This is a genomic window from Mesorhizobium sp. M2E.F.Ca.ET.219.01.1.1 (genome assembly GCF_004016445.2).
In the GTDB taxonomy this organism is placed as follows: Bacteria; Pseudomonadota; Alphaproteobacteria; order Rhizobiales; family Rhizobiaceae; genus Mesorhizobium.
This window is the reverse complement of record NZ_SADT02000010.1, coordinates 19,398-70,001: the sequence shown is the minus strand read 5'-3', so window position 1 is coordinate 70,001 and position 50,604 is coordinate 19,398. Positions and strand designations below refer to the sequence as shown.

Here is a 50,604-nt window from a genome sequence, read left to right as displayed (position 1 = left end):
TGGCGATGTCGCAGATCTCCTCGAAATGCTCGTAGAGGAAGCTCTCCCGGTGATGGTGCAGGCACCATTTGGCCATGATCGAGCCGCCGCGCGAGACGATGCCCGTGACCCGGTCGACGGTCAGCGGTATGTAGTGCAGCCGCACGCCGGCGTGGATGGTGAAATAGTCGACGCCTTGCTCGGCCTGCTCGATCAGCGTGTCGCGATAGACCTCCCAGTTGAGGTCCTCGGCGATGCCGCCGACCTTTTCGAGCGCCTGATAGAGCGGCACCGTGCCGATCGGCACCGGTGCATTGCGCACGATCCAGTCGCGGATGTTGTGGATGTTGCGGCCGGTCGACAGGTCCATCACCGTATCGGCGCCCCAGCGGATCGCCCACACCATCTTTTCGACCTCTTCGGCCATCGACGATGTGACAGCCGAGTTACCGATGTTGGCGTTGATCTTCACCAGGAAATTTCGCCCGATGATCATCGGTTCGCTCTCGGGATGATTGATGTTGGCGGGAATGATTGCGCGTCCGCGCGCCACCTCGTCGCGCACGAATTCGGGTGTGACGAAATCTGGGATCGCCGCGCCGAAGGCTTCGCCGTCGCGTTGCAGCTTGCCGCGCATCACCTCGCGGCCGAGATTCTCGCGGATGGCTACGAACTCCATTTCTGGCGTGATGATGCCGGCGCGCGCATAGGCAAGTTGGGTCACCGCCTTGCCCTGCTTGGCCTTGAGCGGCCGATTGCGTATCGGAAATTCCGGTGTCAGGCGCTCGCCGGTGGCGAATCCATTGTCTTCCGGCCGGACGTGGCGGCCGTCATAGGCTTCGACATCGCAACGCGCCGTGACCCATTCGTGGCGAAGCCGGGCAAGGCCTTTTTCGATGCTGGTTTGGACTGATGGATCGGTGTAGGGGCCGGACGGATCGTAGACGGTGACGGGCGGTTCGCCGGCCGTCGGATGGACGGAAATCTCGCGCATCGGCACCCTGATCTGCGGGTAGAGGACGCCGGGCTTGTGGATTTTCCGCGAGGCGGGCAGTGGTCCCGTCGACACGGCGGGGGTGAGGGCATTCATCGTGAGGCTCCTTTGCTCATGCATTGGAGACCCAGTTCTGTGCCGGAAGGATGAAAAGACGCTTCTGTAGACCTGCTGCAGCAGGACCTCGGGCGTAAACTCCCGCAAAGCGCTTGCACCGTCCCTACGCCAGTATGAACTGGATCAGGTTCAACGGGTCACTGCGCCGCGAAAGCCAGCAGTATCTCAGCCCCTTACCGGGACTCCCCTGGTGAATGCCTCAAGTTGAATGGGCCGGTGCTGCTTTGTCAAGCGCCTTCGGGCGCCTTCGGGCGCCTTCGGCCGGTGGCGACGTCCGGCGGCCGGCCGAGCGGAGAGCTCGCGCATGCATCGGGGACAAGTCACGCCCCGTAGACCAGGGCTGGAATGGCCAAAGTCTCATTCGCTTCGTGAAGGATGGAAAAACTGTATCGGCCATGTGCGTCGAGATCGACCGAGTAGCTCAGGCGGTCACGGATGTGGTTATCCTGGTCGAAGGCGACGATTTGCGGCTTCAGCGAGGTGATTTGCACCACGTCCAGGTAGATGGAGTTGCAGATATGATCTGGTCGTCGGGCTGGCAGGTGCAAGCGGCCGCTCTATTCAGGATGCGGCATCGGCGGCGTTCCCGATACCAATGATATCTTGCGGGCAACTTATGCAATCACCGGCTTCGTAAAACCCGACGGCGGCGGCCGTGTCCTGGCGCTGAGGATGTGCCGCTGTTCCAGCAGAGAAATCGCGTGGGCGCGGAGTTTTCGCTCTGCGAGGAAGAGTTGACGCAATCGTTTAGCTTGCTTGCAGTTCGTAGAGACCCGCCTTTGAAAGCAACTAAGCTATTGCATTGATATGTTGGTGCGCGATCGATCGCTACATAGCCGGCCGCCATTATCCGAGTATTGATCCGCCGGTGTTCGTGTTGCCGTATATGGCAATCCCTGCGAGATCGTCGCGGCCGGATCGGCCGCACCCTCTAGTCATAAAAGGGGAAGCGACCGAGAATTCCGCTGCCGAAAACTTCTCTGGCTTGGCTATGCATGCGGTAGATGAGATCGCCGCCTACCGCGACCTGGTCGAGGAAGGCATCGACGCCCAGTTCGGACAGCCTGGTTATCGCAATGCGTTAGCGGCTCAGACTTGCGGTCTCGAGAGCGGCCTTTGGGGGTCACCTCTTTTTTGTTTCAGAGGTTGGAAGACGGCTGCTCGTTACCCAATAGAAATGGCGACTACGGAACGCGATCGATCGCGGCCATCAGGAAACACCTGTCTTCGGCTCAACCTCGACATGGCGTCCGATCGACCGCAGATATACAGCTATCTCGTCCATGAGATGATCGCGTTCGCCGTAGATCTCAGCAATCCTGCGCAGCTGTGGCTCGACGGACCTCCGTTGCGCCGGCGTCAAATCAGCATCGCCAAAGACATATCCCAAGTTGCCAATCGCGCAAATGTTGCAGCCGGCCTCCACAACTGCTTGCACGAATGCCGGAATGTCTTTTTCTTGCATAGTCTTCATGTCGAACCTCTCGTGAATGGCGTGCTTGCGCGCCCATGCTGCCTTTTCAGCGTGTCCTCTGGGCGGCGCAAGCCTTGAGCGTAATTGTGCCGGGCAACCTCGACTATCCCGTCTGCCACGCTCTTTAGAGTCGGTGGGGTCTGGTGATTGCAGGCTGGGCCACTCAAAAGCCTGCAAGAAGAAAGTCATGGCGACCATTGCTCAAGATCGCGAGGGTGCGTGCAAGACCTTCCGTTGGCAGTCATGCACGCTCACCCAGCAACTGGGTATTGAGCAACTGGGTCTCACGTCGCGGGTCTCGTGTGCTTCACAGCCGAAAATAAGGTACCACCGTGGCTATTCTCAAGTGCAGGCTACCTCTTCAGGACACGGCGGAGTGCCTTCCGACGCACCCCTGGTGCAACGTGCGACCTAACGAGACACATCTCGTTCGCGTTCCCTCGACCTTTCTTCGTATTGCTGCTTGCCCTGCGATTTCAGGCCCTCTGCTAGCTTCTCGGCCGCTCTTTGGCCTGCAATGTCACTATTCAAGATCATATCCGACATCCCTGGATGGTCATAACCGTAATGCGCATGCAGTTTCCCTCACGAGCAGCGCCTATCCGTCGATTAGTTCGTCTTCCGGAACCCGAAGCCCTTTTTATCCGGCGTACCTATCCACCATTCAACCGGTATACCTTTCCCAACTTTGGCGGACCATTTACCTCAGGCATGATCATCTCGCGTGACATTTTTTTTTGGCGCCATCATCGCACGTGGCATTTTCTAAAAACCAAGACGTGTCAATTTGTAAAATCAAGGATGCGGCCGCGCCCGTTGCGAGGATTTGCAGGTAGCTCTTCAGCCCCAACACGATGTGTGAGGCGGCGGTGGAAAAGGCAACCGACGGCGTCGACGCGTCCTTTGATGATCGCAAGCGATATGCTTCGTCGCGAGCCCAGATTGCGGTCTCGGGCACAAGGCGAGATCACAGTTCTGCGATCTGTGGTAACGCGAGCCCGCAAAGCGCCGCTGCGGCCACCGCTTTTGGAATCTGGACGAGATTCGTCGTCGTCTGAGATCAGTTGATCGAGCAGTTCGCGCGCGCGGGACGCGCTTGCGGTGCAGTCTCTCCCGCGAGCTCGCCCGTGACCTTCTCATCGACGACATCCGAGAGCTGCGCGGACGGCCCTATGACCTCGTCGCTGTCGCCGGCGGCTGGAAGCACCTGACACGGCCGGCCTATGCCGATGCCATCCGCGCCTGCGGAAGCAGCGGGCGTGCCGTGGACCTGACGTGGTCGGACGTGCTGATGCTGATGTGCATCGGCACTTCCAGCCGATTACCCGCGCCGAATTGTCGTCGGTTTTCGGGAAGTAATCAGTCGCGACCTGATCGGCCATCTGCGGCACCGGCCTGATCGCGTCGAACCCGCGCAGTCCGACGCCCGGCGCTCCCTACACCTATGTGACGACAAAAGCGTCCTGCTCGAGTTCGGCCTCGACACGCTTCGCGATCTCCCGGACTGCGAGGCGCTCGAGGATGCCGGGCTGCTGAGCAGAGATGAGCTGCTTGCTGGTGAAATTATGCCAGAGTTGGCTAGTGGCCATGAGGATGCGGGTTTGGATACGGAGGAATAGCTTGGCGCTGCAGACGCTGTGGCCACCGGGCTTGCGAGTGCTTCCAGCTTTCCATAGCGAATCTAGCGCGCCCAAGGGCGTCCGAAATTTGTAGGCAAATTTCGGACATGGACACGGTCAGCGACGTCAAGCAGGCAGCGGTATGCGGCCTCTGCACCGCTGTCGCCCAAAAATTCGTGGCCATGGGCAAGCCCCACTTGAGACCCCCAGAGAGAACGCTCGTGAGCGATGGAAACGGTTTTGGTCCAAAGCTTGATACAGATGGCCTGCAGATGGGTGTAGGGTTTCAAAGCGCTCGAAGACGCGCCTTCGCAGAGTTAAAAGTCCGCGACGAACTCGTGTGTCGTTTGTCGCCAACTGCAAATTCGATAGTTAGCGCAATTATACTGCGCCGAGTCTGCCATCTCGAGCCCCAAGGGTTTGTGAGGCCTCTCGGCTCACCACCGCCTTTGCTAACCGCCGTGATTCCAAAGACGCGTGCCTTTACGGAGGGGGTCAAACGGCCTATATTATTCTTTATAAGGAGAAGAATAATGGGCACACTTGCTCGCATCTACACCCCCGCAGAGGCAGCCGCCGTCAGCGGGATAGGAATCAAGGCCGTGCACAATGCGATCGACAAACGCATTGTCGATACTGTGCCAAGCACTGCTCGGCGCATCGGTGGGGTCGTCCGACGGGCATTGACCGGCGAGGATTTGCTGCGGCTCAAGCTTTGGTATGGCGTGGGTGCGACATTGCCCGCTGATCGTCGCTACCGCCTGTTCGAGGAAATCAAAGCTGCCCCAAGGGCCAAGACCGTAAGGGCCGACGACCTGCTGATCGTCGACGTCGCCGAGGCACGTAAACAGCTCAAAGCGCGCATCGTGGATCTTGATGAAGCGGAGGCCGCCATCGGCCGCGTTAAAGGGGTGATGGGCGGAGAGCCTGTCTTCAAAGGAACCCGCATCCCTGTTCGTATGATCACGACGATGCTAGCGCAGGGCGCAGATGAAGCGGAGGTTCTGGAGGGATATCCGAAGCTAACGCCGCGCGTGATTGAGCTCGCCAGAATGTGGGTCGCCGCGCACCCGGTTCGTGGGCGGCCTAAGAAGCTGGTCGAGCAGGGCGTGAAAATAAAGTCGTCGAAGCGCGTGGTTTTGAAGGGCGACCCAGGTCCGTCGGCCAGGTCGAGACGCGTGTGACCTCGTGAGGTTTCTGATCGATGAGTGCCTGCACACGTCTCTGGTTGCGGTAGCCCAAGAACGCGGACATGAAGCAAACCACGTCAACTGGCTTGGGCTAAGCGGCGAAACCGACTGGGACCTCATGCCGCTCATTATCGATGAGGATTTCACCTTCGTCACCAACAATGCTAAGGACTTCAGGAAGCTCTATGCCAAAGAACCGGTTCACGCCGGCCTGATTATCGTCGTCCCTCAGGTCGGGCCTGAAAAACAGAGAGAGCTCTTCGATGCTCTCCTCGAGGATCTTGGCCCAGAGGAATTCCTGATTAATGAAGTTATCGAAATCGAGATCGAAAACGGCATTGCAATCGTAACACGATACGATCTGCCGTCGCCCTAGCTGAGGCTGCGCGATCTCCGCTTATGACCGACCCGGTTGCCAGTCGCTCATCTGCAAAATGTTACCGCCGAGTTTTGCAAACGCGCGTTGGCGGCAGGAGAAAACGAGAATCTGCTGATCGTGTGATTGACGATGCAAAGCGTCGAACATGCGCTCGATGCGGTCGTCATCGGAATAAACCAAAGCGTCATCCAGGATAACCGGTGTGGGTCGGCCGTCGCGGGCAAGCAAACGGGCGAAGGCCAGACGTGTCAGAACCGAAAGCTGTTCTCGCATGCCGCCACTCAACCTATCGACATCCTCATCCTGACCATTGCGGCGAACGGTCTGTGGCAACAGTGTGTTCTCGTCGAACACTATGGAGATGTCATCGAATAGCAATCCAAGCAGCGGTCGCAGCTCGGACATGACCGGCTTCAGATAAAGATCGCGTGCCGTCGAGCGCGCAGCGACCAGCGTCGTGCGCAGCCGGTCGAGGACGGCTTTTTCGAATTCGAAGCGTCTCGCTCGCTCTCCAGCGATTTCCAATTTTTCTGTGGCCTCGCGCAAAGCTTCTTCCACCGCGTCGTCGGACCGAGTGCGAATATGGCCATTGAGATCGGCCAGGGTTACACGCAACTGACTTGCTTCCTGTGTGGCGGCATCCTGAACCGAACGGGCGCGGCGCAGAACGGCTTCAGCGCTGGTGAGATCGCGAGCGCCGTCGCGCAGGGGAGCAGCGCGCATTTCGGCCGCTTCGCGCAGCTTTTGTCGTGCGGTGGCCTCGGTGAGCAGCAAGCGCCCCTTTTCCTCGCGCGCTGCATCGGGTCCCAATATGACCTCGAGGCTGGTCAGTTCCGCCTGGATGGTGACATAAGCCGTCTCCGCAGCCATGACAGCCTCGTCGGCATGGCTGCGCAAAGGCAAGGCCTCGCGCACGCTGTTGCGTGTTGTCGCCACACGCTGCTCGGCTGCGGCATGATGTTGCCGGATCTGTTCTGGATCGACTTTGAGTTCGAGGTCCCCGGCCCCGAGGGCACTCAGACGAGCAAGCTCCTCGTGTAATTGCTGTATCCCCTTGGGCGCGAGATCGGCAAGTCGCTGACGCGCCAAGCCCAGTTCGGTAGCTTTGTCGCGCGCTTCCACTAGGCGCTGGCGTGCCGTCCTGAGGCTATCGACACCGAGGGACGCAAGCAGGCTGCGGTGCTTCGCTTCGGCGTCTTCGATGGTCCGGTCGGCCTGCTGCGGCCGATTCGATCGCAGGGTCAAGGCTCCGATGCCGGCAATATCCAGGCGTACGGTGCCAGCAAAGCTTTGGTCTTCTGCATGGGGCAAGGGCTTGGCATCGATGGTCACCAAATCGGCGGCGCCGTCCCGGTATTCCATGCATAGCGTCGGCAGGGTTGCCAGGTGAGCTGCACGAAGGCTGGCGATCTCGATTTCGAGCGCCTGGAGTTGCTCGACAGCTTGTTCCGGCACCGCCAGCATCGCCAGTGCTGCCTCTCCATCTTCGATCTGGGTTCTGGCGACTTCGGCTTGTTTCAACCGGTTGTCCGAGCCGGCCAGTTGTTCGGCAGCGTCACGCGCCAAAAGAGTCGCATCCAGCCGCGCGAGCAATTCGCGTGCTTCGCGCTCTTCCAGTTCGGCTGCTTGAACTTCGCCCATCGCTTGTTCGTTTTCGGCAATGGCAGAAGCGCGCCGATCGAGAACCTCACTGCGGCGAAGCTGCGCAATCGTCGACTGCTGGCGCAAATCCGTGGCTCGTTTGAGCGCGGTCCGAAAACTATCGAGGGCCTGCTGCGCCGCGTCGTGGTGAATTGCGGCAAGGGCAGCTTCCGCCTCGGCGGCTTTCAAGGCTTCGCTGTGCGATTTGGCGGCCTCGACTGCGGCTTCCGCGGCCGAGATGGCTTCCCGCCGAGTGGCGCCTTCTTCGGGGTTTTCAAGCTCAGACAGACGCGCCAACGCCATGCGCCGCTTGTCGAGCGAATCGCGCAGACCGGTGACTTCGGCGCTGAGACGCTGCTCGTCTTTCACCAGCTTGTCACGCTCGTCGAGCGCTGCCGCATAGAGACCGCCGCTCTTGGGACGCAGCGTTGACGTAACCAGGCTATAGAGTTCTTCTTCACATGCCGCGGCGATTTCGGCCATGCGTCGCCCGCCGGTCAGGGCTTCAACTTCCCCCTGAACCGAGGACAGTAGGCTTTCGCGCACGCGTTTTTCGCCGTCCTCCTCGCTTTTGCTGCGCCTTTCGATGCCGGTGACCCCTTGGCGAACCCAGAGCAATCCTGCCGGTCCTGCGCTTCCGCCATGGATTAGTTTGCCGATAAAGGCTTCGGCCTCATCGGCTTGAGCCAACAGTCGCCCGCCGTCGAGGTCAATAACGCTGGCCAGCCTGCCGCCATAAAACTGCTTGGCAAGTCGATAGCGTCCTTCTGAAGTGGTGATGTCGGCCTCCACCACCGGATTGCCCCCACTGTAAGGCCGCAACAGTCGCACGCCTTCGGGTGTGCCCGTGTGAGGCTGGAAAAAGAGTGCGTGCAGCGCTTCGAAGAAGGTTGATTTGCCGAACTCATTGACCGCGCAAAGCACGTTGACGCCGTCGCCGATGTTTTCGATGGCGACGCCTTGCCCGGCGAACCGTTTGACGTTGTGGAGCCGAAGGGCCGTAAGTTTCATGATCCCATCGCCTCGCAATAGCTGAACAACCGAACCAGTGCTTCTCGCGATATGTCGCGTTCGACAGCCGACCGGGTTTCGTCGCTGCTTTCATCCAACAGTGCCTGCGCTGCCTCGCGAAGGGCACCAGAGCGGTCGATCCGATCCAAATCGCCACTTTCGCAGTCGGTCGCGAGCCCGTCCCCGTCCAGTTCCAGATAGGCGAAGTCGGGCGCGGCTACCGCGATCGCCGCTTGAAGGATCGTTCGCCCACTTAACCGCACCCGGCCAGACGCGGCAATTCGCAGCAAAGTCTGACGCCGCAGATGAGCCGGTGGAAGCAACGCTTCAAATGCCGCGGCGCTGTCGTCGCCAGACAGCAGATGCAGGGGAGCGGTTTTCCAGGAAAAGCTAGCTGTTTCAACGGCCACGATCTCGGGCACGGCGCCAGGCCCGGCAATGGAAACGACAAGGGCCTGACCGGGTGTATCATGCTTGAAACGGTCAGGTTCGGGCGCACCGCTATAACGGCTGCGCTCATTGATGGTGACGGGTCCGTGCCAGTCGCCAAGTGCCAGATAATCGAGGCCGGCCTTAGTCGCGCGATCTGGTGCAATGACATCGGACGCTGCTGAATCTTCGGAAAAGTTCTGAATAGCGCCATGAGCAAGGCCGAGCCGGATGGCGCCTTGCGGCGTCGCGGCGCTGTTCATCCACTCGGTAAGGTCGCGACCGGGTCTGCGGGTGGTGCAAGGTGCAGGCAGCAGCGCCACGTCCGCGCCAATGGTCAGGGTTTCGGGCCGCGTCGCCAGCAGGACATTGTCCGGCACAACGCTGTCCGCTGCACTCCACAATTGATCAGCCAACAGGGAATCATGGTTGCCAGGCAGCAATATCCAGCGCAGAGGCGCGCTCTGGCTCATCTCGGCCATGGCCTGCCGCAACATCGCTGGAGTGGGCGTTTCGGTATCGAACGTATCGCCGGCCAGAAGTATGGTGGATGCACCATGGACGCGTGCCTGCTCTGCCAGCCGGCTGATCGCGCCATGGCGCGCTTCACGGAGCCGCCCGCGCAGATCCTCTGGCATGTTGCCGAACCGCTTGCCGATATGAAGATCGGAGCTGTGGATGAATCGAAACATGGAGTCTCCGAGACTATGTCGATGCCAGGTTGCGCTGGGCGCGATCGATGGCTTCATCCAGCCGGGAGCGTGAAATCGCCGCAAGTCGCTCGACACCGAGCAGACGTGCAAGGTCGAGAGCGGGGTCGGACTGTTCCAGAATGTCCTCGTTCGCAACGACGACAGCGGCCAGCTCGGCGATTGGAATGTCGGCAATGGACCGGCGGGCATCGGCATCGAACGGCATGCGATAATCAAGCAGGTCGACCACCGTCCCTCTCTTCCATAGGAAGCTGCCGCTGGATTCTTCAGTTCTATCGAACTCGCGCAGATGCAGGTCGATCCGCTCCCGAATCTTGTTGCCCGTTCTGAGCCAGCCATGCGCCCGTGCGATGCGCTGCGCAAGGACGTCATCTCGCAGAGGTCCTTCCTGCTCGATCACCGCGTCGACCATGGACCGCAGCGTGCCTCGGTAGACGAAGTCATAAAACTGATCCGGGCTGGTGGAAAATCCGGTTAGATCAGTCAGGCGATAACGGCCGCCCGTCGGTACGGTATCATGCGTCGAATGCGCGGCCGCAGGCAAAATTCCTGCAGATGCCGATGGGCGCTCTCCCGTCGCGAGGGGAGCGGCGACAAGTTCTGGCTCTGATTTTATCGACGGATGTTCCGGTTCGCCGGCCGATGCTAGGTCTTCGGCTGGCAATGGGTCCATGGGGTCGACCTTATGTCCCATGTCCCAATGGATCGCGGCTTCACTTTCCTGTTGTTCAGCCTGTTTGCGACGGCTTTCCTCGAGCAGCGCGGCCAGGCTGGCATGAAGCCTCTCGGTGCAACCTTCGAGATCAAACCACCAATCGGTTGACCATACCCGGACAATGTTCCACCCGAGGCCGCGCAGGACCTGCTCGCGGACCTTGTCTCGATCTCGCGCCGTGGCAGAACTGTGATAGGTCGCGCCGTCGCATTCGACCCCAGCCAGATAGGCGCCGGCGAGATCGGGATGCCGGATCCCTATATCCACTCGAAAGCCCGAAATGCCGACTTGAGGAACGATGGTCCATCCGCGCTTCTCAAGCTCGGCAGCGACGGCCTCCTCGAAAGGGGATTCCAGGGCTCCGACCGATCCGCGTTCCTGCGCTGGCAATGCCACAGCGCCGCGTTCGGCAAAATCGAGAAAGGCTTTGAGATGCTGTACGCCGATCGCTTTGGTTCGGTTGGGGTCGATCTGGTCGGCGGCAAAACCTGAAAATACGATCAGTTCCTGCCGCGCACGCGTCACCGCGACATTCAGCCGGCGTTCGCCGCCGTCCCGATTCAGCGCGCCGAAATCCATGCTGCGCTTGCCGGCATTATCTTGCGAAAAGGTGATCGAAAACAGGATTATGTCACGCTCGTCCCCTTGGACATTTTCCAGATTCTTGACGATGGCGGGCTCAATACGCTCGTCGGCAAAGAACCATTCAAGCTCCGGCTCTGTCTGGCGTGCCTTGTCGAAAAGGTCGAGGATGAGCGACTGCTGTTGCGCGTTGAAAGTGATGACTCCGAGCGTGGGTCGGTCCTTTTCCGGTAGGGCCAGCCAACGCCGCATCCTGCTGACCGCCTCGTCGGTTACCGCTTGGGCTTCGATTCGATTGGTGCGGCTTTTGCCACGGTCATAGATGCCGGTCGTGATTTTTCGCAGCTGAACTGCCCGATCTTCCACCGTTGGCGAAGGGAATGTGATGAGCCGGTTCTGATAGTAGTGATGGTTGGAAAAGGCGATCAGCGACTCATTGCGGCTACGATAATGCCAGCGCAGGTCACGTACCGGGATGCCGGCCGCTTTGGCTTCGTCGAGAATGCTCTCAAGATCCTTTTCGTGTTCGACGACTTCCTCGTCCTCCTCGTTGCGGCCAAAGAAATTGGTGGGCGGCAACTGCTTGGGATCGCCTACGATTATGGTTTGATGGGCTCGCGCGATGGCACCGACGGCGTCCCAGGTGGTGATCTGCGATGCTTCGTCGAAAATCACCACGTCGAACAGGGCTTGGTCGGGCGGTAGATATTGAGCGATTGAAAGAGGGGACATCAGCATGCACGGCGCGAGCTTGGCAAAGCTCGTCGGCATCGCGCCAATCATCTCGCGGATTGACCGGCTGGGCCGCTGCAATTCCATCTGATGGCGCAACAGGCCCAACTCGGAATTGCGCGGGACGCCTTGCACAGCCGGCAAACCATGAGCGATGGCACTGATGACGCGAAGGCTTGCTTGAGCGCGGACAAGATCGTCGATTTCCCGGAAATCTTCGATGGCGTGCTCGTGCTGGAAGCGACGGAAATTCCGCAGCACCGGATCGGCATCCAGCGTGGCCGGCAGCCACCAGCGTACATAGGCCAGGCGGAACGCGGATTGAGCTTCAGCTGGTCGCACTAGACCCGCCTCGATATCGTCGACCAACGCTCCCAGATTGTGACTGACAGCCCTGCGACGAATGCCGCACCACGAAGTCCAGTCCCGGAGAAGATGACGGGCGTCGAGCAAGTCTCCCATCGCAGTCGTCAATTCGGTCAGCGGGTTATCATGTTCTGCCCAAGAAGGCGTCTTTCCAGCAGGGATCGCAAATTGGGTCTTGGCAGCCTCGAATGCTGCAGAAGCCGCAAGGAAGCGGGCTGCCCCATAGCGCATCGTGCTATCTGCTGCACCGCTTCGCAGGCTCGGGGCGGTTGCTTGCAGGAGCGCTTTGAAATCCTCCGTGCCGAGGCCGGGCAGGCGTAGCGTCTGTCGAAGCCTTTCGGCCATCGAGAGTATCTGATCGATACGGTGGGTGTCGGTATCAAGTGCGGCAAATCCGATCGGCTTCCCAGATAGGATGTTGGCTTCGACAGTGGCCCGGCGGTCCTGCATCAGGCGCAACAGCAGCAAGTCGTGCTGAGGATCGGCTACCCCCTCTGTGACATAGCCTTGAAGCAGCTTCTGGACTTTGCGTTTGCCCAACTGACTGTTTGGCCAGAATGCAGAAGCGGCCTGCTGCCATTGCTGCTCTATGTCCTCCACCCGTATGCGCGCAACGGCAGCCTCGTCATAGCGGGCCGACAGGTCCTTGCGAGACTTGCGATAGTCTCCGATTGCCTCATTGAGAGTGGCGAGGGCTCCCCGCAACTGGGCGAAATCTCGATCAAAGACAATGCTGACGTCATAGCCGGCACTGTCCTGGAGTGCCGCTGCTAGTTTTCGCAGCGCTTCGAGCTCCGCTTTTGACGCGTCGCCTTTGGCGCGCAGGCCGATGCTCACCAGGAAGGCGTCGAGTGCGGTCGCTAGAACCTCGGACGCATTCTTGAGGGTCTTTGCCCCTTCGAGCAAATTGTCCTGCCAGCCTGACGTCCACTCGGTGACATCTATAAGACGCAAGACCGACCGCATCTCCACCGACTGAAATGCGAGACCTGTTTCGGCGGCAATATGCTCCAGCGCCAGCCGGTTTGCCTCGTCATGGGAATCGCGCGATGGCCAGGACAATCTCGGAGCGTGCTGCCGCTTGTTCTTGAGAGCGATGCCGAGCGCCAGATAAGGCGTCAGACCATTGACATGGTGCCGATGCAGCGCTTCGACATAGGCATTCAGTTCGTCGCGACGGACGCGAAGCCGCTCGTTGATCGCAATCCACTCCGCTGCGTCCACGCGCACGCCGCTTTCCCAGCTGATCCTGAGCTGGGTGAGAAAGTTGCGTCGGTCCGCCTTGCTGGAATGGAGTTCGAGACAATGCGCGCCCAGGCCATGTTCGCGCAGGCGGCGATACACCACATCGAGCGCCGCCGTCTTCTCGGCCACAAACAGCACGGTTTTGCCAACTGAAAGACAGTTGGCAATCATGTTGGCAATGGTCTGGCTCTTGCCAGTGCCGGGAGGACCGATGATGACAAAATCGCGACCCTCAGCGGCGGCAAGACTTGCGGCGGTCTGTGAGGAGTCGGCCGGCAGCAGCAAAACCATGTCGGACGGGGCATAGTGCCGGTCGAGTTCGCGCTCGTCGCGGAATGATGCGCCATTGCCCTCGAAAGCTATCTCCGGCGTGTCGATCAGATGGCGCACGACACGGTTTTCGCGCAGCGCATCGGTACGCTCGACCAGATCCTTCCACATGAGAAACTTGGCGAAGGAAAAGGTCGACAGCGCCGTCTCGTCCACCACCTCCATGCCGGGGACGTCGCGCACTGCCTGGCGCATAAGACCGAGCAGCCTCGGCACATCAACGCCGCTTTCGTCCTCGGGCAGCTCACCGGAAAACTGTGGCAGTTTGAGCTCGAAGTCGCGTTCGAGAAACTGCAACAAGGTTGCGTTGAATCGCGGTTCATCTTCATGGAAGCGCAAGGTAAAATGCGATGTTGCGCTGCGGCGCTCGATTTTGACCGGTACGAGCAGCAATGGCGCGCGATAGCTGCGCTCGTCCTCGGCCTTCTTCTTCCAGCGCAGGAAGCCGACCGCCAGGAAGAGCGTATTCGCGCCGCCCTCGGCAAAATCGTTGCGCACTTGCCGGTAAAGATCGATCAGCCGGGATTCCAATTGACGCCCATCGAGCGTCGACGGGAGCTCGTCGCGCAGAAGCGCTTCCGCGGCAAAGCCACGCTGGAGGTCACGTCCGTGCACCTCGCGATAGAGGACAGCATCCCGCTCGCCCAGTGGATTCTGTTCGGGGAGCGAAATCAGCCGGATCGAAGCGCCTGCCATCAGACGGTCCTCGAGGTAGCCGACGTCAGTACAAAGAAACGGAATTGTCTTCTTGGAGTCCGGAAAATTGAGCAGGCGGTTCCGCAGTGTCAAATCGAGGAGCTTTTTCTGCCAGCGGTCGATCCGTCCGGCCGCTGTCGTCGGCTTTACCTCGACGATCTCGACCGGCAGGGCTACCACGGCCGGTGCGGCTGGCAACGGCAACGCGATTTCGGTTGCCGCCTCTGCATCCACGCTGCGGCGCGTCGGTTCGTGCGAAGCAAGCGGTGTGATGCCGCCGCTGCGCGAGCGGCGTATATCGATGGCTGCGACAAAGGTGGCTACCTGCGTTTCGTCGAGCCGCTGTTCGATTGCGTGTTGGGCAGCCTCCAACGTCATCGCCGGCCGATGCGTCACGCCTGTCGTCTCAAACACGATGAGTTCGCGCGATGCCAGCGCCTTGCGGACCTCCATGGCATCGGGTTCAATGGCGTTGGCGAGCGTCCTTTGTGTCATCCAGACGCCGACGGCCGCGTGTCCCTGAAACATCAAAACGACGGGATGCAAGCCCGTCGCCTCCAGGGCGGACGCGAATAACAGACTGGTATCGAGACAGGTTGCCAGCTTTTCTGCCGTAATAATTGAGGGACGTCGAATTTTTTGGCCGCGGCTTTCGAAGCTCGCAGGTGGCTCTGCATAATGCAGCGATAGGCCAGCAATGGCCGAATAAATTGCGGCCGCCAGCATGAATGCGCGTTGCGGATTGCCGCTTTGATAGCCATCGAGGCTGGAAGGATGACCATGCGCTGCGAGCAGCTCCGCTGCGGAACGCAGCAGTCCTGCGATCGCCGGGTCGTTCGGCATGACGAATGCGGCGAGCAATTGCGCCATATCGACGACGCCACCCCATTCGTCGCGGGCAAGCAGGCGCACCGCAACGCGCTGCTCGGCCAGCACTGCGCCTCCTGAGGTTAGGCGCAACGTTATCTCCCCGCGCTCAGCCTCGTTGAGACCGGCCAGATAGCCGGCGTCGAGATCGATTTTTCGATCGCTTAAGGGAAGCCGGTCGCCAGCAACGATCCGATCAATTGTCCAGCTTTTGGCGCGCAAAAAAGGGGGGTTCGATGTCAGCTCGAGAGTGCATTTTTCGAAACCCTGCTGGGTCGGGTTGTTGAGCGCGATAGACCGGATCACCGGAATAGCATTTTGGAAGGACGCATATGTAAAGCTGGCGGCGATGTCCGCCACGACTTCTATTACGGGCGCGGCTGATATACCGGCAGCATCGCCAGTCTCCGAACTCGTTTCCATACCCCATCCCCTATTTTCATTTACGATAGAACTTTGCCGCCAGAATTTGAAAGTAAATTCTCGGTATGGTCGCCGCTTATGTCCAGCAGCATAGATTTCTAAAAGTGTTACCGCCCAGATAACGGTCGAAATGGAGACAGGCGATAATCGGTCGTCACGATTGGAGGGGATCCAAAAGTCGCGGAAATCGGAGCGCCGGCGCACGCTGCTGAAACCCAAGACGGGCAGGACGTCATCCGCAAATGTGTGGCGGTCCGGGCGCCATGGACCAAGCGTTGCGCGCCTATCGCGAGCGCTGTCGTGGCGCCTATCGCGGACTCGGACCCAGCCCGACAGTGACGGCGAACCTCGATCGGCCTATCGGTGAGGCGGTCGAATTCCGCCCATAGACTATCGAAAGGCACGCACTTCCAGCTCTATCTCCTCGTACGCGTTGCCGGCTACCTAAATTCGTGCGCGCGGTCCAATGCCTTTGATTGCTGATGTCGTTGTGGAGACGTTTGATCGCTGAAGCATTTGTTTGCTGACCTAGCGGCGCGGGGGGAGGTCATTTATTGGGTACATCTCCAGCACTCTATGTGCGATCGCGAGGAAAATTTGTCCAGACAAGCGAATTCATCGAATCTGGACTAATCAATAAGTATAATGATGGTAAGATTCGGGGGGCAGGAATGGCCGAGGTTGGACTTTTGGAATGGGCGGATAAGCAGCCCGACTGGATTAGGGATGCCTTAAGAAGACACGCCGCGCGGCCGGGCTTCAACCTCGAGCAGGAGGATAAGGCCGGTGTAACAGCTCGGGTCCGCCACGTCGGTGGATTTACCGCTGATCTGCCCGAATGCTCTCCGCTCTCGGCGGAGCATTTGAGGGCCAACAGTTCGAACGAGCCGCGCGCGGTGCTTTGCTCACTCGGCCCCGTCAAGCATTTGAACCGCCTCGCCGAAGAGCAGCAACTGCGTTTCGCCACCGATGGCATCACCATTATCTACGGCGACAATGGAAGCGGAAAGAGCGGCTATTGCCGGATCGCGAAGAAGCTTTGCCGTAGTCTGACGGCGGATGATCTTCTTGGCAACGTGTTCGAGATCGGCACCAAACCGCCAGCCGAAGTGCTTGTCCGGTTTCTCGAAGAGGGTGCTACGGAACCGACCCCCATAACCTGGAAGGACGGAACGCTGCCCCCCGCGTCAATTGCACGGATCTCCGTTTTCGACTCCGCGAACGCTCGCCTCTACGTCGATAAGCAAAACCGTATCGGTTTTCTGCCCGCAGCCATCGCGCTTCTCGAAAGCCATGGACGTCACCGCACCGAGCTCGAAGCCGACTTCCGGGAAGAAATCAAAGCGATCGAAAAGAACCTAAAGACACCATTGCCGAGTGGGTACACAGCTGCCGGCGCGGTCGTAAAGCTGCTGGCTCGTCTCGAAATCAAGTCAAAGGACGTGATGCCTTCCGCAGCCGAAATCAAAAACCTCGCTGCCCTCTCAGAGCAGGACATGGCTGATCTCGCTGGCCTCGAACAGGCTCTGGCAAGCGACCCTTCAACGATGGCGACAAAGCGTCGGCGTGCCAAGGCGGCCTTGGAAAAACTGCTGACTGCATCTGAACAGATCGACGCGGCTCTCTCAGCGGCGGCCCTCGAGATTTATCGCAATCTATATGCAACAGCCGATTCTACAGCGCAGGCTGCACAACTTGCCGCCTCAGGAGCGTTCGCGACTATGCCGTTGAGCGGCGTTGGGCTTTCTCCCTGGCGGTATATGTTCGACCATGCACGAGCCTATTTAGCGAGCGTCACTGGCATCGATCATCAGCACTTGCCAGATCAGGAAGGCGATCGTTGCATGCTCTGCCAGGAGCCGATGACGGCGGACGCCGCGGGGCGGATCCAATCCTTCAATGACTTCGTAACGGGCGCCGCAAATAAGGCGGCGCAAGTCGCATCTATTGCCCATGAAGAGGCCCTGCGCCAAATCAAAGGACTCACCATTGCGACCGGGGAGGCGGTTGAGGCGGCTCTCGGAGAGTTTGGCGATCTGTCCGCCGCACGCAAGGCGATGGTGGCCCTGATCTCGGCATATTATGTCGAGGCAGGTAAAAGGCGTGATGCAATTGTCGTTGCGGCTGCGCTGTCCGAGTACGCTGCGTTCCCGCAACTTGCGGCGCCAGTTGCATCGAAACTCCGAACGGAGGCGGAGGCGCTAGAGGCCGAAGCGCTGACGGACGACAAGGCAGCGGCCGACGACGGGAACCGCGCTACCGATCGAGCTCGTCGCGATACACTCAAGGATCGGAAAAAACTGGGCGACGATCTCACCATCGTTCTCGCGCGCTTGGCGAATCTCGAAGAGCGGCGCAAGCTTCTCTCATGCTGCGATGCTGTCGAAACAGGCTCGGTGTCACGGCAGATGACGTCGCTTCGACGAAGCCTCGTCATGCAGGATCTCGAAAAGCGCGTCGTCGCCGAGATTGAGACTCTGGCGTTAACGCACATCCCGTTCGCAGTTAATGATCGTAGTCAAGATGGGCAGAGCTATTTCGAGGTCGGGCTCAACGCGGCAAAAGCGATCTCAAACAGCAAGGTCTTAAGCGAAGGAGAGCAGCGCGCGCTTGCCCTGGCCTGTTTCTTAGCCGAGGTCGGAGGAGACACATCGCGTCAAGGCATGATCATCGACGACCCCGTGTCATCTCTCGACCATGTTCGGATCAGGCGGGTCGCGGCAAGGCTCGTAAAAGAAGCGGCCACAGGACGTCAGATTATTATTTTCACCCATAATCTTCTGTTCTTCAACGAGGTGGTTGACGCAGCTGCGCAGGCCAATCCGCCGATTCCCCTTGTTCGAAACTACATCAACAAGTCCGAATCTGCCGGTTTTGGCTTGATTAGCGAAACTGACGAGCCGTGGATCGCACAGTCTGTCACGAAGCGCATCGAGACTCTCAAGACGCGCCTGAAGAGCTTCGACGGCGCCACTGATTTCACCACCGATGCTTGGCGAAGGTCAGCGAAGGATTTCTACAGCGATCTTCGGGAAACCTGGGAGAGGCTCGTTGAAGAAATCCTGCTCGGTAAAGTCGTCGAGCGATTTAACAGCGATGTCAAGACACAGAGCCTGAAGGGTGTGGTGGTCGAGGACGAAGACCACAAGCGAATCTATTGGGCCATGAAGCGAGTTTCGGAGCGTTCTGGACATGACATGGCGTCCGCCAAGGCCATTCCAGTTCCAACACCAAACGATATGAAGAGCGATCTTGATGGAATTGACCAATATCGTATCGACACCACCAAACGAAAAAAGGATGCCGAAAAGCGCCGGATTGAATTCGAACAGCCTCCCAAGGCGACTGTACTCTAGCCTAATGACTATTGTCGTGTATTACTGGCCCTCACTGGCTTCATCCTGCTGCGCATGCCGGTGTCCGCCTGCCGCGGGCGAAGCCGACGTGACGAGGAAGTATCGCGAGGGCGCCAAGCCATCAATGGCTGTGCGCTCGCTCTTCATCTTGGATTTCAGCGCCGAGAAGCCTGACCGCTGGTAGTGCTTCGCCTGCACAATGTCGCCGCCGGCAAGGGCATGTCGACCATCCATCGCGTCGTCCGGTCCCTCGGGAAAGGCCTCGAAACGCTTGTCGATCTCGCGACCTACGAGGTCGCGGGCCAAATCCTCAAACTCGTTATGGGACAAACTCGAGAAATCATAAGCCATGCGCCCAGATTGAGTGCCCATTTGGTGGGCAGACAAGCAACCGGGGGCACAATTGCGTCGTGCCTCTCCATTACCAACAAAAAGATAAACGCGCTTTCCAGGCGATGCGGTCGGATGATCGTTTCGCGCTTGGCAAAAGCGAACGGATTAGTCTATGGCTCTCGGCGGGGGGGCGAGTTATGCGACGGGTGCGAATCCTTCAAGTAGGCGATATTCACTATCCGGATTGGCATCCTTCCTCTAGCAACATCGATGCCAAGGATAGCAAGTTCGCTCCGAAAATAACGCAGAAGCTACGCGCGTCTTCGCTGCGTGCCGTCTTGACGAAGCTTCGGCGGCTGACGACTTCGAAGCCCTTGGATTCGATCGCCTTCATGGGGGATTTCACGAGCCGTGGCGACAAGACTTTCATTGCTTCGGCATTCCAGCATTTCACGTTGCTCTGCCGCGCACAGGGGCGCAGTTCAAAGGCGCTTCCGTTGATATTCGTACCGGGAAATCACGATGTGAACCGTGATGACGCGCGCGAACTTGGACCGACTGAGAAATTCAGCGAAATGGCGAGTTTAGCCGCCCGCTTGGGTTGGCAGACCGTTCCCGTGGACCAACCCGTGCACTTCAGACTTCCGACAGGATCCGCAGGCGCAAACTTCATCCTCGTCAACACAGCGATAGGCAGTTGGGAGCTTCAGAACCTTCCCGCGTTCCTTCGTGATCGTCTCGAGGCACTCGGTCCTTCTACAGAACCTGTAGATCTCGGCTCGCCGGACACCTCGGGACATTCGCCCGCGACACCTCCCAGCGATCCAGACAAGGAGGCGTCCGACGACGAGTATTACGGTCAGATGGACACGCCATACATCTCGCGTGAGATGCTTGCAGGCCTACAGGAATTGCTCCAGCAGCCCGACATGCGTTACGGCATCATGATCGGCCATCACAATCTGCTGCCACAAAAGACTCCGCGCATTACGCCATACGCGGAGATGCTCAACAGCGGATTTGTCAGAACTCAGCTGCTGCAGGGCAACAAGCCTATCGTCTACCTGCATGGACACATACATGCCGATCCGGTCGAGATCGTCAACGATCCAAGGTTTCCGGACGGCAAATTGATCTGCATCTCAGCACCAGAGATACAGTCAGGTTTCAATGAGCTCGTCTTCTTCACGACCGATCAGGGAGAGCTCGTCGGCATCCGACTTATACCCTACCGCACCAATGTCGCCGACGGGACGGTCATGGAAGGCGAACATTGCTTCATCTCGACTATGTCCAACGGCAAGGCCTTTCTGAACAACGACACGTTTGACCTGATGCGCCGACTGCGCGACCATGCCACCAGGCGCGGGAATGGGTTACTCTTCTGGGACGAGATCACTGAGATTGCCGCCTCCGCCGAGCTCGGGCTAGATTTGGAAGACTCTCTTCTGATGCTCCAAGCGGCGCGCTTCGTCGAGATAGACGGCCTCACGAAGGCAAACTCGGCTTGGCGCATTAAGGTAAGGGACGAATAGAGATGGAGAATCCGTTCGGCCCCAACAGGATCGAGTACGAAAGTCGCCCGATACTGTGGTTCAGTCAGAAGTCGGCCTTGATTTCTGCCGCCGCCAAGCCGGTCTTCGTCGCAGGGACGAGAGGCAGCGGCAAGACCAGTATTCTTCGCTCGCTTTCCACAGTTCATATCCTCGAAGACAAAAGTCTCGCGGACCAAGTCGGCAAGCTCGGCTGGTATGGCGTCTTCTTCCAGCTCAATGAGACATTTTCGCCCCTAATCGACAACGCGGTTCTGAACCTCATTCCGGAGCGGATACGCTTCGACACGGCCGCCGTGATCCCGCGGCAATTCGTAATCTTCTCTCACTATCTGGAGCTGAAGATAGTCGAACGCCTGCTCGAGAGCATCAGCCAGCTCAGACGCGACAGCCACTTGAAATACCGGGCCTCTGAAGATAGGGACGTCGCCTTGGCACTGCATCGCGAAGTGCTGCACTTCATACCCCAACCTGCCCGTCTCGACTTCTTCAGCATAGATGAGCTGCGGGGTGGGATAACCCGGTACGTCGACGAATGCTTCAACGCGTTCTTCTTTGCCGCCGATGAGGGAGCGACCGGCTTCAGAGCGACAGACCCTGGCGCGATCATTAACAAGGTCGCGACCGCGATCACCCCACTTTTAAATGGCCCATCTTTCGCCGGTGACAGGGCGCCCTTCTTCAAGATCCTGATTGACGACTGTGAGGCACTGACACCGCTCCAACAGCAGTTCCTGAACACCTTGGTGAGGAAGACGCGCGGCAATGTGAAATGGGTCCTCGCCTACATCGGCGGCCTTTACGACACGATCCGGACGATCATACCCGGCCAGTCGCTCTCGAATGCTGACCGGGACGTCGAGAATCTTGATTCAGTCGATCCGAGGGAGTTCGCCACGCTGTGCGAGAACGTGTCGTCGCTTCGGCTCTACTATGCGCTTCCTGACCATCTGCGGAGTGATCTCAAGCGCAACGATGCGCTCAGCGCGTTTTCGCTCAAAAACCGGCTGGGGCGGCTTTCCGTCAATGACATCATCGAGCGGGTTATCATATCGGGTCATTCCGAGGGCAGAGAAGAGCTTGTGGCACTCGCTGATGCAGCACGTGAATTCCTCTCCGTGAATTTGAGGACGGCGGATCAGCAGCAATTCCTTCTTGATCGAAAAGCGCGCCCTTATGCCGAAGGGCTGGCGCTCGCGCTCATGAACCCGGAAATCAAGCGCCGGCCCATGAGCAAGGCGGATGCTTCAAATCTGAAGAGGTCGATCGCCCGGAAACAGGGATGGGCTTTTCTGAAAGCGTGCCAGATGCTGCGTCTGCATGACTACCCGTACGTAGGGCACCAGATCATCACATCATTGAGCGACGTCTGTATACGCGATTTCCTTGATATAATGGGAGAGATCTTCCGCCGCAGTGTTCCGAGTTCCAGTGATCCACGAAAACTGGTGGAATTCATCAACTCGGATTTACAGATTCATCTCGAACAGCAGAGACAGGCTGTGAACGCCGCCTCTCAACGGAAGCTTGATGGACTTCAGGCGCTTTCACATCCGTACGAAGAAGAGAGCGTGCGCATGGTGCGGGCGTTGGGTTACCTGACCGCTCGCCTCCAGACAGAGTTTGCCGAAGAAAATGCTCTAGGAACGACAGAGAGAGGCATTTTCAGGGTTGATCTAAAGGAAATGCGCTCGCTGGTGAACCGACTGGAGCAACCCAGCGGAAAACTGGACGAGGTCCTGCGTCGGGCGGAAAGGGATGGGTTTATCCGGGAGGTCTCCGCCGCCGGCAACTTTGAGGTGGACCGCGCCGACCCCGCATCGAAGGAGATGCTGATCAGATTGCATCGGCGATTTGCACCTTACTTCGGGTTCTCCTATCGCGGCCCGTACGAAATCAACACAATCCCTGCGGCGCAGATGGTCGACCTGCTTTTTACCAGGCATCGGCTCCCAGAAGACTGGGCCGACTCGGTGTTTAAGGAGCTCGTCGCGCGCCCCGCACTCAAGACCGAATTCCAGCACTCGCTTTTCGAGAGCGATCTCGAATGACCGCTTCAACTGTCGAGTATCGAGTCTTCGGCCATCTGGCCGTCACTGAGAAGGCGAGAGATGCAGGTACCTGCGAAACGATGGAGGCAGATATCGCGATCGTCGCGCTTGGATGGGAAACGCGTTTCGCCGCGTTCGAAAACCATCTTGACCTGAAGGTCGGCAAAATCGTGGTTCTGGACTTTGCTCTGAAGGAAGCGAACGTCCCAGCCGTCGAAGAAAACCGGCGAAAGCTCATCGCTATGGGTACCCGATGGGGCGTCGAAGTGACTGCGATCACCCTCGAGCCTTCCATCGAGTATCAGAAGAACATCAATCTCCTCGATCACCTGCTCACTCAGATGGCCGCTTCATGTGGCTCATACGAAGGAAGCCTGCGGAAGGTTTTCGTCGAGTGCTCGACGATGCCGCGAATCTACATCCAATGGCTGATTGCGGTGGCATTCAAGAAAATGTCGATTCAGTCTCTCGAATTCGGGTACGCCGAAGGTATCTACGGGAACGCGATCGGCAAAGAGGATTTTTCCAGCGGCTTGGACCGATACGTCACCGTCCCTCATCTTCAAGGCAGCGGAGGAATGGGCGAAGAGAAAGTCCTGCTCGTGGGGATCGGAGGAGATGCCGACGTATTCTACGGATTGATCGATATCGTCAGTCCGGAACGGATCTCGCTCCTCGTCCCAAGAAGCGAGAAGAATGCGCATATCGATGCTTTGCTCGATCAACAGGTGGCCAAGGTACGTGAAACCCACCGGCTCGAAGATGGCGAAGTTCGCGACATCCAGGCTTTCGGGCTGATGGCCCACCTCGATGCTTTCGAGACGTATCTCGACGGGTTCGGCTCGCGTGCGGTGGTGAACGTTTTTGTCAGCGGCCCGAAGGTTCAGGCCATCGCTGCTGCCGTGCTCGCCTGCTCCGACAGCCGCGTCCATCTCAAGGCACGAATTCCCACCTCCTATGCCCATCGTGAAGTCTCAGCGAATGGGCGGTATCATATCTATAGGCTGATTGACCTGACATCCCCTGCCTGCAGCCTTCCCGGGACGTTCTGACACGATCTTGCATTCGAGTAGCATCATGGTCCCAGTAGCCGTTCCGCCAAGCCTTCAGCGCATGTTCGTGTCGCCCGATCCGGTCGATGGGGGACTAATTCCCACTTAGAAGCTGCTCTACATCAGATCAGGGGAAATGCAGACTGGCAGAATTCCATAATTAGCGACTCAAAACATATACTCAGGCGAGACTGTTTAGCATAGAAATAGTGAGCGCTCTCCAATATGTTAGGCTCTGTCGCAGTAGCGCAACAAGCTCAGTCTTTGGATGGGTGGTATGAGGATGAGACGACTGAATGTGTACAGGCTCAGTCATTTTATCGAGGCTCTCGTTTTTGTCGTAAGCGCGTTCGGTGCGACGTGGCTTACCAGCTTTGTGAACGCGCCATGGTGGGCATATGTGATTATAGCGGCCATCACTATGGGCATGTTCGTAGCCGTGCGTCGGGTCCTTTCTGAGCCGCAACGTATGGGACTCTTGGCACACAACTCGGCAGCGACCTCTGCGTGAACCCAGGCGCCTTGAAAATGTCCCCGATGCGTCCGGATTTTTGGCGGTGATCTTCAATCAAATGCGATGAGCTGCAATTTCTGGCGACGGCCACGCTAAGGGCGGGCCTCCAGCACCATGTTGAACGGTGTCTCCGCGGCGCGACGCAATCGCTTGAAGCCGCCGCCGGTCACAACCTTGCGCAGCCTCGCCTCACCGGCCTGGGCTCCAAGCGCGAGCCCGACTTCCTGCGACACGGATGCGGGCGTGCACACGAAAGTGGAAGCGGCATAGTAAACGCGGCCGACGGGATTGAGGTTCGCCGCCAGATGATCATGCGCGAACGGCTCGACGATCATCCACGTGCCGTCCGGCTTGAGCGATCCGTGGACATGGGTGGCGGCGCCCGTCGGGTCGCCCATGTCGTGAAGGCAATCGAAGAATGTGACGAGGTCATACGTTCCGGGATAGCTCTTGGCGGCCGCCACGTCGAACCGCGTGTTAACGCCGACGCCGGCTACCTCGGCCGCCTTGCGGGCGCGCTCAATCGAGGGGGCATGATAGTCGAAGCCGACGAAGCGCGAATTGGGGAAGGCCTGTGCCATGAGCACGGTCGATGCACCATGACCGCATCCAACATCCGCGACGTCCACGCCGCGTTCGAGCTTCTCGACGACGCCCTCCAAGGCCGGCAGCCAGGAGTCGATCAGATTGGCATTGTAGCCTGGACGGAAGAACCGTTCCGTACCGCGAAACAGACACGCGCTATGATCGTGCCACCCGACGCCCTTGCCGGACTGGAATGCCTGCCTCACCTTTTCTTCATCGAGCCACAGCGCGGACAGGAACTCGAATGCGCCTGCCATGAAGGCCGGGCTGTCTTCATCAGCGAACACCAGCTCTTGCTCGGCGTTGAGATAGAATTTGTCGCTCGCTTCATCGTAGTCGACGTAACCCGCCGCCGCCTGCCCGGAAAGCCATTCCCTTACGAGGCGTTCCTGGGTGCCGGTGCGTGTCGAAAGTTCGGCGGCCGTCATCTTGCCGCCTTCGCGCAATGCCTTAAACAGGCCGAGTCTGTCCCCCAGCAGGACTCCCGCGCCCGTTGCGATCGCACCGAGATCGCCGACCATTTTCCCCAAGAATGCGTCCAACTTTTCCTGATTCGCTTCAGACATCTGAATCTCCCTTTGGGTTCAATCTCTCCAGGCGACGGAGCCGTGCTCGTCATGAGGCGCCTTGAGCATCAGATGCTCGAAGACATGCAGATATCCCCGGCGGCTCATCCGCGCTGCCGATCCTGCACCAGACCATATCGGTGACGAGCGGCGCGGTGGTCGGGAATGACAGCCACCTCCATGCCGTTGAAAAGCAGGAAATCCGTCACTTTGCCCTCGTCGGTAACCGGCGGAGCCGGAGTGGTCGTCACCAGGGCAAGCCCTGTTGCAGCAGGTATCCTTGGGCAGCCTGTCAGAACATCGATGACTCCGGTTGTGGTGCCGGGGCGGGCGATCAGGGGCCAAGTGATTGTTCCGCGGCGGCTGTATGTTGTGGTAAGGTGATCATGCGAACTCTTGTTGGTCGGTCACGTGTTTTGCGGATGACCCGCATGTACTGTGCCAAATGAGAAAACCATTCAAACGCAATCCAGTAGATCTGACTGTATCCGACATTGTCGGAATTTGGACATCGCCGAACGCGAAGCGCTCGGGGCTTGTGACGATACTTGAGCGTGCTGCTTCGGAGGAGGGATGCGCCTCGAACCGGCCGCGAGGCCTTTTTCTGGCAACGGATATTCCGGCCGGGTTAGGCCGCGAGGAAAGCGACGGTGAATAAGAGGTAGAGGACCAACCGTTTTGAGCGGGTAGTTGCCGTGTTGCGCCCCCAGGCAAAGGCCAGCACCACGGAGCAGTATTTCTGGTGGCGATACTACATCGCCTTTAAGTGCCGGTTACCCGTTTTTACCCAGTTGGCCTGGTGCATTCAGAGCGAGGTCGTTGGAAACCGCTTATTGTGGCTATGAGCAAACTCGGGATGGAGGAGTGGACCCAAAAATTGGCAAAATGCCCCAGGGAGGATTACATGGGTCGCTCATTCCCCGTACTCGTTACAGGTGCGCGTCGCTACGCAAACAGCTTGCTTTTGACTTGGCGTTTCTTGCCGTTTCGGCATCGCTCACTAATTCGGCCGCTGCCGACACCGTGAACTGGCGTCAATTCGAAGGGACCAGCATAACTTGGGCCTACGACATCCACCCCTATGCGGATGCTCTCGCTGCGCAACTTTCCGGAGTTCGAGAAGCTGACCCGGCATCAAGGTCACGCCGGAACTCTACCCAGACGATTCTTACTGGAACAAGATGACGATCCAACTGACGACGAAGTCGCCAGCATGGGATGTGTTCGGCACTGGCATTCAGCCCGCGTAGGACCTCGCTCCGAGTGGCGCCTGCTGGACAAATACCTGAGTGATCCGAAGCTTACCGATGCTGGATACGACTACATTCGGACATGATCAAGAAGTGCGCGGCTCCTTCCTTCGCCAATGATAACTGGAACCAGGTCGTGGACGGCATCTCGTCCGGCCGCACCGCGATGACGATCGACTCAAAAATGTTCGGCTTCTGGAACGATGTTGCGGGGAAGCCGGCATCCGGCAAGATCGCCTTCGCTCCGCCGCTGCACGCACCGAGCGCCACGAGCTTGGATTCTGACATCTGGATCTGGGCTCTCGCCATGAACGCGGCTTCCGAAAAGAAGGGCACGGCCTGGCTGTTCATCCCGTGGGCCACCTCCAAGCAGGTGGCGCTCAAGGGTGCCCTTGCTGGCCAGCTCGTCAATCCGCCGCGCACGTCGACCTGGCAGGACGATACCTAGACTAAGTACGCTTCGCAGCCCGAGTTCAACAACTTCGTTGACAGCTTCAAAAAGATACAGGATCAAGCCGCGCTGGCTTTCACACCGCGTGTCGGCTTCGGCGAAGCCATGAACGCATGGGCCGTGGCGATGCAGAAGATGGCAAACGGCGATGACGTCGAGACGACGTTGAGGGCGCTTGCCGAAGAAATCCGCACTGGCCTCTGATCAAAAGGAACAGGGCAGTACTATTGCACTGCCCTGTTCCCGCCAACGGCGGAGATCACGCCGTGTCACCCCAAGCACTTAAACCCAGCGCTGCTTCGCCCGGCCGCGCCGACGATTTTTCTTGGCCGCCAAGGCGGCAGCCTGCGGCCGGGGCCACAACCGAAACGACCACGGCGATCAGTCCGTAAGCTGCCCGGGGCAGCGGAAGGGCGGAAAGCGCCTTCAGGTGGCCGCACAAGTAGGGTCTCGAGACGGACTCAGCGCGGCAGCACGCTCGATCCCATCAGCGCCTCATCGATGGCGCGCGCCGCCTGGCGGCCCTCGCGGATCGCCCAGACGACCAGCGACTGGCCGCGCCGCACGTCGCCCGCCGCATAGAGCTTTTCGACGCTGGTCCTGTAGTCCCGGTCATTGGCCTCGACATTCTTCGAGCGGCGGCTGTCAATGGCGATCTTCATCTGGCCGGCCAGTTCCGACACCGGCCCGCGAGCGGCTGGCCCGGCAAAGCCGATGGCGATGAACGCGAGATCGGCACGAATGACGAATTCGCTGCCGGCGATCGGCTTGCGCTTTTCGTCGACCTCGCAGCATTTGACCCCGGTCAGCTGGCCGTCTTCGCCGATGAACTCGAGCGTCGCCACCTGAAACTCGCGCTCGGCGCCTTCGGCCTGCGAGGACGAGGTGCGCATCTTGGTCGCCCAGTAGGGCCAGACCGAAAGCTTGTCTTCCTTTTCCGGCGGCTGCGGACGGATGTCGAGCTGGGTGACGCGGACCGCGCCCTGGCGGAAGGCGGTGCCGACGCAGTCGGACGCGGTATCGCCGCCGCCGACGACGACCACATGCTGGCCGCCGGCGAGGATCGGATGCGACGGCCACGCCACCGACTGGATCGGTTCGCCGCCGACACGCCTGTTCTGCTGCACCAGATAGGGCATCGCGTCATGCACGCCGCCGAGATCGTCGCCGGGAATGCCGGCCGCGCGCGGCGTTTCGGAACCGCCGCAATAAAGCACCGCGTCATGTTCGGCGAGCAGCTCGGCAACCGGCTTGTCGACGCCGACATTGACGCCGCAATGGAAGGTGACGCCCTCGCCCTGCATCTGCTCGATGCGCCGGTCGATATAGTGCTTCTCGATCTTGAAGTCGGGAATGCCGTAACGCATCAGCCCGCCGGGCCGGCTCTCGCGCTCATAGACATGGACGTCGTGGCCGGCGCGGCCGAGCTGCTGGGCAGCCGACATGCCGGCCGGGCCGGAGCCGATGACGGCGACGCGCTTGCCGGTCTTCTTCTCCGGCGGATAGGGCCTGATATGGCCGGTCTCGTAAGCCTTGTCGGCGATCGCCTGCTCGACCGTCTTGATGGCGACGGGAATGTCCTCGAGGTTCAGCGTGCAGGCTTCCTCGCAAGGTGCGGGGCAGATGCGGCCGGTGAATTCCGGGAAATTGTTGGTCGAATGCAGGTTGCGGATCGCATTGTCCCAGTCGCCATTGTAGACGAGGTCGTTCCAGTCCGGGATCTGGTTGTGGATGGGACAGCCCGTTGGCCCGTGGCAGAACGGAATGCCGCAATCCATGCAGCGCGCGGCCTGTTTCTCGACCTCCTTGTCCGACATCGGCAGCGTGAATTCACGGAAATGCCGGATGCGGTCGGAGGCCGGCTGGTACTTGTGCACCTGCCGGTCGATTTCGAGAAAGCCTGTTACCTTGCCCATAGTCCAGCTCCTGCTGTCCAGATGGCGCGCCTGGCGACGCCCTGCAGCTGGATCAGATGGGGCATCCCGTCCACACATGGGCCGCACCAAGTTGCCCAAAATTCGACTATGTACACTTGCCGGGCTCAAAGCTCGTGAGGGGCTCGCCATGCAGCCAGTTCTCGACTCTAATCGAAGGAGCCGGGGACTCCATCTGCAATACCACGTTGCGGTCCAAAGCTATTTCCAAAGGTTTCTGCACGAGCTGGTTTCCTCTCAGAGACGGCACACGGGTTCAGGGAGGAGCGCATCGCTCGTCTTGCCCCATTAAGTGCAGTCACAGTCACTCAGTCTCAAAAGCCATGCCAACGCGCTCAGCGCGCAGTTAGCGCCCATTGCTTCGAAAAACCTCGTCAGTGCCCAGATGTTGGTTGTAATGAACCTGACATTTGTCTGACGCTGTCAGCTTTTGGACACGCGATCACGCGCTTCGTGCCGCCAGGCCAGGCCGAGCCCTGTGTTGCCAGCGGTCGCTTCGATGATTGTACCGCCCGGCGCGAGCTGGCCACGCTGTTCGGCATTAACGATCATCGACAACGCAATGCGATCCTTGATCGATCCGCCGGGATTTTGGCTTTCGAGCTTGACGAAGAGAATTCCTGACTCCGACGTTGTACCGCTGACCAGCCGTGTTGGAGCTGAAATCAGAGGAGTTCGCCTTGGTGGAGACCTTTCGGACGCAGCGATAGCAGCCATCAACCAGCTTCTTCTAAAACACAAGGTGATCTTCTTCCGCGGCCAGGAGCATCTCGACGATGCGGAGCAGGAATTGTTCGCGCGGCGTCTGGGTAACCTTGTACCTCATCCCACGCAGGGGCCGGCAGCCGGCACGGCCTCAATCCTCAATCTCGATTCCGGCCGTGGCGGTGGCAGGGCAGACCAGTGGCATACCGATGTGACTTTCGTCGATGCCTATCCGAAATTCTCGGTCCTACGTGGCGTCGTCATTCCGGCGGCGGGGGGCGACACGATCTGGTCCAACACGCACGCCGCGTACGAGAATCTGCCGGCGCCGCTCAAAATATTGGCGGACAATCTGTGGGCTATTCATAGCAATGCCTACGACTACGCAGCCGTGCGCCCGCGCGCCACAGCCGAAGAGAAGAAGCACTTCGAGGAAGTTTTCACATCGACGATCTACGAGACCGAGCATCCGGTCGTGCGCGTCCATCCGGAAACCGGGGAGAAGTCGCTGCTGCTCGGCAATTTCGTGCAGCGCCTCGTCGGCCTTTCCAAGAGCGATTCCGCCAAACTCTACGAGGTGTTCCAGTCCTACGTCACTGCCCCGGAAAATACCGTGCGGTGGCGCTGGCAAGTAGGCGACGTCGCTATCTGGGACAACCGTGCTAACCAGCATTATGCGGTCAACGACTATGGCGACCAGCACCGGGTTGTGCGTCGCGCTACGGTTGACGGTGACGTTCCGATCGGCGTCGACGGTCGCCGCAGTATAACCCATGTCAAGGCAGCCAAGCCGGCGGCGAAGGCAGCCTGACCGTCTGAACAGGGTAAAGATGAAAACTTCGTATCGCCGCGGCCATATCGCGCTGCTTAACCGCCCCACAAAGCCTTATGATTTCCGAGAAGCAAGGCGAGTTGCGGGCTCGAGGCTTGGCCCGAAATCGAGGTCCTGCAGCGTGGCGCATGGCTCGAGTCGCTGCTCGTGGCCCCGCTGCAGCGGTACAGGTCCCCCACCGCCCCACCATCTCGCCCGCCCTGCACCTCGGATAGCGATCATTCACCGTTTGTTCATTATGATAGCGCACGATCATAACTGGACATGCTGGTAGCTCGTACATGCCTGAAGGCCCTGCGCGCCGACCCAGCGCCGGGGCCTTTTTACTTCCGCAAAATCGATTCCAGCAACGCGGGCACTTCGCAGGATGTCGGAATCCCGCGCTTGCGATGATACGCCGTACAGCGAATTGCGCGAGTCAAACGAATTTGGGTTTCTCAAATATAGAATCGTCGATACCGATCCTGATGGATCGAGCCTCGACGACGAAGTCAACCATCTTCAAACGGAATTATTCAACATTGCCGAGAGCTCCCGGTGTGCCGTCGAAGCCGACATTGGGGAGGTCAGCGGTCACCAACGATCATGGTGATCGCCAGCATCTTTCGTATTCACATAACCGTCGGCCTTGTACTTTCCCGAGGCCATGACATGAGTGGGTCTTCCAAGCACCGATTTGGCCCGGTAGGATTTGCAGGGGGCGCGGACAAGCGGATGAACAAACGGAATGATGCCGGAAAACTGCGCGCGCCTGCTGGGATTTAGCCGACCGTCGATAGGAACATAGCCCTGGTCGACGGCTTTCTGAAGGGCAAGAGTTTCGCCGACCTGGCTCAGGAACATGGCTTGTCGACAACGAGGGTGCGCCAAATCATCGAGAAGGCCGATCGGCTCGTGGGCGGCGCATTCAGACCAAGACTGAAACGTCCAACGCCTCGCCTCGGTCCGATTTCATGGTCGACTATCCCTATGTGTGCAAATGGCCGAGAAGCACCGGCTGGGTAGCGTCACGCCGCATCATTCTTTGCGGAGCTGGAGCGCGCGGGATCGCTGGAGCGGCTGGTGAAAGCGGTTGCCGGGGCGCACAACACGTGAGCTGGCGCCTCGTGTGGCAAAAGGAGAGGGCGAGAGCCCATGGCCTGCAATGAAGCGATCAAGCATTGCGATCGTGGAACCAAGCTAGTCGACCATCCGGACCGCGGCCTTCAATGCCAGCTCGCCTTGGAATCGGCCTTCCAGGAATTGGCTGAGCGCGCAGCGGAATCCGGCTGGACCGAGGAGATAGCCACGCGCTCCTCGAACTCGCCGGCGCGCGCCTCAGGAGCGACTCCGCCAATGACAGACTGAGAGGACGATTAATCGTGCCAGGGCAACGAGAGAGCGGCAGGTTCAAGAAGCTTCGCCTGAACCGATAGGAACGTCGCTGCGCCAATAAAATTGGCGGTGAAGGCTGACCGCGGCCGAGTCGGGCAAGCGAGCGAAGTGCTGAAATAAGGGCGTGAGAATCCAAGACATCGTTTGTAGAGAGCATCGAGCTTCGCGAGATTGTGGTACAGGATCGACCGCAGGTGTTCTCGCAGCGCTCGCAGAACCCGGGATTCTTCCGCGGCACCCGCCAAGGCGAAGAACGGTCAGAGTTGCACGATAACGTTTAAAAGCGAGCCTTCCTCCGAAAGTCTGCGCGCGCAGTTCCACGGTCCGATGCGCTTTCATAGCTATTCCAATCGCCGCGCCCATCCTCTCCCGGATCAGGTCCAGCGGGTCTGCAGTGCATGCGCCCCCAAAGTGGACGCCATTGGGCCGGGTGAACCGGGCTCGATTGCGCGCCGAAGGCCCGTTCCAGGCCCGGAAATCCGGGTCCGTCAGGGCGAGCGCGTGCGGGTCGAGGTAGAGAACGGCCTTGCCGAGAAAACGACCGTGCACTGGCATCGCGTGCGTGTGCCACATGCCATGGATGGCGTGCCTCACCTCACGCAGAAGCCCGCGAAAAGGCAACGGAAGATCTAGCATTTATGGGGGAAATGTTTTTTCGGAGTGCTTGACCCGCAGGAAGGGCAGGGCATGACTGCCTATCGCCCGACCCGGCCGGCCGCACTCATGACCGGCTGGGCTCGGTTAATCCTGCATGCCGCGCCCATGAGGTTGCGCTCTGTCGGGAGTGCGTCGAGCACAACGACGAGATGTAGTTCACGATCTTTGAAACGCGTGTCAACCATCCAAAGTGTGGATGCCTTTCATCGAAACAAACGATTTCATCAATGTTCTGGAATCCTGCATGGGCAGAACAGAAACCGCCCGAAAGGAGATTTTTCATGCGCTCTACCGGGCAGTGGAGTGCTGGGAAAGGGAGTTGCAACTGACCGGGTCCGACTTCTTCCGAGTCTATGGACAGACTGGGAGACGCGCACGGTGTAGCGGCTCACATCGTCATACTGCACCTACGCCACACACCGGCCGGACCTGATCCGGCTTTATGAGCATTGGGCTTTGTCAGTTGCCCAAGCGTGATGGCTTTCGCGACGCGGCGCGCCTCAGGAACTGAGCCGCGTCCAGGTCGAAACGCGGGAAAGAAAGACAGGAAACAGAATGGCCGATCAATTCGCAACGGACGTCATTGCCCTGATCAAGAAACGCGCCGAGTCGGAGAGCGGTGAGGGAATGCCTGCGTCATTCGTCGGCGAGATAACAATCGCCACGGAACTGGACGCGCTCGGGTTTGATTCGCTGGGTTTGGCGGACGTCCTCTGGGATGTGGAGCAGGCCTACGGCATCAAGATCGACATGAACACGGCCGATGCCTGGTCCAATCTCAAGAATGTCGGCGACGTCGTGGAAGCCGTCCGCGGCTTGCTTGCGAAGGAGGCTTGAATGGACAGGCGCGTCGTTATCACCGGAGTGGGCGGCCTGTGCGGACTGGGCACCGACGCCGCCTCTATGTGGAAAGAGATGCGCGAAGGCCGCTCCGCCATCGGCCCGATCGCCAATTCCGAGCTTCATGACCTGGAGGGCATGACCGGCGCTGAGATCAAGGCGCTGCCCCAGCACGACATCAATCGCAAGCAGTTCGTCTCCATGGCCCGCTTCAGCTTGCTCGCCGTGCTTGCAGCGCGCGAAGCCATGCGGCAGGCCGGACTTTCCTGCGACGAGGGGAATGCCCATCGCTTCGGCGCGACAGTGGGCGTCGGCGGCTTGGGCTGGGATGTGATGGAGGAAACTTACCGGGCCCTCCTTTTGGACGGCGCGAGGCGAGTTGGCATCCTCGCTGTACCCAAAACGATGCCAAGCGCCGCCGCCGGCCAGGTGAGCTTGAGCCTCGGCTTGCGCGGGCCGGTCTTCGGGGTGACCTCCGCATGTGCCTCGGCCAACCATGCGATCGCCTCGGCGGTGGACCAGATCAAGCTGGGCCGGGCCGACGTAATGGTTTCCGGAGGCAGCGACGCACCCTTCGCATGGGGCGTGCTGAAAGCATGGGAAGCAATGCGCGTGCTTTCACCCGATACCTGCCGGCCCTTCTCCGCCGATAGGAAGGGCCTGGTGCTGGGCGAGGGTGCGGGCATGGCCGTGCTGGAAAGCTACGAGCATGCCACGAGGCGTGGTGCCACAATTCTTGCCGAGATCGCCGGCGTCGGCCTTTCCGCCGATGCCTTCCACATTGCCGCGCCATCTGTCGAGGGGCCAGCGTCGGCGATGCGCGCCTGCCTTGCCGATGCCGGGCTGAATGCCGAGGACGTCGACTACCTCAACGCGCACGGCACCGGTACCAAAAGCAATGATCAGACTGAAACGGCGGCGATCAAGCGTGTGTTTGGAAACCACGCTTATTTGATGTCCATCTCTTCCACCAAGTCCACGCACGCGCATTGCCTCGGCGCAGCGAGCGCGCTTGAAATGATCGCCTGCGTGATGGCAATCCAAGAGGACGTCGTGCCGCCGACCGCCAACTATCGCGAGCCAGATCCCGCTTGCGACCTCGACATCACACCCAATGTGCCGCGCGAGCGCAAGGTGCGCGTCGCCATGAGCAACGCCTTCGCCATGGGCGGTACGAACGCAGTTCTGGCATTCAGGCAGGTGTAGAAGCCATGCAAGACGCCTCATTTGAGGTCACCTGTCGTATCTAGCTGCTTGCCGGACCACTATGTGAAGCGAGCGCTATTGGCTGCCTCTGCGATGCGGGAATTGGCAGCGGACGTCTCACGATCAAACAGGCATCTGCTTGTAGAATTCTTTTAATCGTGAAGCGGCGCGAGTGCGCTATCCGTTGAGGTGAGCAAGGCCGGCGCCCTGGGTGAGCGCTGGTGTCGGGTGGTGGAAAGTACAGGGGGAGCTGTGTGGCCCCCTCTTTCTCGGCCTCGACGATGTGCGAAGGAGCCTGTGCGGCGAACGGGCCGACGCCCCAGGCTCAGAACCTGGGCGAACCTAACTCCCGCCAAAGGACAGCCCAGAGCTGGATACACGAAAGAGATACTGAACCCGCGAATCAGATTCTGATCAATCGTCGTGTCTGAGCTCCGCTCGGCTCTTACGGAGATAATCGCGCGGCCCGGCAACGGCCGCGCGTGCCGCGGGCGTGAGCTTTGCGCTTCGTCAGAAGTGCCTCGAGCGTGACGACGATAATTGACCAGCCATATGGAACGCATTCGCCCAGTTATCCAAAGCGTGGATACCTTTCATCTAAACAAAGGATTTTACCGTTTTTGCTGCAGGTCCCATAGAGGCGCTTCAAGTTGGAAAGATAGGTAGTTCCCATGGTTGCGTTGGATCCGAGGAGCATCATCTGGTGTGCGGGGCGCACAAAGTCAGTCGCATCTGCATTACGGCTTGGTCTTTCGGCGGTCTCCACAAGTTACGCCCCGTTGGTGCGATGCCAATTATTTAACCAATGCTTGGACATTTATCTCAACCAGACAGCTCCAAGGTGAGGTCTTCCATGCGCCCGAATGTCGATTGGAAGTTGTGCTGGGAAAATGAGCTGCAACTGGCCGACCATGTCGAACTCTCCGACTTTTTTCGAAAGACCTATGGACGGACTGGCGCCTTCAACGCGGAGCCATTCGAAGGCGGCCGCAGTTGGGCCGGCGCGAGGCCGGAATTCCGCGCAATCGGCTACGACGCGCATGGGGTAGCGGCTCACATCGGCATGCTGCGGCGCTTCATCAAAGTTGGCGAGGTCGACTTGATCGTCGCTGAATTGGGCCTGTACGCGGTTCGTCCGGATCTTGAAGGGCTCGGAATCGGTTTTTCGATGCGCGTGGCGTACCCAGTGCTCCATCAGTTGGGTGTTCCATTCGCTTTCGGCACGGTTCGGCACGCGCTGCGAAACCATGTCGAAAGATTCTGCAGAGCCGGCCTCGCGAACATTGTGTCGGGCGTTCGCGTACGATCGACCCGTCCAGATGTGCATCCCGACCTGCCGCCCACGCGCCTGGAAGACGTACTCGTGTTGGTTTCGCCGATCGGACGCTCGATGGACGAGTGGCCGTCCGGTACCCTGATCGACCGGAACGGTCCGGAACTATGAAGCCTCTGGACTACATATGCGAAGGGCAGAGTGACAATGCCGATGGCACTGCAGAGCGCAGCGTCTATCTGACGTTTGACGATGGTCCCAATTCATTTTTCACACCGCAGATACTCAATGTGCTGGCGCAACATCAGGTGACGGCGACCTTCTTCGTTGTTGGGGCCTACGCGGCCGACGAGCCGGAACTCGTTCGCCGAATTATTACAGACGGGCACGGTATAGCCAACCACACGATGACTCATCCGGACCTGGCCAAATGCGGGTCCGTCGAAGTCGACTGCCAGATAGTTGAGGCAAACAGAGTCATAGGGATGGCTTGCCCGCAGGCCATGGTTCGGTACTTTCGTGCACCGTATGGCATCTGGACCGAAGAAGTAATCGCTGCATCAGCGGGTGCGGCATTGGCGCCCGTCCATTGGTCCATTGATCCACGCGACTGGTCTCGCCCCGGCGTTGACGCCATCGTCGACAGAGTGCTCGCCGATATCCGGCCGGGCGCAATCGTGCTGTTGCACGACGGGTGCGCTCCCGACGAATTGCAACCAGGCAATCAAGCCAGTCTGCGCGACCAGACGGTGACAGCGTTGTCACGCCTAATTCCAGAATTGCACGGCCGCGGATTTGTAATCCGATCACTTCCTCAACACCCCTGAACAAACAGAGATCCTATGGACCTTCTCACCACAGCCAGTACTGTTGCCGTTTCGTCTTATGCGGTGCTCTCGACTGTTTACAGAGGCATGCAAGCGGTCTACTCCCAACCGGAAAATGTTACGCCGCCGTCGGAAAGCTTGTTCGGATCCGACCGTTGGCCGAGCGTGGATGTCATTATCCCCTGCTACAATGAGGACCCGCGCACACTCGCGGCGTGTTTAGCTTCCATTGCAAATCAAGATTACGCCGGAACATTTCAGGTCTATCTGGTTGACGACGGTTCTGGAAATCGTAATGCCGTCATCCCGGTACATCACGCCTACGAGGGCGACCCGAGATTCAATTTCATTCTGCTCCGCGAGAATGTTGGCAAACGCAAGGCGCAGATCGCCGCCATCCGCCGCTCATCTGGAGATTTCGTGCTCAGCGTCGACTCTGACACGACACTTGCGTCCGACGTCATCACAAAGCTTGCAGTAAAAATGCGGGATTCCATGGTCGGAGCGGCCATGGGCCAGCTGACGGCATACAACCGCAGCGACACTTGGTTGACCCGATTGATCGATATGGAATACTGGCTGGCTTGCAATGAGGAGCGCGCGGCGCAAGGTCGCTTTGGTGCGGTCATGTGCTGCTGCGGCCCATGTGCAATGTACCGCCGGTCTTGTCTCCTTTCTCTGCTGGATCAATACGAGACGCAGCTGTTCAGGGGGAAACCAAGCGACTTCGGTGAAGACCGTCATCTTACGATCCTCATGCTGAAAGCAGGCTTTCGAACCGAGTACGTTCCAGGTGCCGTCGCGGCGACAGTCGTTCCGGACAAGATGGGACCTTATTTGCGCCAACAACTCCGCTGGGCACGAAGCACCTTCCGGGACACGATGCTTGCGCGAGGTCTACTGCGTGGCCTGGATCGCTATCTAACTTTGGATGTGATGGGAGAGAATCTCGGCCCATTGTTGCTCGGCATCGCGGTAGTAACGGCGCTCGGTGAGCTACTATTTTCACATACAGTAAATTGGTGGACGGTGCTGGCTATTGTCACGATGACCATAATCAGATCTACGGTGTTATCTTTCCGCACTCGGCAGCTTCGATTCATCGGCTATTCAATGCACGCGTTAATCAGGATATTCCTGTTGATCCCCTTGAAGGCTTACGCCCTGTGTACATTGAGCAATAGCGATTGGCTGTCGCGTAAAAGTGTTCCCCTGCCCAACAGGAGCACAAAGGAAATCACAAGCGCGATGCCGCTTGCCGGAGCAAATGCTGCGGGCAATTCTGGAATTGCGGAGTCACTTCATACTGCAGATCTTTCGCTCACAGCTGGTGAAGTCTGACGGCCTTGCAGCGCCGAGTGACCGAGTAAGTTGTGTCAGTCGACACGGGGTGAAGCTTTCGAGTTACCTATGGTCAGAACGGGAACTATCTGGAAGCGACACGTGGCATCTTGACGTTATTCTTTGGCGGAAGCGATACACGCGTCGCTCCGGCCGCGACTTTCCAAAGGTGCCATCTCAAGGCGGTGGCCTGCTCTGAACCAGAATTCGCAAGTAAGCTGCCGGTGGCCAATCGGACTCATTCCGCTTGAGATAGACGCATGTCCAATGTAGCAATCGACCTTACCGGCGTAACCAAATTATTCGGAAACAAGCTCGTTGTGGACGGGCTGTCCTTCACCGTTGCATCGGGAGAGTGCTTCGGTCTGCTGGGGCCGAACGGCGCAGGCAAGAGCACGATTGCGCGTATGCTCCTCGGTATGACCCGGCCTGACGCGGGTGATATAACAGTCCTCGGTCTACCAGTGCCGGCACGCAGCCGCTTGGCCCGCAAGGGCATAGGCGTGGTCCCGCAGTTCGACAATCTCGACCTGGAATTTACGGTACGCGAGAACCTGTTGGTGTTCGGGCGCTACTTCGGCATGAGTACAAGAGAGATCAACGCCGTCATCCCACGGCTCCTCGAGTTCGCTCGCCTTGAGAGCAAGGCGGATTCACGTGTCGGCCTGCTATCCGGCGGGATGAAGCGGCGCCTGACGCTGGCACGTGCTCTGATCAACGACCCCCAGTTGCTTGTGATGGATGAGCCCACGACCGGCCTCGACCCGCATGCCCGCCATCTGATCTGGGAGCGACTTCGTTTCCTGCTGGCGAGCGGAAAAACGATCATTTTGACCACCCATTTCATGGAAGAGGCTGAGCGGCTTTGTGATCGGCTGTGTGTTCTCGAGCGGGGACGCAAGATCGCCGAGGGCAGTCCTCATGCGCTGATCGACGAGTACATTGGGTGCAACGTGATCGAGATCTTCGGCGGCAATCCACAGGAGCTGATTTCGCTGATCAGACCGTACGTTCAGCGTGTCGAGGTAAGCGGCGAGACGCTCTTTTGCTATGCGCCTGAGCCGGAGGATGTGCGCATCCAGCTTCGCGGTCGAGCGGGTCTGCGTATTCTAGAGCGTCCACCCAGTCTGGAGGACGTTTTCTTGAGGTTAACCGGACGTGAGATGGAGAAGTGAGCAATGGGTGAACGTTTTGCGGCCGCTCTACCCGCCAACGCCTGGAACTGGATCGCGGTGTGGCGCCGCAATCATCTGGCATGGAAGAAGGTGGCATTTGCTTCAATGCTCGGCACCCTTGCTGATCCGATGATTTACCTTTTCGGGCTCGGCACTGGCCTTGGACTGTTGGTAGGCCGCATCGAAGGTGCATCCTACATCGCCTTTCTGGCAGCCGGCATGGTTGCGACGAGCGCGATGACAGCATCAACCTTCGAAACAATTTACGCGGTTTTCGGTCGAATGCGCGATCAGGGCACTTGGGAAGCAATCCTGCACACACAACTTACCCTCGGCGACATCGTTCTCGGTGAATTGACCTGGGCAGCCACAAAGGCCTTTCTGGCCGGTACGACAATTGCGATTGTTGCCGCCGCGCTAGGTTATGCCGCGTGGACGTCGGTTCTCTACGTGCTGCCGGTCATCGCTCTCACCGGGTTCGCCTTTGCGAGCCTGGCCATGCTCGTCATCGCGCTCGCGCCCAGTTATCACTATTTTATTTTCTATCAGACGCTTGTCATCACACCCATGCTGTTCCTTTCGGGCGCGGTTTTTCCAGTCGGCCAATTGCCAGGAGTGTTTCAGCAGATTGCGGCCTTCTCGCCGCTGGCGAATTCTATCGATCTAATCCGTCCGGTGATGCTCGGCCGCCTGGGCGACAATGTAGGGCTGCATATAGGCGCACTTTGCATGTTCGCTGTATTGCCTTTTTTTCTGTCGGCTGGACTGTTTCATCGACGACTAATGCGTTGACGCTTACCTACGCCCATCAACGAGAAGGAGGTCCGCAATGCCGGATTGCAAACTGCCCCCAGCGGCCCGGAGGCATGCGTGTGCCAGGAATCGCGAGTGGTACAACAACGCCGAAGCCGGGCGCCACCCAGCCGCTGCAGGCACGCGCCCATCTTCGCGACCACACCTCGGAGTACAGGCTGGGTGGTGAGGCGCGCGGACCCACCCGGAGCGTTCAAGCGATAGCAGCCAAGCTTCTTGTGCGCGTCCCCAGACCGTCGCGGCCATTATTTAGTTGGATACACATGCAATGACCCACAACGAACCAACTCCTGAGCCTTTTGTGATCCTTGCTATGCCAAGGACCGGAACACACTATTTAGAAGAATTGCTAAACGAGCATCCGACCGTTCTGAGTAACGGTGAGTTGCTAAACGAATATGATCCCAATTGGCCCAGCACGGATCGCCTGCTAGGCACGGATCGCGAGCTTCTTGAGCTTGCCTATGTGCGCTGCCCTATGCGCGACTACAAGAATGTGACGCATCTTGGCTGCAAGATCAATGAACCTCAGTTTCGCGAGCGTCCAGCATTCTTTGCGGAATTAGCTCGTTGGCCAGCACTCAAGGTCATCCTCGTTGTTCGCCGAAACGTATTGGAATCGCTCCGATCCTTTGTGCAGGCCAGGGAAAGCGGTCAGTGGCTGAAGTTCAGCTCGGACAACGATACCGCTCGGCCACCGAGCGTCAGGTTGTCAATCGCCGACTGTGAGGCTTATTTCAAAGCCGCCGACGATTTTCACGCTCGCGTTATGGACTCCTTCACGTCGACCAACCTGCTTGTAATGGAATACGAGAGCCTACTTCACGAACCTGCCCAATGCTTGGGAGCGGTTTGGGATTTCCTGGGCGTTCCAGCGCTTGAGCCATCAGATAACGCCATCTTGCAGCGCCAGGAAACGCGACCGCTTGATCAAACGGTGGAGAACTTTGACGAGTTGCGGATTCACTTCGCACGCGGACCTTATTCAAGATTTTTTGACCTCGGAGATTCAATGCGCTCCTACGCTTAATCGCTTGTACCGCGTGCTCTGATGGGCGTGTAGGATATCCTGCAGTTTGCGCGCATTCCGTTCCAAAACTGACAAACCAAAGTCACCAAGGCAACCGGCAGTCGATCTGCGGCGAACATCAAAGGGCACGGGCGCAAGGCGACCTGGTCAATTCCCTCTCTGATGAAGCACTTCCTCAGACGCGATCTTTGGCGAGCCTCGAGTGCAGAATTCCGGCAAGGTGGAGGGTTCCAGTGCGCAACTGCACCAATCTCGCTGGACGGGACAGGCGTCCAGTTGGCACGGCGCTTGCTCCGAGATGACAGCAGCGCTCGACCGGAGCGCAGCATGGGAGAAGGAGGAGCCCCCACCCCGATCCGGTCAGGGAGAGAGAAACGATGTTGGTTCCAAGAGTCCCCCGCGCGATCGCAGCGCCCCGCAAGCGCCATTTTGCCCGGACCTACGTGCAGGTACTTGCCGCCATGGTCCTTGGAGCCGCAATTGGCTACCTCTATCCGGAAACCGGCCAAAGCCTGAAGCCGCTCGGCGATGCCTTCATCAAAGTCATCAAGATGATTATCGCACCTGTCATCTTCCTGACAATTGCGACCGGCATTGCCGGCATGAGCGATCTGCAGAAGGTCGGCCGAGTTGCCGCCAAGGCGATGGTTTATTTCCTTACCTTCTCGACGCTTGCACTCGTTGTCGGGCTGATTGTCGCGAATATCGTTCAGCCTGGCGCCGGCCTCAACATCGATCCGGCCTCGCTCGATGTCGAAGCCGTTAAGGGCTATGTGGCCACGGCTCACGAGCAGTCCGTGACCAGCTTCCTGATGAACATCATCCCGTCAACGATTGCCAGTGCCTTCGCGGAAGGCGACATCCTGCAAGTCTTGTTCTTCTCGGTCTTGTTCGGCATTGCTCTGGCGATGACCGGAGAGACGAGCAGGCCGGTCGTTACCTTTCTCCAGGCGCTCACCGCCCCCATTTTTAAGCTCGTCGGCATTCTGATGAAGGCTGCACCCATCGGCGCCTTCGGCGCTATGGCCTTTACGATCGGCAAATACGGAATCGGTTCGGTGGCCAACCTCGCGATACTGGTCGCGACGTTCTATCTGACCGCCTTCCTCTTCGTGTTCGGGGTTCTCGGCGTGGTCTGCCGCTGCAACGGCTTCTCGATCTTTTCTCTTGTCCGCTACATCAAGGACGAGCTGCTGCTTGTCCTGGCAACGTCCTCCTCGGAGGCCGCGCTGCCCTCGCTCATGGAGAAGATGGAGAAGGCCGGCGCCGCGCGTTCGGTCGTAAGTCTCGTCATCCCTACTGGATACTCATTCAATCTGGACGGCACCAATATCTACATGACGATCGCCGCCCTCTTCATCGCGCAGGCGACGAACACAGATTTGTCAATTGCCGATCAGATCCTCCTGCTGCTAATTGCGATGCTTTCCTCGAAGGGTGCGGCAGGCGTCACCGGCGCCGGCTTCATCACATTGGCCGCTACTCTGTCTGTCGTGCCGAGTGTTCCCGTTGCCGGAATGGCTCTAATTCTTGGCGTGGACCGCTTCATGTCGGAATGCCGCGCGCTGACGAATTTAGTCGGTAATGCGGTGGCATCGCTCGTTGTCGCTCGCTGGGAAGGCGAATTGGACCAGTCCCGGATGGAAGCCGCTTTCCGCGGTTAGGGTTACATCAAACGGGCTCCCCGCAAGCAAGCAATAGCGCGACGTGTAAGTCACGGCCTTCACAGCAGTCGAATTGCCGGCCTCCAAAGAGCGCTGGAAATAGTGTACTAACGCGGAGAGTAATACAACACCATGAAGCCCCTAAGCAAACGAACGGTTCACGGAAACTCATCTGGGTCCGCATGGAGCGCTGTTCGTCGAATGCGTTATCAACCGTGGGGTGTGGTAACTATTTCAGCTTGCCGCCCCAAGCCGTCGCGGGATCGCACCGGATGACGGAGGACCGGCCGATCAGAATCGCTAGGGGAAAGCGCGTCACAATTGCCGATCTCGCCCGCGAAGCCGGAGTCAGCGTAGCAACAGTCGATCGGGTTCTGAACGTCCGCCTTCCGGTGCGAGAGGAGACCGCCCAGCGGGTCCATGCGGCCGCGCACGCGATCGGCTATCATGCTGCCGGTCTCATCAAACAGCGCTTGCAGCAGCACCTGCCGCACTACAAGCTGGGCTTCATCTTGAGAAAACCTGCCCACGATTTTTACCAAGATTTCGCTCGCAATATTGAAGAGTCGGTCAGTATGGCTAAATCCTTCCACGGCCTTCCGATCATCGAGTTCGCGCAGTCACATTTGCCGCGTGACCTGCTCCCGCTTCTTAAGGACCTTGGAAGCCGCTGCCAGGCGATCGCCATGGTGGCGGCCGATCACCCGAAAATCACAGCATCAGTCGAGGAGCTCAAGGCGAAAGGTATCCCGGTATTTTCGCTGTTATCCGACTTCGCCGATGGCGTGCGCGAGGGCTACATCGGCCTCAACAACAGCAAGGTCGGACGGACTGCCGCTTGGGTGTTTTCCAAGGCCGCAAAACGGCCCGGCAAGGTGGCGGTGTTTGTCGGAAGCCATCGCTTCCAGGCGCATGCGACGCGGGAAACGGCCTTTCGTGCCTATTTTCGTGAGAACGCGCCCAAATTCGAGGTGCTTGATCCGCTCGTGAACCTTGATGAACGGCAGCTCACTTACGAAAAATTGCTGGATCTTATGCAGCGGGAACCAGAGCTCGTCGGCTTCTATATGGCCGGCGGGGGTATAGAGGGAGCAATTTCCGCGCTCCGAGAAGAGGGGAGCGGTCAGGATCTCGTCGCGATCGTGAGTGAAATGACGCCGCAGTCACGTGGGGCGCTTGCGGATGACATCTTGACGATGGCGGTCGGCACGCCAATGCGCCGACTTTGCCAGGAGCTGATAATGGCAATGGAGCGGGCCATCAAAGCCGGCGTCGCGGAGAGCCCGGGGCAGACATTTCTGCCGTTCGACATTTATCTTCCGGAAAATATTTGACCTTGATGGATTTCTATCATGAGCGCCCATTTTCCTTTCACCGATGAAAGGAAAGCTCGATTGACTCGGCCGTCTCTGTCCGATCTGTGAACCGGCGTGGTTCCGTCTTGAAAGAAGCCGGATGCCGAAATGGCAGCCGCGCTTCATGGAAGGAAAGTCAAGCAATGCGCCAGGTATCGCCCCGCTTTGCACTCGATCACATGGCGGCGCCCCGCCTTGACGTCAGTGCGCTTTTCGCGCTTGCCCGTGACCAAGGCCTGACCGACGTCCAAATCCGTTACCCTCATTTCAGCAATCCTGTCGCACGCGGCATTCCGGCTGCGGACGTTCGGTTTGCCGCTACCGAAGCGGGCGTCACGATCATCTCTGTCAACGCCTTGCAGCGGTTCAACGACTGGACTCCAACGCGTCAGGCCGAGGCAAGCAACCTCGCCGATTATGCGACGGCGTGCGGGGCAGAGACGCTCGTGTTGGTGCCGGCCAACCGCAGCTCGTGGCCCACCAATAGCGAGCGCCAGGACAATCTTCGTTTCGCTCTAAACGAGATCAAGCCAATCCTCCAGTCGCGGGGTCTGATCGGTCTCATCGAGCCGCTGGGTTTCCGAACCTGCTCGCTTCGATCAAAGAAGGAAGCGGCCGAGGCCGTTGCCGCGGTTGATGGCCAGTCCGTCTTTCGCCTCGTGCACGACACGTTCCACCACACCCTGGCCGGGGAGACATGCCTGTTCTGCGAGCTTACCGGCCTGGTGCACATTTCAAGCGTAAACGACCCGACCTTCTGGATTTACCCCGATCGCTTTCTTGCAGGTTCCGACAATGGCAGCCAGATTCAGGCGCTGCTGGATGGCGGCTACGCGGGACCTTTCTCGTTCGAGCTGATCGAGGAAGTCCATTCTCTGGACGATCTCGCAGGCGCACTTGCCGCCAGCATCGACTTTATCCGGCGAGGGCTATTGTCGTCAAAGTAGATGGTGACAGGTGTAGTGACTATAGGTGCGCCTGAATTTTCCGAGGGTTCACAGCGGGGCAGCCATCCGAGATGCCTCCTGTATCATTATCTCCCGCATCCAGATGCTTGCCGGATCGCTATTGTGGAGGGCCGGCCATTGGAGGGTCTCGGTGAATGTGGGAAATGGCAGCGGAAGTTCGATAACCCGCAGGGGGAACGTTTTTTCGAAATGCCTGACCAGCCGTAAGGGCATGGTCGCTATACGAGCTGTGCCGGACACCATAGGTGGAATCATGCTGAAGCCCTGCACGGCGACCTCGACACGTCTCTTAAGGCCATGCTCAAGCAAAAACCATTCCTCGATAGACGGCTTCATCGTACGCCCGAACCTGACCGCGACGTGCCTCATCGACATGTATCTCTCGAATGTAAGCTGCTGTGGCAGCTGCTTGTTTGTGGGACAGCCTACGCACACGAGCTTCTCGTCAAACAGCGCAATGCTTGAATGCACACTCGACGTGAACATATCCGGTAGAATTAGAAAATCGACGTCACCGCGCCGGAGAAGCTCATCGGGGCTATCGTCGACAGGCAGCAGTTCGAAGCTGACGGCGGGGGCTTCCCGTGAAATACGCTCCACAAGCTTTTCGAAAAACACGAGCGTGACGAAATCGGAAAGAATGATCCTGAAGAGGCGATCGGCTCGAGCTGGGTCAAACGGATCCGAAGAAATAATCGAGCACTGGATGTGCTGGAGAGCGTCGCGAACTGCGGGGGCAAATGCTGCCGCACGCGGGGTTAGAAATCGTTCGCGACCTCTTATCGTAAACAGTTCATCGCGGAAATAATCGCGCAGTCGGGCGACGGCCGCACTCATGGCGGGCTGACTCAGGTTGATCCTGCGTGCCGCCGCCGAGAGATTACGCTCCGTCAGGAGTGCGTCGAGCACAACGAGGAGATTTAGATCAAGTCCTTTGAAACGCATGTCATCAGCCATCCATGGGATGGATGCCTTTAACCGAAACAAACGACTTTAACAATTTAGCATTCTTGCAATCTTTTGTCGCAAAAAGTTTATGATGGATGACGTTAAGGTCCGACATATGAGCCGCGTGATCTGCCGAAGCGAGCAATCGTTCGTACTGTGCAGGTCAGAGATTGGCAGTTTGAAACGCCGGGCCGATGGCGCCGGGCTATCAACCAGCGTCTTCGGCGGCCCCGACCTAGCTGGGCGTGGAATCTAATAGGGTGCACCTTTCCAGTCCGAGGCGACTGATGGGCGGTTTGATCCTAAGCTGCCGTGAGGCCTGTGCCAATTGTATCGGCGAGCCAATGCAGCAGTCCGGCAGCGTTTTTGAGAGCTGTTGTAGGCTCGGCCTAAGCCCATTGGCGCAAGCCTATCTGAACGAAGCGCTTGGCCTTGCCGCTATCCGGTATGTGATCTGTGGTGTCTTCTCGTCCTGCTGTTCTTGTTTTGGAACGCCCTTATGGTGAGCCCATCCGGGACGTGGGGCACCGGGAGCACAAAGGTGCAGGCAGGCCGTCAATAGACCGTGGGCTGAGAGCCCGAGCTCGTTACATGGCCGCCCCTGGCGACTTTCCCGGATGCGCTGCGAGCGCGGATCAGTAGATGTCGTGTTGCCCGCCAGCTCCCGTCTTTGACCGAGCCAAGAAGGAGGAACGGGCATGCTTATCATCGGACTGGATATTCACCGCGCCTTCGCCGAAGCAGTGGCATGGGAGGAGGGCAGGCTCAGGCGACTCGGCCGCGTCGACATGCGGCGCGATCTGCTGGCGGCGTTCGCCGCGAAGCTGTCGCCGAACGATGTCGGGGTGATCGAGGCCACCGGCAGCGCGACGTCCGCTGCAGCTGTGATTGCGCCGCATGTGAAGAAGGTGGGGATCGCCAAGCCGAAACAGGTGTTTATCGTTGCCTATGCCAAGATCAAAACGACGATCGACGCCGACGTTCTTGCGCAGCTCTATGCCAGCGGCTTCTTGCCAGAAGTCTGGATTGCGGACGAGCCGACGCAGGCTCTGCGTCGACAGGTGACACGGCGCAATCAGATTGTCCGACAGAGATCTCGATTGAAGAGCGTCATCCAGTCGATCCTTCATAGCCACCTGATCCGTCCTGCCCGCATGCCGACCTGTGCGGCGCCAAGGGTCGGACCTGGTAATCGAGCAGGTCGTACCGCAGGACGAGCGCCTCGCGATCGATGGGCATCTGCGCGAGTTCGACCGATTGGGCGAAGACCTCCAGGTCATCGAACGCGATCTTGTCCGCTCGGCTCTCGAGGATGAAGGCGTGAAGCGGCTGATGACCATTCCCGGCGTCGACATCACCGTCGCGCTGGCGATGAAGGGCGGCGATCGGCGACGTGTCGCGCTTCGACGATCCGCAGAAGCTCGTGACCTATCTCGGGTTGAACCCAAGCGTCCAGCAGTCCGGCCAGGTCCGGCCTACCATGGGCGGATCACCAAGCAGGGCCGTGGTCATGCGCGCGGCATGCTCGTCGAGGCGGCCTGGGCGGCCGCTCGTGCTCCCGGACCGTTGCGAGCCTTCTCCCTGCGGCGTGCGAGCCCGGCGCGGACAGCATGTCGCGGCCGTGGCAACCGCACGCAAACTCTCTGTCGTGATCTGTCATCTGTTGAGAAGGGCGAGAGTTACGCGTAGGCTCGACCCTCCCTGCATGCCAAGAAGCTTGCGCGATGTGGAACTCAAGGCCGGGAGCAAGGCTGTGCGCGGCCAAAAGGGAGCGCACGCCTACAACATAAAGAGCCACCGGGAAGAAGAGCGCCGCTGGGTGGAGCAGGCCGAGGGCGCCTATGCACGCCTCGTCGCCGGTTGGAACCCACGAGGTCCGAAGAGGGTAGGCACGGATGCCGCAAACCGGGCGCCCAGCTTGGCATAAGGGCTACGTGGCCTCAGGAAGCGTCGTCGCCAATGCAGACCATGGACGAATTCCCAGCCGATGCCGAGATGCCGGTCGACCGTGCCTGTCGCCGTCCGGTGATGCGATGCCCCCGAGCGGATGAGTTCGCCCCGGATGCTCCCGGTCACGACGCACGGGTTCGGGTTCCAAGGCGCTCAGTTTTGTTCGCGCCCAATCGGTGTAGGACGCGGCAGAAAATACGAGCGTGACGAAATCGGGAAGAATGATCCTGAAGCGGCGATTCGGTAGAGCCGGGTCAAACTATCCGACGAAATAAACGAGCACTGGATGGGCGGGAGAGCGTCGCGAACTGGAGGGCAAGAGCTCCCGGACGCAGCGTTAAGTTTGAATACCTCCGCGGACATGGTCGCGAGCTTATCGCGCAAATAATCGAGCAGCCGAGCGCCGGCCGCACTCATGACCGGCTGGGCTCGGTTAATCCTGCATGCCGCGCCCATGAGGTTGCGCTCTGTCGGGAGTGCGTCGAGCACAACGACGAGATGTAGTTCACGATCTTTGAAACGCGTGGTCAACTATCCAAAGTGTGGATGCCTTTCATCGAAACAAACGATTTCATCAATGTTCTGGAATCCTGCATGGGCAGAAGCACCTGACGCACACCGATGCCCCCACTGCCTCATGGCGTGGCGAGCGTCTTAAGAAACCGCCCGAAAGGAGATTTTTCATGCGCTCTACCGGGCAGTGGAGTGCTGGGAAAGGGAGTTGCAACTGACCGGGTCCGACTTCTTCCGAGCCTATGGACAGACTGGGAGACGCGCACGGTGTAGCGGCTCACATCGTCATACTGCACCTACGCCACACACCGGCCGGACCTGATCCGGCTTTATGAGCATTGGGCTTTGTCAGTTGCCCAAGCGTGATGGCTTTCGCGACGCGGCGCGCCTCAGGAACTGAGCCGCGTCCAGGTCGAAACGCGGGAAAGAAAGACAGGAAACAGAATGGCCGATCAATTCGCAACGGACGTCATTGCCCTGATCAAGAAACGCGCCGAGTCGGAGAGCGGTGAGGGAATGCCTACGTCATTCGTCGGCGAGATAACAATCGCCACGGAACTGGACGCGCTCGGGTTTGATTCGCTGGGTTTGGCGGACGTCCTCTGGGATGTGGAGCAGGCCTACGGCATCAAGATCGACATGAACACGGCCGATGCCTGGTCCAATCTCAAGAATGTCGGCGACGTCGTGGAAGCCGTCCGCGGCTTGCTTGCGAAGGAGGCTTGAATGGACAGGCGCGTCGTTATCACCGGAGTGGGCGGCCTGTGCGGACTGGGCACCGACGCCGCCTCTATGTGGAAAGAGATGCGCGAAGGCCGCTCCGCCATCGGCCCGATCGCCAATTCCGAGCTTCATGACCTGGAGGGCATGACCGGCGCTGAGATCAAGGCGCTGCCCCAGCACGACATCAATCGCAAGCAGTTCGTCTCCATGGCCCGCTTCAGCTTGCTCGCCGTGCTTGCAGCGCGCGAAGCCATGCGGCAGGCCGGACTTTCCTGCGACGAGGGGAATGCCCATCGCTTCGGCGCGACAGTGGGCGTCGGCGGCTTGGGCTGGGATGTGATGGAGGAAACTTACCGGGCCCTCCTTTTGGACGGCGCGAGGCGAGTTGGCATCCTCGCTGTACCCAAAACGATGCCAAGCGCCGCCGCCGGCCAGGTGAGCTTGAGCCTCGGCTTGCGCGGGCCGGTCTTCGGGGTGACCTCCGCATGTGCCTCGGCCAACCATGCGATCGCCTCGGCGGTGGACCAGATCAAGCTGGGCCGGGCCGACGTAATGGTTTCCGGAGGCAGCGACGCACCCTTCGCATGGGGCGTGCTGAAAGCATGGGAAGCAATGCGCGTGCTTTCACCCGATACCTGCCGGCCCTTCTCCGCCGATAGGAAGGGCCTGGTGCTGGGCGAGGGTGCGGGCATGGCCGTGCTGGAAAGCTACGAGCATGCCACGAGGCGTGGTGCCACAATTCTTGCCGAGATCGCCGGCGTCGGCCTTTCCGCCGATGCCTTCCACATTGCCGCGCCATCTGTCGAGGGGCCAGCGTCGGCGATGCGCGCCTGCCTTGCCGATGCCGGGCTGAATGCCGAGGACGTCGACTACCTCAACGCGCACGGCACCGGTACCAAAAGCAATGATCAGACTGAAACGGCGGCGATCAAGCGTGTGTTTGGAAACCACGCTTATTCGATGTCCATCTCTTCCACCAAGTCCACGCACGCGCATTGCCTCGGCGCAGCGAGCGCGCTTGAAATGATCGCCTGCGTGATGGCAATCCAAGAGGACGTCGTGCCGCCGACCGCCAACTATCGCGAGCCAGATCCCGCTTGCGACCTCGACATCACACCCAATGTGCCGCGCGAGCGCAAGGTGCGCGTCGCCATGAGCAACGCCTTCGCCATGGGCGGTACGAACGCAGTTCTGGCATTCAGGCAGGTGTAGAAGCCATGCAAGACGCCTCATTTGAGGTCACCTGTCGTATCTAGCTGCTTG

General features: G+C 59.1%; 33 protein-coding genes, 7 pseudogenes and 1 riboswitch. Of the genes and pseudogenes, 25 read left to right on the top strand and 15 right to left on the bottom strand.

What is annotated here, in order from left to right; translation table 11 throughout:
* The 3 genes from EN862_RS33475 to EN862_RS37590 form a co-directional block, all read right to left on the bottom strand.
* Nucleotides 1-1,069, bottom strand: a 1,069-nt coding sequence (locus EN862_RS33475) for a phosphomethylpyrimidine synthase ThiC (RefSeq protein WP_189342947.1), incomplete at its 3' end; no start/stop codon positions are given.
* A gap of 103 nt (nt 1,070-1,172) precedes the next feature.
* Nucleotides 1,173-1,289, bottom strand: a riboswitch (TPP riboswitch).
* 121 nt (nt 1,290-1,410) lie between these two features.
* Nucleotides 1,411-1,638, bottom strand: coding sequence for a hypothetical protein (locus EN862_RS33470; protein WP_245454713.1), 228 nt, complete (start codon nt 1,636-1,638; stop codon nt 1,411-1,413).
* A gap of 662 nt (nt 1,639-2,300) precedes the next feature.
* Complete coding sequence (locus EN862_RS37590) at nt 2,301-2,762, bottom strand: hypothetical protein (protein ID WP_306283303.1); 462 nt, start codon at nt 2,760-2,762, stop codon at nt 2,301-2,303.
* Between the two features lie 898 nt (nt 2,763-3,660).
* On the opposite strand from EN862_RS37590, the pseudogene EN862_RS37090 reads away from it, so the two are divergent.
* The 3 genes and pseudogenes from EN862_RS37090 (at nt 3,661) to EN862_RS33450 (ending at nt 5,749) form a co-directional block, all read left to right on the top strand.
* Nucleotides 3,661-4,183 (top strand): annotated as a pseudogene (locus EN862_RS37090) (SMC-Scp complex subunit ScpB).
* A gap of 533 nt (nt 4,184-4,716) precedes the next feature.
* A complete protein-coding gene (locus EN862_RS33455) occupies nt 4,717-5,367 on the top strand; it encodes a DUF433 domain-containing protein (protein ID WP_126057624.1) in 651 nt (216 codons plus the stop codon).
* A 4-nt stretch (nt 5,368-5,371) separates the two neighbouring features.
* Nucleotides 5,372-5,749: a DUF5615 family PIN-like protein gene (locus EN862_RS33450; protein ID WP_126057625.1), complete on the top strand. Its 378-nt coding sequence runs from the start codon at nt 5,372-5,374 to the stop codon at nt 5,747-5,749.
* A 21-nt stretch (nt 5,750-5,770) separates the two neighbouring features.
* Here the strand turns inward: EN862_RS33450 and EN862_RS33445 are convergent, their stop codons facing one another.
* The 3 genes from EN862_RS33445 to EN862_RS33435 are packed head-to-tail and all read right to left on the bottom strand — an operon-like array spanning nt 5,771 to nt 15,502.
* The gene (locus EN862_RS33445) at nt 5,771-8,404 is read right to left on the bottom strand and encodes an ATP-binding protein (RefSeq protein WP_126063810.1); all 2,634 of its coding nucleotides are present in this window, start codon (nt 8,402-8,404) and stop codon (nt 5,771-5,773) included.
* Nucleotides 8,401-9,525: a DNA repair exonuclease gene (locus EN862_RS33440; RefSeq protein ID WP_126057626.1), complete on the bottom strand. Its 1,125-nt coding sequence runs from the start codon at nt 9,523-9,525 to the stop codon at nt 8,401-8,403. The genes EN862_RS33445 and EN862_RS33440 overlap by 4 nt, the downstream gene beginning before the upstream one ends.
* A 13-nt stretch (nt 9,526-9,538) precedes the next feature.
* Entirely contained in the window at nt 9,539-15,502 is a 5,964-nt protein-coding gene (locus EN862_RS33435) for a DUF3320 domain-containing protein (protein WP_126057627.1), read from the bottom strand.
* Between the two features lie 671 nt (nt 15,503-16,173).
* Here EN862_RS33435 and EN862_RS33430 point away from each other — a divergent pair.
* Entirely contained in the window at nt 16,174-18,858 is a 2,685-nt protein-coding gene (locus EN862_RS33430; RefSeq protein WP_126063811.1) for an AAA family ATPase, read from the top strand.
* 21 nt (nt 18,859-18,879) lie between these two features.
* Here the strand turns inward: EN862_RS33430 and EN862_RS33425 are convergent, their stop codons facing one another.
* Complete coding sequence (locus EN862_RS33425) at nt 18,880-19,209, bottom strand: hypothetical protein (RefSeq protein WP_186815491.1); 330 nt, start codon at nt 19,207-19,209, stop codon at nt 18,880-18,882.
* A gap of 59 nt (nt 19,210-19,268) precedes the next feature.
* Here EN862_RS33425 and EN862_RS33420 point away from each other — a divergent pair, with 59 nt between their 5' ends.
* The 3 genes from EN862_RS33420 to EN862_RS33410 are packed head-to-tail and all read left to right on the top strand — an operon-like array spanning nt 19,269 to nt 23,847.
* Nucleotides 19,269-20,726 (top strand): metallophosphoesterase, encoded by a 1,458-nt coding sequence (locus tag EN862_RS33420; RefSeq protein WP_126057628.1) that lies wholly within the window; start codon nt 19,269-19,271, stop codon nt 20,724-20,726.
* 2 nt (nt 20,727-20,728) lie between these two features.
* Nucleotides 20,729-22,795, top strand: coding sequence for a hypothetical protein (locus tag EN862_RS33415; protein ID WP_126057629.1), 2,067 nt, complete (start codon nt 20,729-20,731; stop codon nt 22,793-22,795).
* Complete coding sequence (locus EN862_RS33410; RefSeq protein WP_126057630.1) at nt 22,792-23,847, top strand: hypothetical protein; 1,056 nt, start codon at nt 22,792-22,794, stop codon at nt 23,845-23,847. The genes EN862_RS33415 and EN862_RS33410 overlap by 4 nt, the downstream gene beginning before the upstream one ends.
* A 606-nt stretch (nt 23,848-24,453) precedes the next feature.
* On the opposite strand, the gene EN862_RS33405 is transcribed toward EN862_RS33410, so the two are convergent.
* Together EN862_RS33405 and EN862_RS33400 are read right to left on the bottom strand one after the other, a co-directional pair.
* Complete coding sequence (locus tag EN862_RS33405; protein WP_024504268.1) at nt 24,454-25,512, bottom strand: class I SAM-dependent methyltransferase; 1,059 nt, start codon at nt 25,510-25,512, stop codon at nt 24,454-24,456.
* 57 nt (nt 25,513-25,569) lie between these two features.
* Nucleotides 25,570-25,790: pseudogene (locus EN862_RS33400) on the bottom strand (insulinase family protein); the annotation flags it as partial.
* 1,054 nt (nt 25,791-26,844) lie between these two features.
* Here EN862_RS33400 and EN862_RS37085 point away from each other — a divergent pair.
* Entirely contained in the window at nt 26,845-27,210 is a 366-nt protein-coding gene (locus EN862_RS37085; RefSeq protein ID WP_245454714.1) for an extracellular solute-binding protein, read from the top strand.
* 464 nt (nt 27,211-27,674) lie between these two features.
* On the opposite strand, the gene EN862_RS33390 is transcribed toward EN862_RS37085, so the two are convergent.
* From EN862_RS33390 to EN862_RS37080, 3 genes and pseudogenes are all read right to left on the bottom strand, one after another.
* Nucleotides 27,675-29,129 (bottom strand): glutamate synthase subunit beta, encoded by a 1,455-nt coding sequence (locus EN862_RS33390; protein ID WP_024504270.1) that lies wholly within the window; start codon nt 29,127-29,129, stop codon nt 27,675-27,677.
* 41 nt (nt 29,130-29,170) lie between these two features.
* Nucleotides 29,171-29,334, bottom strand: a pseudogene (locus EN862_RS33385) (thioredoxin domain-containing protein); the annotation flags it as partial.
* Between the two features lie 275 nt (nt 29,335-29,609).
* Nucleotides 29,610-29,795: pseudogene (locus EN862_RS37080) on the bottom strand (pyridoxal-phosphate dependent enzyme); the annotation flags it as partial.
* On the opposite strand from EN862_RS37080, the gene EN862_RS33375 reads away from it, so the two are divergent.
* Nucleotides 29,710-30,663 carry a TauD/TfdA family dioxygenase gene (locus EN862_RS33375; protein WP_024504271.1) on the top strand — a complete coding sequence of 318 codons (954 nt, stop codon included), beginning with the start codon at nt 29,710-29,712 and terminating at the stop codon, nt 30,661-30,663. The pseudogene EN862_RS37080 and the gene EN862_RS33375 sit on opposite strands and share 86 nt — an antisense overlap.
* Nucleotides 30,664-31,257: 594 nt before the next feature.
* Here EN862_RS33375 and EN862_RS36395 read toward each other — a convergent pair.
* Complete coding sequence (locus EN862_RS36395; RefSeq protein WP_024504272.1) at nt 31,258-31,527, bottom strand: hypothetical protein; 270 nt, start codon at nt 31,525-31,527, stop codon at nt 31,258-31,260.
* 993 nt (nt 31,528-32,520) lie between these two features.
* Between EN862_RS36395 and EN862_RS33365 the strand changes: the two are divergent.
* Nucleotides 32,521-32,667 (top strand): annotated as a pseudogene (locus EN862_RS33365) (multicopper oxidase domain-containing protein); the annotation flags it as partial.
* 104 nt (nt 32,668-32,771) lie between these two features.
* On the opposite strand, the pseudogene EN862_RS37075 reads toward EN862_RS33365, so the two are convergent.
* A pseudogene (locus EN862_RS37075) lies at nt 32,772-32,900 on the bottom strand (LysR family transcriptional regulator); the annotation flags it as partial.
* 370 nt (nt 32,901-33,270) lie between these two features.
* Here EN862_RS37075 and EN862_RS33360 point away from each other — a divergent pair.
* The 11 genes from EN862_RS33360 to EN862_RS33310 all read left to right on the top strand — a co-directional run bounded on the left by EN862_RS33360 (nt 33,271) and on the right by EN862_RS33310 (nt 45,186).
* Entirely contained in the window at nt 33,271-33,552 is a 282-nt protein-coding gene (locus EN862_RS33360) for an acyl carrier protein (protein WP_029356603.1), read from the top strand.
* The gene (locus tag EN862_RS33355) at nt 33,553-34,761 is read left to right on the top strand and encodes a beta-ketoacyl-[acyl-carrier-protein] synthase family protein (RefSeq protein ID WP_127276661.1); all 1,209 of its coding nucleotides are present in this window, start codon (nt 33,553-33,555) and stop codon (nt 34,759-34,761) included. It begins immediately after the preceding gene.
* A gap of 853 nt (nt 34,762-35,614) precedes the next feature.
* Nucleotides 35,615-36,205, top strand: a complete 591-nt coding sequence (locus EN862_RS33350; RefSeq protein ID WP_024505875.1) for a NodA family N-acyltransferase — start codon at nt 35,615-35,617, stop codon at nt 36,203-36,205.
* A complete protein-coding gene (gene nodB / locus EN862_RS33345; protein ID WP_126057632.1) occupies nt 36,202-36,861 on the top strand; it encodes a chitooligosaccharide deacetylase NodB in 660 nt (219 codons plus the stop codon). The genes EN862_RS33350 and nodB overlap by 4 nt, the downstream gene beginning before the upstream one ends.
* Before the next feature lie 15 nt (nt 36,862-36,876).
* Nucleotides 36,877-38,202, top strand: a complete 1,326-nt coding sequence (nodC, locus tag EN862_RS33340; protein ID WP_032899868.1) for a chitooligosaccharide synthase NodC — start codon at nt 36,877-36,879, stop codon at nt 38,200-38,202.
* Between the two features lie 260 nt (nt 38,203-38,462).
* Entirely contained in the window at nt 38,463-39,377 is a 915-nt protein-coding gene (nodI, locus tag EN862_RS33335; RefSeq protein WP_024505873.1) for a nodulation factor ABC transporter ATP-binding protein NodI, read from the top strand.
* 3 nt (nt 39,378-39,380) lie between these two features.
* Nucleotides 39,381-40,169, top strand: coding sequence for an ABC transporter permease (locus tag EN862_RS33330; RefSeq protein ID WP_029356621.1), 789 nt, complete (start codon nt 39,381-39,383; stop codon nt 40,167-40,169).
* A gap of 289 nt (nt 40,170-40,458) precedes the next feature.
* Nucleotides 40,459-41,220 carry a sulfotransferase gene (locus tag EN862_RS33325; protein ID WP_024505871.1) on the top strand — a complete coding sequence of 254 codons (762 nt, stop codon included), beginning with the start codon at nt 40,459-40,461 and terminating at the stop codon, nt 41,218-41,220.
* A 377-nt stretch (nt 41,221-41,597) separates the two neighbouring features.
* Nucleotides 41,598-42,884: a dicarboxylate/amino acid:cation symporter gene (locus tag EN862_RS33320; RefSeq protein ID WP_126063813.1), complete on the top strand. Its 1,287-nt coding sequence runs from the start codon at nt 41,598-41,600 to the stop codon at nt 42,882-42,884.
* Between the two features lie 272 nt (nt 42,885-43,156).
* Complete coding sequence (locus EN862_RS33315; RefSeq protein ID WP_024505889.1) at nt 43,157-44,218, top strand: LacI family DNA-binding transcriptional regulator; 1,062 nt, start codon at nt 43,157-43,159, stop codon at nt 44,216-44,218.
* 164 nt (nt 44,219-44,382) lie between these two features.
* Nucleotides 44,383-45,186: a TIM barrel protein gene (locus tag EN862_RS33310; protein ID WP_024505888.1), complete on the top strand. Its 804-nt coding sequence runs from the start codon at nt 44,383-44,385 to the stop codon at nt 45,184-45,186.
* Nucleotides 45,187-45,234: 48 nt separating this feature from the next.
* Here EN862_RS33310 and EN862_RS33305 read toward each other — a convergent pair whose 3' ends face one another.
* On the bottom strand, nt 45,235-46,152 hold the full coding sequence (locus tag EN862_RS33305; RefSeq protein WP_024505887.1) for a LysR family transcriptional regulator: 918 nt from the start codon (nt 46,150-46,152) through the stop codon (nt 45,235-45,237).
* Between the two features lie 701 nt (nt 46,153-46,853).
* Here EN862_RS33305 and EN862_RS37585 point away from each other — a divergent pair.
* The 4 genes and pseudogenes from EN862_RS37585 to EN862_RS33290 form a co-directional block, all read left to right on the top strand.
* Nucleotides 46,854-47,228: pseudogene (locus tag EN862_RS37585) on the top strand (IS110 family transposase); the annotation flags it as partial.
* Nucleotides 47,229-47,319: 91 nt separating this feature from the next.
* A complete protein-coding gene (locus tag EN862_RS37580) occupies nt 47,320-47,844 on the top strand; it encodes a transposase (protein ID WP_245265439.1) in 525 nt (174 codons plus the stop codon).
* A 1,218-nt stretch (nt 47,845-49,062) separates the two neighbouring features.
* Nucleotides 49,063-49,344, top strand: a complete 282-nt coding sequence (locus tag EN862_RS33295) for an acyl carrier protein (RefSeq protein ID WP_126057635.1) — start codon at nt 49,063-49,065, stop codon at nt 49,342-49,344.
* Nucleotides 49,345-50,553, top strand: coding sequence for a beta-ketoacyl-[acyl-carrier-protein] synthase family protein (locus EN862_RS33290; RefSeq protein WP_126057636.1), 1,209 nt, complete (start codon nt 49,345-49,347; stop codon nt 50,551-50,553). It abuts the gene before it with no gap.
* Nucleotides 50,554-50,604 lie beyond the last annotated feature (51 nt).

Coding starts and splice junctions, on each gene's coding strand:
- EN862_RS33355 (WP_127276661.1), top strand. CDS start 33,553: ATGGACAGGCGCGTCGTTATCACCGGAGTGGGCGGCCTGTGCGGACTG.
- EN862_RS33445 (WP_126063810.1), bottom strand. CDS start 8,404: ATGAAACTTACGGCCCTTCGGCTCCACAACGTCAAACGGTTCGCCGGG.
- EN862_RS33440 (WP_126057626.1), bottom strand. CDS start 9,525: ATGTTTCGATTCATCCACAGCTCCGATCTTCATATCGGCAAGCGGTTC.
- nodC (WP_032899868.1), top strand. CDS start 36,877: ATGGACCTTCTCACCACAGCCAGTACTGTTGCCGTTTCGTCTTATGCG.
- EN862_RS33430 (WP_126063811.1), top strand. CDS start 16,174: ATGGCCGAGGTTGGACTTTTGGAATGGGCGGATAAGCAGCCCGACTGG.
- EN862_RS33295 (WP_126057635.1), top strand. CDS start 49,063: ATGGCCGATCAATTCGCAACGGACGTCATTGCCCTGATCAAGAAACGC.
- EN862_RS33360 (WP_029356603.1), top strand. CDS start 33,271: ATGGCCGATCAATTCGCAACGGACGTCATTGCCCTGATCAAGAAACGC.
- EN862_RS37085 (WP_245454714.1), top strand. CDS start 26,845: ATGATCAAGAAGTGCGCGGCTCCTTCCTTCGCCAATGATAACTGGAAC.
- EN862_RS33405 (WP_024504268.1), bottom strand. CDS start 25,512: ATGTCTGAAGCGAATCAGGAAAAGTTGGACGCATTCTTGGGGAAAATG.
- EN862_RS33290 (WP_126057636.1), top strand. CDS start 49,345: ATGGACAGGCGCGTCGTTATCACCGGAGTGGGCGGCCTGTGCGGACTG.
- nodB (WP_126057632.1), top strand. CDS start 36,202: ATGAAGCCTCTGGACTACATATGCGAAGGGCAGAGTGACAATGCCGAT.
- EN862_RS33325 (WP_024505871.1), top strand. CDS start 40,459: ATGACCCACAACGAACCAACTCCTGAGCCTTTTGTGATCCTTGCTATG.
- EN862_RS33350 (WP_024505875.1), top strand. CDS start 35,615: ATGCGCCCGAATGTCGATTGGAAGTTGTGCTGGGAAAATGAGCTGCAA.
- EN862_RS33410 (WP_126057630.1), top strand. CDS start 22,792: ATGACCGCTTCAACTGTCGAGTATCGAGTCTTCGGCCATCTGGCCGTC.
- EN862_RS33425 (WP_186815491.1), bottom strand. CDS start 19,209: ATGGCTTATGATTTCTCGAGTTTGTCCCATAACGAGTTTGAGGATTTG.
- EN862_RS33415 (WP_126057629.1), top strand. CDS start 20,729: ATGGAGAATCCGTTCGGCCCCAACAGGATCGAGTACGAAAGTCGCCCG.
- EN862_RS33305 (WP_024505887.1), bottom strand. CDS start 46,152: ATGCGTTTCAAAGGACTTGATCTAAATCTCCTCGTTGTGCTCGACGCA.
- EN862_RS33315 (WP_024505889.1), top strand. CDS start 43,157: ATGACGGAGGACCGGCCGATCAGAATCGCTAGGGGAAAGCGCGTCACA.
- EN862_RS33375 (WP_024504271.1), top strand. CDS start 29,710: ATGCGATCCTTGATCGATCCGCCGGGATTTTGGCTTTCGAGCTTGACG.
- nodI (WP_024505873.1), top strand. CDS start 38,463: ATGTCCAATGTAGCAATCGACCTTACCGGCGTAACCAAATTATTCGGA.
- EN862_RS36395 (WP_024504272.1), bottom strand. CDS start 31,527: ATGTTCCTGAGCCAGGTCGGCGAAACTCTTGCCCTTCAGAAAGCCGTC.
- EN862_RS33435 (WP_126057627.1), bottom strand. CDS start 15,502: ATGGAAACGAGTTCGGAGACTGGCGATGCTGCCGGTATATCAGCCGCG.
- EN862_RS37590 (WP_306283303.1), bottom strand. CDS start 2,762: ATGGTCGCCATGACTTTCTTCTTGCAGGCTTTTGAGTGGCCCAGCCTG.
- EN862_RS33330 (WP_029356621.1), top strand. CDS start 39,381: ATGGGTGAACGTTTTGCGGCCGCTCTACCCGCCAACGCCTGGAACTGG.
- EN862_RS33390 (WP_024504270.1), bottom strand. CDS start 29,129: ATGGGCAAGGTAACAGGCTTTCTCGAAATCGACCGGCAGGTGCACAAG.
- EN862_RS33455 (WP_126057624.1), top strand. CDS start 4,717: ATGGGCACACTTGCTCGCATCTACACCCCCGCAGAGGCAGCCGCCGTC.
- EN862_RS33310 (WP_024505888.1), top strand. CDS start 44,383: ATGCGCCAGGTATCGCCCCGCTTTGCACTCGATCACATGGCGGCGCCC.
- EN862_RS33320 (WP_126063813.1), top strand. CDS start 41,598: ATGTTGGTTCCAAGAGTCCCCCGCGCGATCGCAGCGCCCCGCAAGCGC.